The sequence below is a fragment of the Pseudophaeobacter profundi genome, from assembly GCF_029697505.1.
Taxonomy (GTDB): domain Bacteria; phylum Pseudomonadota; class Alphaproteobacteria; order Rhodobacterales; family Rhodobacteraceae; genus Pseudophaeobacter; species Pseudophaeobacter profundi.
This window is the reverse complement of the sequence record NZ_JARJEF010000001.1, coordinates 625962-683632: the sequence shown is the minus strand read 5'-3', so window position 1 is coordinate 683632 and position 57671 is coordinate 625962. Positions and strand designations below refer to the sequence as shown.

Below are 57671 nucleotides of genomic sequence, written 5' to 3'. Positions count from 1 at the left end.
GTCAGCCCGGCGCAACGAGGCCGAAGTCGGCTTTCGTCTTGAAACTTCGCGGCAGGGAGAGCGCCTGACCGTTCTGGAGCCTGCCGGATTGGCGGATTATCCCTCGACCGGATCACGCAAGAAAAAGGCCGTGATGGGGGGCGTGGCCAGCATTCTGGTGGCGTTAGCGGTCGCCTTTGCGCTAGAATTGCGCACCCCGGTTCTGCGCACGGCAAAACAGATGGAGCGCGAAACGGGCCTGGAGCCAGTGGTTGCGATCCCGGTGTTGCGCGCGGCATCGGGGCGCGGTGCCGGGCTTTTGGGACGCTTGTTCTCTGGCTTGCGCGGCAGGGGCGCTGTCCGACTGCAAAAAACAGCCCGCCGCTGATTTGCTCCTCACCACTGTTGATTAACCTAGTGGAGGCACCAGGGTGGTGACCAGGGTCTGTATCCGCCCGAAATGCCAATAGATTGCGCCGGTGCCACAGATCCCGGCAAGGATGGCAAAAAGCAGATCATGGACCGGATCCCAGGCTTGATGCCTGCGCGCCAGCCATATCAGTACCGGATAGGCCACCAGCATGCCCCCACCCATGGCGACAATCCCGCCGGGCAGGCCAAACCACAGGGTTGCCAGTAAAAACAGGCCCGTTTGCAGCAGCGCCCGGCTGGCAGTGAAGACAAAAAACGAGCGGCTATCCCCCGCAGCCAGTGCCGCCTGATCATAGGTCATGGTAATCACCGCAGGCACCAGCGCCAGCGAGATCAGCACGATCATGGCCCCCGCCGGGGCATAGCGCGGATCATATAAAACATCGACCAGCCAGGGGCCAATCCAGGCCATCAGCAGCAGCATCGACAGGATGGCACCGGTCAGCCCTGCCCGCAGCAGGCGCTGTTTGCGCCGATTGGCCGGATCGGCCGAAATGGGCTTGTCGCGGTAGACCGGGATCATCAGCCGCTGATTGATGGCATGCCCCAGAAGCATCGGAAAACTCGCCAGAAAAAAGCCGATATTGTAGATCCCCAGGACCTCAAGCGAGACGAATTTCCCTAAAATGGCGCGATCCCCCTGCGAGGTCAAAAACCAAAAGGCGGTAGACAGAAAAATCCACTTGCCAAAGCGCACCAGCTCCTTTGCGGCCGCAGGCTCCCAGCGGAATTGGTTGCGCCGCCCCGGCAGGCCATAGTGGGTCAGCATCAGCTTGGCCGCGGCCTGGATCACCCCGCCCAGCACCAGGGCCAGAACAGATCCGCTGATCCAGGCCAACAGCACCATGCAGCCAATGCCAATTGCCTGCGCGCACAGATCCAGCAGGGTGACGCGCCCCACCAAAAGGTGGCGGTGTGCGGTCTCGATCCTGGTGGGGAAAAAGCCGGCAATCGCCAGGCCAATCCCGGCGATCGGCAGATAATACAACAGCTCTGGTGCCGCGTAGAACCACGCCATCGGCCATGCCAACGCCAGAGTCAGCAACCACAGTGCAAAGCCGCGCAGCACCTGAAGGCTCCAGGCGGTGTTGAGGAATTCGGGATCGTCGCCGCGGGCGTTCTGCGCAATTGATGGACCAATCCCAAGGTCCGAAAACAGCGACAGACCCACCGTGACGACGGTGACCAGCGCCATCAGGCCAAAGGCCTCGGGGAAGAGCAGGCGCGCCAGGATCAGATTGGCGGCCAGTCGCAGGGCCTGACTGCTGCCATAGCCAATCATCAGCCAAGAGGCCGAGCGCAGCACCCTGGCCAGCAGTCCCGTGCCCCAAAAACGCTGCGCCATCTGTTTCATGTCTTCTCCTGCTGGCCATTCATATGGGCCATGGTGGGGCGGCTGCCCCTGCGGTCGTTTGGGCGGATTTTGCGAGGCTATGCAGTGCGTGGAGGGGCGTCAATTGCTGCGGCTGCCCTGGGTGAATTCATGGTAGGAAAGCGGCGCGCTGGCAAGACAGTCTGGCAGCTGGTGGGCCATTGCACCAGCTTTGAAAACAGGGGCTGTATTTTGCGAACCCGATCCGGGAAAGCCCCCTAGGCAAGCCGCAATAGAGCCGCTACGCTGACCAGGTACTGGCTGACCGACGGGAGCATGAGCCTTTGATAATCGCTTATATCCTGAACAGTTACCCGCAGCCGTCCCATAGTTTTATCCGCCGCGAAATCCAGGCGCTGGAACGTCAGGGCCTGACCGTGCTGCGGCTGGCCATGCGGCCTGGCTCGGCACCACTGGTTGATCCGGGCGATCAGGCAGAAGCGGGGAAAACACACTATGTCCTGCTGGCGGGTCCCTGGCACCTTCTGGTGGCGACACTGACGCAGGCAGCGCGTGCACCAGTGGCCTGGCTGCGGGCTCTGCGGCGGGCAATCCGGCTGGGCCGGGTCTCGCAGGTTGGGGTGCTGCGCCATCTCATCTATCTGGTCGAGGCCTGCTATGTAGCACAGCGATGCCGGGCGGGGGGAATTTCCCATCTGCACGCCCATTTTGGCACCAATGCCAGTACTGTTGCCTTGCTGGTGCAGGCACTGGGGGGGCCGGGGTACAGTTTCACCACCCATGGTCCAGAAGAGTTCGACGCGCCGCTCGCCCTGTCGCTGGGCGAAAAGGTCAACCGGGCGCGCTTTGCCGTGGCGATCAGCAGTTTCGGCAAGAGCCAACTGAGCCGTTGGGCGGATTTCAGCGCCTGGGAGCGGCTGCATGTGGTGCATTGTGGCATTGAGCCGGCGCGCTTTGATGCGCCTGCCTCGGTGCCGCAGGGGGCGCTGCGCTTGGCGGCCATTGGCCGCTTTGTCGAACAAAAGGGCCAGATGATCCTGTTGCAGTCGCTTGGCGAGGTGGTGAAGACCCACCCGCAGGTACATCTGTCGCTCATTGGGGATGGCGAAATGCGCGCCGAACTGGAGGCTGCGATCACCGACCTTGGGCTGCAAAACAACGTCACCCTGACTGGTTGGCTATCAGAGGCTGGGGTGCGACAGGCGTTGGCTGAGTCGCATGCGCTGGTCATGCCCTCCTTTGCCGAAGGTCTGCCGATGGTGGTGATGGAGGCCATGGCGGCCGCGCGTCCGGTTCTGGCCACCTATATTGCGGGCACGCCCGAGCTGGTCTTGCCGGGCCAAACCGGCTGGCTGGTTCCCGCGGGCGAGGTGGGTGTTCTGGCCCGTGCCATCACCGATCTTGCTGAAACACCGCAGCCCAGGCTTGACGCCATGGGGCAGGCGGGGCGTGCGCGCGTGTTGGAACGCCATGACAGCGACCGCGAGGCGGCGAAACTGGCGACGCTGTTTGCCGCAGCAAGCCCCAAGATCTAGGATATAGATCCCGCGTTCAGCGGCCTCGGGTCCAGCGCTGAGTTGATCGAAACAGCGGTGTCTTTACGGCCAGCGTGACCAGTGCATAGGCGGCAAAACCAGAGGGGTCCTGCCCAAACAGGTGCAGGGTTTCGCGCCAGTTCGGGTTCGCTTTGTCATCATTTTCCAACAGCTTGGGGTGGGTCTCCGCCAGTTCCGCAACACCCGCGTTTTGTCGCCGCCTGACGCGGGTCAGATTGCGAAACCCCTCTACCAGTGGCCAATGATACTTCCCCGGCAGCTTGATCCGTTCGCTGGGGCTAAAGGACAGCCGGGCAAAACTGTCGTCTGCAATAATGTCGGGCCAGTCCTGCCAGCGCCGCCGCCCGGCGCGGTTCATTGCAAAGAGCCCAAAGCCAGGCACCCCCTGTTGCACAAAGGGCAGGCGCGTCCAAAACCGGCCATAGGCCCGTGTCAGGGCGCTTTGGGCTGGGGCAATCTGGGGGGTGCCGCTGGCATAGCGCGGCTGATCGGTGCTGAGCGCGCGCGTGAGCTGGCCAATCAAGGCGGGGTCTACCGTGACATCTGCGTCCAGATAGATCAGCACCCGGCCGCGCGCCACCGCATCGCCTGCATTCAGCGCCTTGAGTTTGCCGCCTTCGGGCAGATCCAGGACGGTGAGGTGCCAGTGGGGGGCCTCTGCCCTGGCTGCGGCAAAGGCGGCCCTGGCATTTGCAACCGTGGCGTCGTTGCAGCCATTGGCCAGCAAAAGCACCTCTCCCTGCTGACCTTCTGGTAGCGGATCAGAGGCAAAGACGGCTTGCAGGCAGGACGCGATATAGGCGGCCTCATTATGGGCCGGGATCAGGATACTGACCTGAGGCGCGGTGGCGGCATGCGGGACAGAGCGGGGCGGCGAGGTCATTTCACCGCCTCCAATGCGGACCAGCGTGGGTTGCTGTCGCTGAGGCTGCGCAGCGCCCCCCAGCTGCCCCATTTCCCCGGCACGGAGACATCGGCATAGGCGGTGAACAGACTGCCGCCCAGCTCCTGCCAGCGCGCAAGCAATTGTGCGTAAAGCGCGCCCATCTGGGGCGTATAGTTGAAATGGGTGAAAAATCCGGTGAGCAGCGCATCCTCGACCATGGGGCCGATACCCACCACATGGCTGCCGCCTTCATACATGATCAGATCCAGCCCATGCCGATCGGCAACCTCCTTGTGGTAGGGCAGCACCCGGCCGAGCAAATCGCTGAGCGTATCGGTAGCATCGCCGGTGACCAGACCGTCGGTCAGCTCTATCGCGGCCTGTTCGCTGGCGACATCGTATTGATGCGCCGCGATGAAAACGCGGGCGGCATCGCCACGCAGGCCTTTTGCGGCGGCGGCCTGTTGGGCGTGTTGCTGGCTGTCGCCAATCCAGGCGCGCACAATGGGCGCGCGGTCTTTCACCCCCAGGATGCCGCCAAAATAGCCGGTCACCGCATAGGCATCGAAATAGCGGGCAGGGGGCAGGCGGTCGGCTTCTTCCGCCTGCCAGAGCGGCGCTGTCAGGATTTGTTCTTCCAGCCCCAGCCAGCCGGTCTGGGTGGCCAGAACCCGCACCAGCCGCGTTGGTGGCGCACTGTCAAAGGCCGCCCCCCAGATCTGCGCGACCTCGGCCGCACGGCCGCCATAGAATTGCATCCACAGCTCTTTGCCGCCCCAGCGGGCCTGCGCCTGTTCGTCCGCCCAGCGGGCCTGATCGAACTGCCAGTTCCATACCTCGTTGGAATATTCCACATAGGTCTTGAGGTCCGCGTCCAGATCCGCCGCTACCTGTTTGGCAAAGTTGCGGATATAGCTGTCATCGGCCTGATGCGGCATGTTGAACCAGGGATCAGTGCCCAATTGATTGGCGAGCTCCAGCATGATCTCCAGTGGCACGCCCTTGCGCGCCCAGGAATAGTCGCGGACCCTGGGCCGGTCCTCCCAGCCGATCAGCGGTGAATTATTGGTCTGCATCCAATCCATGAAGCGCAGCGCGGCAAAGCCGTCCAGCAGATCAAGCCAGCGCGGATTGAAGATCTCGCCGGCGGCAAAGGCCTCTTGCTGGTCTTCCCTGACCACGGTGATATTGCGCGGATAAGTGCCATCGCGGCCAATGCGCTGCAGGCGAATTTCAACCGGGCCGGGTCCGGGGGTGTAGTCAAACGACACCTCGCCCTTGCCATAGCGCTGATTGTGCGCCCGGCCTGAGACTTCGACAATGCCCTGGCCCTCAAAGCGCAGCACATAGCGCCCGGCCAGCGATTGCGCAGTTTCCGGCAGGTCGGTCAGGATCACCGTCCCGATAGAGCCAAGCTCGGGTGGCAGTGCAGTCGGCCAGCCGTCGGGATCAAGGTAGCCGGCTGCCCTCAGGTCGGCCTCTGTTGCGCCGCCCCACTGACCCGGCAGGTGCCCAACCCAGGGGCGCGCTGTCTTGAAATGATCCAGGAATGGTGCCTGTGGGCTCCAATCGGCCAGGGGCATCAGGTTCATGGCGATGGGCTGGCGTTCCGGGGGCGGCGCCTCTGAATGGCGTGGAGAGCTTGCCTGCGGCACAGGCTGGGCCACAGGCCCATTGAGCTGCGCCATAGCGGGCTCTGCCGGTGGCGGCGGTGGATCCTGCGGCAGCGCGGGCGAGGCAACATCTGCGCCCTGGGCGGCGGCCCAGGCCAGCTCTTGCAGGCGCGCGGCCAGTGCGGGCGCTGGCGCGGCAAAGGCCTTGCCCCATCGGTCATGCAGCTGATGCGGCAGCCCGCGTGGATCCTGCCCGGACAGCACCACATATTGCACCAGGCTGAGGTAATAAAATCCAATGGCATTGGGGTGGATATCGTCGGCAAAGACCTGCGAGATATTGCGCAATCCCGGCACTGTTCCGGCCTGAATGGCATCATCCAGCCGCGCCATGGCCTGGCCGGCGGGCAATAGGCGAATATCGCCCTGCGTGCTGTTGTTGACCTCGTCCACCAGGGCCTGCCAGCGCGGCAGATCCTGCTCTAGGCGGTTGCGCCAGGGCTGGTCGGCCCCATCATCAAACTGCACCTGCACGCCGGTGCCACTGGCAAGACTGTGCCAGGTTTCCTGCAGGTAAAAGCGCACCTCGGGATTGGTGGCGCGGGCGCGCTCATAATACTGGGTGATGGCCTGTTCGGTGCCGCTCCACTTCAGATGATTGGCCAGGGGAATGGCTTCGGTCACGATGACCACATCCACCGGGGCGGCAAGCCGTTGCCGGGCGTTGATGCCCTCGGCACTGTCGCCATGTTGCCAATTGTAGCTGAGCGGTGCGCCATTGATGATCTGGGCCTCGACGGTGATTTTGGCCGGGGCGGCGGACTGTTCCGCCAGCAGCTGTTGCAGCATGACCGGATTGTCAGGGCCAAACAGCGAATGCCCCACCATCAATACCGATGTGATCAGGGTTTCCAGGTTCATGGGTCTGCCGACGCCTGGGCGCCCCCCTTGGCGGCAAAGCCGCTGCGGGGCTGGGCTTGAACCACCTGCCAGACAATGCGTTGAATCTCGGCGGCCCCCTGTGCCGACAGGGCCTGCGCTGGGAGGCCGTTGGCGCGGGTCAGCTGATGCGGCAACCCCAGCGGCGGGCGCAGGTAGAGCACTGAATAATGGGTCAGCGCCACCACATAAGCCCCCAGATCATTCAGGTGGATGGTATCAATGCCACCTTGATCATTGCGGCTAAACAGATCGCTGCGTGCCTTCAGCCCGTCGATCTCGCCTGCTTCGGCGGCGCGGGCAACAGCCGCCATCACCTGTCCAGCCGGGATTAGATAGGCGGCGCGATCGGGCGTGGCGCGGCTGTCCTTGCCGGTTAGTTTTTCCAGCCAGAGCGGTGCCAGATCCTGCGCGATCCGGGTCTCCCAGCCTGCCGGGTCATCCAGGTGGTGCCAGGTTTCATATAGAAAGATCTGGGTATCGGGGTTGCTGCTGCGGGCCAGATCGGCCCAGCGGTGAAAATACTCTGCCCCGTCAAAATAGCGCAGGGCGTCGCGCAGCTCGACCATCTCGGTCAGGACTACGGCGTCATATTCACCCGATCCAATGGCGCTGCGCGCGTCACGGTAGGCGGGGGAGCTGTTGGCGGTGTCAAAGTCGCGGATCGCCAGTTCCGGCTCCCAGTGTTCTTTCAGTGCGGTACCAGAACCAAGCTGGCTGTTCCAGATATGCCCCTGGGGGGCCAGTTGTGCCAGCATGTGCGGCACCTCCGGCCCGACCAGGGAATGGCCAAGGTGAAAGACCGCAAGCGGCGCCTGTGGGGGTTCGCGTGTCGCGACCGGCGGCAGCGGCGCAGGGGCAAACCAACGTATCAGGGGCCAGAGCACCAGTGCGGTTGCCAGCGCAACAAGAGCCATAAGGGTAGGGCGTGTCCGCATTCGCTCACCCTCGCAATTCTGCTGTGGTGACAATCAGCCCGGCACCAATGGCAAAGCCCCCGGTGATGCAATCGCCACAGTGAAACGGCGGCTGATCCGCGCAAAAACGGGCCGAGAAGCGCTGGCGCTCCAGGTCGATATCCAGTTCCATCCCGTCAAACCCATAGTAACGGGCACTGACGGAAAACTGGCATTTATAGGCTGCTTCCTTCGCGGAAAAAATCACCTTGGCCATCTGGCCGGGGTTGGCTTGGCGGCGCAGCCAGCTCTGTTCCTGGGGGGAACAGATGGCGGGCCACAGATCATCGGCCAGCGGCTTGTCCTCTTCAACGTCAATGCCAAGCCCGCGGATCGCACCTGCGTGCGCCACCACGGCCATGGCGCAACTGCGGGTATGGGTGATCGATCCCACCAGCCCGGCGGGCCAGATCGGGGCGCGGTTTTCGCCAACGCGGATGGGCTGAACCTGCAGCCCCAGTTGCGCCATCGCCTGATGCGCCGCAGCCCGTCCGGCAGCAAATTCATTTCGACGTTTGGCCACGGCATTGGGTGACAGGCAGGCGGCCTCGGCGCTAAAGGGGGAGGGCGGATTGGCCAACGGGTCCGATAGGCCCAAGGCGATGTCATCGCCAAAGAGCGGCCGCACGAGGGTAAACCGCTCTTGGTCTTGGGGTGCAATCACTGTCGTCATCCGGCTCGTGCTTTGCGGTTTGCCCGCATGGCGCGCCGTTTCGACATGGTGTCTGATTTGGCGGCCTGCGTTGTGTCGTCCTGGCCCGGATCATCGGGCTTTGCGCCGCCGCCTGCAAGGCCTTCTATATGGCTGGAAAGACCAGCCAGGGTGGGGAAGCGGAAGATGTCGGTGATCGACAGGCCGGGCAGGTCCAGCGCGGTGCGCAGGTCGCGGTGTGCCTGCACCGCCAAGAGAGAATGCCCGCCCAAGGCAAAGAAGTTATCCTGCGCCGAGATGTCGTTGATCCCCAGAATTCGGGACCAGACCTTGACCACTTCGCCCTGCACACCGCCTGCCGATGCGTCGCCCACCTGGGCTGCGCCGCTGTCTTGCGCCCCGCCTGTGGCGGCCTGCTGGGCCGATCCTGCCGCTGTGCCAGCCTGGGGCACATGGCGGGCAAGGCTGGAGACGGGCTGCCGCGCGGCAAGCTCCTTGCGGTCTATTTTCTTGTTGGGGGTCAGTGGAAAGGCCTTGAGCGGCACAATATGGGCCGGAACCATGACGGAAGCCAACTGGCGCGCCAGATCCAGCTTGATCGCGGCGATATCCAGTTCGGCTTGTTCTGCACCGTCGCCATGCGTCACATAGGCCACCAGTTGCAAATCTCCGCCCTGCTCGCGGGGCACCACGACAGCGCCGGTGACACCGGGCTGATCCGCCAGCGCCGCCTCGATTTCCCCAAGCTCGATCCGCTGACCGCGCAGTTTGACCTGATGATCGCTACGCCCGAGAAAGGCGAGCTGACCATCCCCCCCCCAGCGCACCAGATCGCCCGTCCGATACAGGGTTTCTGTGGTGAAGGGCAGCTGGACAAAGCGCTCTGCCGTCAGGTCGGGGCGCTGCCAATAGCCTGCGGTGACACCCGCGCCACCGATATAGAGCTCTCCGGTGGCACCCAGAGGTACCGGGCGCTGGGCCGCGTCCAGCACATAGACGGTGGTATTGGCCACCGGCTGCCCAATGCTGGCGATCCCCTTGGGCTGGGTGGTGAGCGTGGTGCTGGTGGACCAGATCGTGGTCTCGGTTGGGCCGTACATATTGTGCATCTGCGCCGGGGTGGCCTCGCGCAGGGCGCTGATCAGATCACCGGGCAGGGCTTCGCCCCCCAGCAACAGATGTTGCAGCCCCGACAGCACTTGCCGGGCCTCATCATCCTGCACCAGCATCCGCGCCATCGAGGGGGTGCATTGCATGTGGGTGACACGGTGGCGCAGCATCTGGGCGCTGAGAGAGAAGTCATCCGCCGCCAGCTCTTGCGCGCGGTTGGTGCGTTCCAGCACTTCGGCCAGGGGTTTCAGCCCCTCCAACACCACCTCTGGTGCAATGCCATAGTCGATGAGGCAGGCAATTTCGTCGACGCCGATGGCTTTCAATTGTTCGCTGCGCGCCAGGGCGTCGTCCACGGTGCCAAAGAGGCCAGAGTCTTCAAAATAGCGCTCAAAGGCAAAGTCGAGGATTGCCTCCAGCTCGTCTTCGCCCAGCATATCCAGCTGCATTTCAAAGGCGTTGTTGACCCCTTTGGGGCGTTTGAAGGCCGGAAAGGCCCAGGCGTACTGCTTGATCAATCCGGCCGCCGCGCGCAGATAATCCTTCATCGGTTCGCGGGCAATGCGGCGGGATTCTTCGCGGGTTTCGGCCAGATAGCTGTGCAGCATCAGCGTGACCTTGAAATCGGCCGGATTGCGGCCACCGGCGCGCAGCGCATCGTGATAGATGCGGATCTTGTCGCCCACCTCTTCAATGCTTTGCCCCAAGAGATGCGTCAGCACATTGGCACCGATTTCGCCGGCCTCGCGCCAGGTATCGGGATTGCCCGCAGTGGTGACCCAAAGCGGCAGCTCTTTTGACACCGGTCGGGGCTGGGTGATGACACTGTGCAACGTGCCATCCTGACGCGGAAAACTCACGTCTTCGCCGCGCCAGAGTTTGCGGAGAGTATCGATGCAGTCATACATCGCAGGTTTGTTGGCGGGGGGGGTATTTTCGGGGCGCAGGATAAAATCATCCGGCTGCCACCCCGATGCAATGCCAAGCCCGGCACGCCCATTGGTAAGATTATCGATAACCGACCATTCCTCGGCGATACGGGCCGGGTGGTGCAGCGGTGCCACGCAGGATCCAGCCCGCACGCTGATATTCTGCGTGACAGCCGCCACTGCCGCACCGGTCACCGCCGGATTGGGATAGGGGCCGCCAAAGGCGTGGAAATGTCGTTCTGGTGTCCAGACCGCGTTGAAGCCATGCGTATCGGCAAATTTGGCACCTTCCAGCAGCAGGTGGTATTTGCGCGGTCCCGGCCCATCGTCGTTGCCCCAGTAGAAGAGGTTGAAATCCATCCGTCGATGGGAAATCGCCACGCGCCCTCGGGACAGCTCAAGTCGGCTTTCATCGCTGGACAGCACCAGCTTGAAGCCGCGCGACAGGGTCCAGAACAGTTCAAGCACCGAAATGTCAAACGACAGCGAGGTTACCGCCAGCCAAGTGTCACCGGCCTTGAAGGGGATACGCGCATCCATGGCGGCAAAGAAATTGGCCACATTGTCATGGCGCACCATGACGCCCTTGGGCAGGCCGGTCGACCCAGAGGTATAGATCAGATAGGCCAGATCGTCGCCGCTGGCAGTGCTGGTGATGTTTTCTGCATCTTCACCCAGCGGCTGGGTATCCAGCGCCAGGACTTCTGCCTGGCTATCGGGCAGATCCGCGCGCAGGGCCTGTTGGGTCAGAACCACACTGGCTTGGCTATCGTTCAGGAAATGGGCGATGCGGTCGCGCGGATAGGCAGGGTCCAGCGGCACATAGGCCGCCCCAGCCTTCAGCACTGCAAGGCTGGCCACCAGCAGATCGACGGAGCGCTTTATATAGATGCCTACATGGCTGCCGGGCTGCACGCCCATCTGTTGCAGCCGTGCCGCCAGCGCATTGGCGCGGGCGTTCAGGGCGCTATAGCTCAGGCTTTGGTCTTCAAAGACCAGCGCTGTTGCGTCAGGGCTGCGCGCCACCTGGGCCTCAAAGGCGGCCTGGATGGTGGGGGCTGGTACTGTCCCGTCCGCGGGATCTGCATTGCTCTGGTTCCAGTCTTCCAACAGCAGCCTGCGCTCGGCCTCGGGTAGGGCGGTCAGGTCCGACAGGGCACGATCGGGGTGCATGTGGGTGACCTCAAGCAGGTGTTGCAACCGCGCGACGAGCAGCTCTGCGGTTTTGGCATCCACCTGGGCATCATCCACATGCAGCGCCAGCCCGCCCTGATACAGGGACACACTGGCGGCGCAGCCTGGCAGGGCTGTATCCCGGTCCAGTGTCACCCCGATGGCAGGCTGCACAAGTGGCGTGAGTTCGGGGGCGCGGGCCACCAAATCACGGGCGAAGCCGCCGGAGTTCTGCGCGCGTTCCAGCCTGGGTTTGATATGTTCAATCAGGGCATTGGCCGAAAGGTCACGCCGGACCTGTAGCGGCACCCAGGCAGAGAGAGCCTGTCCAATCAGCGCCGCCGCCGGTGCGGCTGGGGCAGCGAGGGCGATATCAGCCTGATCCTCACCAGTGCCCAGCAAGGCCCAGGTCAGGATCGCGGCAAGGATTTGATCTTGGCTCATGCCCTGCGGCAGGGCCACGGCCTGGCGGCTGAGGCTGGTTTTTCCTGTGGGCTGCCCGGAGGCCCGGGCCAGCGGCAGGGTGACAGGTTGCAGGTCTTGCAGGGCGGCGCGCCAGGGCAGATCCGCCTTATGGGCGCGCGCCAATGCCGCCTCCAACTCCTGTGCCTCTTTATCCGTCAAGCTTGGCAGCTGTGCGCCAGTGGTGAACAGGGCGGGCAGATCGACAGGTGCGCCCTCCAGGCTGGTGATATCTGAGAGCAGCACAGCGCCGTCAGAGGTGGCTACCGTGATTGCGCCCCCGGTGACGGCAAGCACGGTTCCCGCAGGTGGGGTTTCCGGGGGCGAGAGGTCCAGCGCAGAGATTTTTCCAACCCGCAAGATCTGATCGTCAAGGCGCAGCTTGGCGCAGCACAGCGGATTCCAATAGGCGCCAAAATCAAGGCCGCGCACCAGGCGACACAGGGCGATAGAGGGCTGGGAAAAGGCCAGCAGGCCACCTGCCGACGGGCGATGGTCGCGGGAAAAATAGCGCCGTTGCGACAGATCCTGCGGCTGCCGCTGCAGGGCATTTTGCGCCAGTTGCTCCAGAACCTCGCCAAAGCTGTCCATTGCGGCGGCATAGCATTTGGAGTTTAGACTGAAGGCGGTATCATCGGCGTCGATCGCGAACAGGCGCTGGGCCAGAATATCGCCCTCATCAATGCCGTCTTCCATCATGTGCCAGGTGATCCCATGCTGGGGCTCGCCGGTGATCAAGGCCCAGTTGGGGGTGTTCAGCCCGGCCATTTGCGGCAGTGGTCCATCATGGAAATTCACCGCCCCGTGGCGCGCCAGTGCCAGCACGGGATCTGGGATCACCTGCAGGTTGGCGATTGACAGCAGCCAGTCAAACCCGCCCGTAACCCCGTCCGCGATCTCGGCAGGGCGGCCCAGCACCATCAGCGATTTTTCCTGCGCCCAGGCACGGATGTCTTGGTCGGTGGAAACCACCGCAGCGATCTGATGCCCCTGATCCAGCAGCGCTTCGGCACAGCCGATCAGCAGGGATTCATTGCCAACTACAACACAGGAAAACGGGGTCATTTTAAATCCTTTGACATCGAAGTGCGCAGGCGCGTTTCCCCCTGTCGTTGAGGGCTGCGGCGCGATGGTACAAGCGCGTGGGCGATCAGGTCGCGTAAAAAATGGTCTGGGTCCGCCTGGGGCTTGCCCTGGATCAGGCGGCGCAGCCCGTATAGGCCACAGCCGGTGATCCGCGCCAGCGTGGCCAGGGCGGCATAGGCGCGCCCATGTGATTTGGTGAAATAGTGACTGCGCGAAAAGAACCAATAGGCTGGGGTGCGGCTCCAGGTTTTCATGCCCGTCGATGCAGAGCCCAGATGCGTTACCCGGCTGTCCGGCACATAGTGGGTGCGCCAGCCGGCCCGCGCGGCACGGCGGCACAGATCGGTTTCCTCAAAGTACAAAAAGAAGGTCTCGTCAAAGCCACCGATGTCTTCCAGCACGGGGCGGCGGATCATCAGGCTGGCGCCGGCGGTCCAATCAACCTGGGTCTCGGTCGCTGGTATGTCCATGGCGACGACCCAGGGCGCAAGCAGGCGGGTAAAGATCCCGGTGCGCGCGGCCATCTCAAACTCTCCGGCGATGGAGGGAAAGCGAAAGGCGGTGCGATGTGGGGTGCCATCGGTGCCCTGCACAAATGACCCCGCCAGCCCGGCGCCCGGATGCTGGCCCAGAAAATCGCGCAGGGTGGCAATGGTTTCGCCCTGCACAAAGGCATCAGAGTTGAGCAGATAGTAGTAGTCGGGCGCGGTCCCATCCGACAGCCCGGAGGCAAAACCGATGTTCATGCCAGCCCCAAAGCCGCCGTTTACCAGCGATTGAAGCAACCTGACTTTACCATCCTTGTGCCAGCCGCGTTGCTGAAAGCCCTCTTGCAGTGCCTCCCAGGATCCATCGCCAGAGCCATTGTCGATGACCAGTACCTCTCCCGGCAGGTGCTGCATTTCCGCCAGAGCTGCCTCGGCCGCCTGCAGGGTCATTTCGGGTGTGCGGTAGTTCAGAATGATGGTGAGGATGCTGCCGGTGCTCATGCGCGTTTACTCTGTTGGTCATCAAAGGACGCTGCTTGCCTTGCGGCAGGCGAGGCGGGCGCAGATGGGGTCAGCAGAGGTTTTATGGCGGCGGCCAAGCTGCTGACATTGGGCACCAGAACCATGCTGTCATGATCGCCGGGGACCTCAAGTACCGCAAGATTTGGCGCCCACCGGGTCCAGTCATTGTCGGCAAAGACATACTCGCGTTCACGGCTGACCCAATTGCCGCCCGAGACCGGCCAATGGCGATCCAAGGGCGGGCGCAGTAACGTCAGCGGCCCATCCCAGGCGCGCAGCCTGTAGTTTTCCACGGCCTGACGAAAGGCCAGCTCGATCTTGCGATTGTTGAAACCCGGCGCCTGTCCGGTTTCCGCTGGCGGCTGGTGGCGTTTGCTGATTTCCCACAGGATCCGGTTTCGGCCCCATTCAAGCAAATAGCCCGTGCCTTTCTTGCGCAATTCGCGCAGTTTGATCAGTGCTTTGTCAACAGATTTCAGCGCTGGGCGTACCGGCAGCGGCGTGTCCAGCAACACCAGGGCGGCGGTTTTCTCGCCGTTGGCCTGCAGCTGCTGGGCCATTTCATAGGCGGTGATCCCGCCGCCGGAAAAGCCGCCCAGGTAGTAGGGGCCGTCGGGCTGGATCTGCTTGATTTCAGACAGGTAATCGGCTGCGGCTTCGGGGATGGTGGCATGCGGCGTCGCGCTACCGATCAACCCGCGTGCCTGTAGCCCGTAAACCGGGCGTCCCTGGCGGCCGTTGCTGCCCAGTTCCTGGGCCAGATGGCGCAGGTTCAAGACATTGCCAAACATGCCTGCCACCAGGAACAACGGCGCAAGATCGGCACCCGATCCCGGGTGTAGCTGTACCAGATGGCTATAGCTGGCTGGCGCGGCAGCGGCGCTTTCCTTGGCTGTGCTGTCGCTTGTGCCCACGCCGCGCTGTATCAGCAGATCCGCCAGCGTGGCGACGGTTGGGGCCTCGAACAGGGTCGACAGCGGCAGATCTATGTTGAACTGCCGCTTGATCTGGGCAAACAGGCGGACTGCAATCAACGAATGGCCGCCAAGATCAAAGAAGCTGTCGGCCGTGCCAACCTGACCCAGACCAAGCAGGCTCTGGAACATACCGGCGAGCTGCTCTTCCATGGGGGAGGAGGGCGCTAGATATTCGGTGTCGATATCGGGGCGTTCAAAGCTCTGGCTGCCGTCGCTGGCCTGTTCTTGCGCGGGGGTGTCGCTTTGGCGGATCAAGGCGGGCAGGTCCAGCGCTGATATCACGACCTGGGGGCGGCCACTGGCCACGGCGCGCAGCAGTGCTTCGGGGCCTTCACTGGCACGGATGCCATTGGCGATGGTCAGTTGCAGGCGGCGTTCTTCTGCCGAGAGCGGCTGCACAGCGTTGCCCCCCGCAGCAAGGCCCAGGGCCTCTGCGCTGTGATCGGCGCTGGCCGGGGCCGGGCTGGCCTCAAACCCGCCAGCAAGACGTGTCATGTGGAAACCGGTGATTTCAACCAGAACTGCCCCATCGGCATTGGTGAGGGTCACATCAAAGCTGGCGCTGTCGACATTGACCGGTTCCTCGGTGCTCAGTCGTATGTGGCTGTGGATTTCTTCCGGCAGGGGCGCAAAAATGCGCAGGTTGCGATAGGCCATCGGCACCCAGAGGTCGGCCCCGTCATAGCCTGGGACCAGCGACAGCGCCCAGCCGGTGGCCAGATCCATCAGGCCGGGGTGCAGCAGGCAGTTGTCGCCCCTTGCGGTTTCGGGCAGATTCAGGCGGGCAAGACCTTCCTGCGGGCCAAGCGCCATCTGTTGCAGCACCTGCCAGCGCGGTCCAAAGGCAAGATGATCATCCTGCGGAGAAGAGAGCGCCGCACCTGTTTGTGCTGTTTGAACTGCACCGCAGCGCTGCTGAATGGCCTCCAGGTCCAGGGGGGCTGGCGGTTTGCCGTCCGGTGCAAGGCGGATCTCTGCTTCGCAGTTGAGGGCAAACCCACCGCCGGGCAGGGCACTATGGGTGGCAAAGGCATAGCCGGTTTCCTCTGCCTGCAGGCGCAGCATTACCGACTGTGGCGTGGCCGAGGCCACCACCAGCGGGCGCAAGAAATACAGATCTCGGATTTCAAACGGTGCGGTCAGATCCAGCGCCGCCAGGCTTTCTGCGATCCATTCAATATAGCCGGTGCCGGGCACCAGCGCGGTGCCTGCCTGGGTGCGGTGTTCCGCCAGCAGCCAGCTGTTCTGAGCGTCAAGTGTCACGGCAAACACCGGATTGCCAAAACTGTCAAAGCCAGCTTCGTCCAACAAGGGCTGGGCGCAGTCCTGACGTGGGCTTGGGCCAGTGTCGCCTTGGCGCGCGGTCATCGCTTCATAGGCCATGCCGGTATCGGCCCAGACGCCCCAATCCACCGCGATGACGCGGGTCTTGCCGCCCTGGCGATGGCCGGCATAGGCGTTCAGATAGTCATTGGCGGCAATATAGTCGACCTGCCCGGCGGGCCGGGTCACGGTAGAGGAAGAAGAAAACAGAACCAGCAAATCCAGCGTCCCATCGGGGAACAGTTCTTCCAGCACCCGCAGGCCGGTGACCTTGGGGGCCAGGACACGGGCCATCTGCGCCTCCGTCTTTGCCAGGATCGGCCCGTCATCAATCACGCCGGCGCCGTGGATGACACCGTTCACAGGGCCAAACTGGTGCTCTGCCTGGGTGACAGCGCGGCGCATTTCGATGCTGTTGCAGCTGTCGGCGGCAAGGGGCAGAACCGCGCCGTGGCCGATGGCCTCCAGCTCTTGTACCGCGCGGATGCGCTGCGCCTGGCGGTTGGCGGGGCTGTGGGTGGCCAGGTAGCGGGTCCATTGGTCGCGCGGTGGCAAGCCAGAGCGGGACAGCAGCACAACCTTGGCGTCAAGATGCTGCATCAGATGCGCCGCCGTCCGCAGCCCAATACCGCCGTATCCGCCGGTAATCAGGTAGCAGCCGCCCTGTTTGAAGCCGGGGTGTGGCAGGGCGGTCCCGGCCTCTGCCTGCGTCGGTTGCGTCCCTTGGGGCAGGGAGAGCGGACGCCAGGATTTTTCAAACCGCTTGTCGCCGCGCCAGGCGGCGGTGGTATTGGCGGGCTCTGCCAGCAGCTCTTCCAGCAGGCGCGGGGTCAGATCGTCAGGCATGGCCCCGCGTAGGGTGGCAATCAGCCCCGGGGTTTCGGGCAGTTCAATGTCTACGGTGGCGCAGGTGAAGTTTGGGAGTTCGCGCAGAATGGCGCTGGCCGGGCCAGAGATCATGGCCTTTTCCGGATAGGGCAGCGGCTCATCCGTGATCTGCGCCGCACCAGTGGTAAAGAGCGTCAGATGTACCGGCTCTGCCAGATCCAGCGCTCCCAGTTCCTGCGCGAGGGCGGTGACACCGTGAAACCCCATTTCCAGATTGCGATTAAAGAAGGAAGAACCGGGGCGGAAGCTTTCGCTGTCGGTGACCAGCCAGAAATGCGCAATGCGGGTCGGCAGGGTTTCGGTCTCGGCAAGATCGGCCAGCAGGGCATTGTAGCCAAAGCGGCCCTGTTCAGGGGCCAGGATATACTCGCCTTCCGCCAGTTTGGCGTAGGTATCGCCGGGGCGCACGAGATCAACCCGGTGCCCGGCCTGGCGCAGACGTGCGGCCGCCGCACTGGCCAGCCCACAGTCATCTGCAAAGATCAGCCAGTTTTGCGGTGCCTCGCCCAGATCGGTATCAATATCCAGGGCGCAATCAGCAAGCCGCAGGCGCCAGCAGGGGCGATAGCCCCAATCCGCGATATCCGCCGTGCGGGCTGGCAGTGGCATCTCTTGCGGGGCTTTGTTGCTACCGGGTTCGATGAAATAGCGACTGCGTTGGAACACATAGCCGGGCAGGGGCAGTCGATGGCGCTTTGCTTCGCCCCAGATCTGATCCCAGTCGGCCTCGATGCCGCAGGCCCACAGGCGGCCAATGACGCCAAAGAAATAGGCATCATCCAGCACGACCTGATCCTGGTGGCGCAGCGCGCTTAGCACTTGATTGGGCTGCACGGCGGGCGACATCTGGGTCAGGGCGCTCAGGGCCTTGCCGGGGCCGACCTCTAGAAATACGCGACCCGGCGTGGCGGCAAGCGTGGCAATACAATCGGCAAACTGCACGGTATTGCGCAGCTGGCCAACCCAGTAGTCGGGATCCTGTGCCTGTTCTGCGGTCAGTCTCTGGCCGGTTCGGTTTGAAATCACTGGCAGTTGCGGCGCCGAGAGCGACAGCCTGCGCAGAAAATCACCGTAGTCCTGCAAGATACTGTCAAGCATGCGCGAATGGGCGGCGATATCGATCTGGATGCGCTGGAAATCGACCTCTTGCGCCAAGAGCTGTTCTGCCAGCCGGTCCAGCGCGGCCTGTGGCCCAGAAACAGCGGTCAAAGCGGGGGCATTGACGCTGGCAATGTCGAGCTCCTCACTGATCATCGCCTGTACGTCGGCCAGGGGCAGGGCAATCGACAGCATGCCACCGGCTGGAACCGTGTCAAACAGGCGCCCACGCAGCAGCACCAGATCAATGCAGTCTTCAAAGGACAAAACCCCAGCCAGACAGGCGGCGGTGTTTTCCCCCATGGAATGTCCAACCAGCGCCGCCGGGCGAATGCCCCAGCTGATCCAGAGTTGCGCCAGCGCATATTCCAGGATCATGATCAGTGGCAATTGTACCGAAGGGCGTTGCAGCTGGGCGTTCGCGGCAGCCTCATCGCCGGGGGGCGGCAGCCAGAGCGCGCGCATGTCATAGTCGATCTGCGGTTGCAGATGATCCAGCCCACGATCCATCCAATCGGCAAAGACCGGCTCTGTCTCATAGAGGTCGCGCGCCATACCGGCATATTGCGCCCCGCCACCGGGGAAGGAAAATACCACCTCGGGGGCATCGCCCAGGCGGTCGTGGCTGAAAACCTGGCGCGGATCGCCGCCCCGCAGCATAGCGGCGGCCTCTTGCGCGGTTTCAGCCACCAGGACCCGGCGTTTGCCAAAGCCGCGCCGCCCCTGTTTCAGGGTGTAGGCGACATCGGCCAGATCGACATCCGGGTTGGCCTCCAGATAGTTGGCAAGGGCCTCTGTATTGGCGTCAAGCGCTGCTTTGGACTGACCCGAAAGGCACAGGACATGAAAGGGAAAATCGCTTTCTTGCGAGGTCTCGCGGACTGGCGCTTCTTCTAGAATGGCATGGGCATTGGTGCCGCCCACCCCCAGTGCATTGATCCCGGCGCGGCGTGGTCCCTGCTGCGAGATCCAGGGCGTCAGGCTGTCATTGACCCGGAATGGGGTATTGTTAAAGTCAATTGCCGGGTTTGGTGCCTCATAGCCCAACGAGGGCGGAATTTCACGGTGCTTTAATCCCAGCGCTGTCTTGACCAGCCCGGCAATGCCGGCAGCGGTATCAAGATGGCCGATATTGGTCTTGACCGAGCCGATCCGGCAGGGCGGGTTGCCCGCCGGGACATCGCGAAAGGCTTCGCCAAGGGCGGAGACCTCGATCGGGTCTCCCAGATAGGTGCCGGTTCCGTGGCATTCGATGTAGTCGATGCTGGCAGCTGGTATATCTCCCGCCGCCAGCGCCTGCCGGACTGCGCCTGCCTGCCCCGTGACCGAGGGCGCCAGATAGCCCGCCTTGTCTGCGCCGTCATTGTTGATGGCGCTGGCCTTGATGACGGCCCAGATATGGTCGCCATCGGCCAGGGCGTCCTCGATGCGGCGCAGGGCAACCGCCCCTGCGCCCGATCCAAAGACCGTACCTTGGGCGCGGTGATCAAAGGCATGGCAGTGACCGTCGGGCGACAGGATCTCGTTTTCTTTATACAGATAGCCTTGCCCCTGCGGCATATCGATGGTGACACCGCCGGCCAGGGCCATGCCGCATTCGCCATCGCGCAGCGCCTTACAGGCGTAATGCACCGCCACCAGAGAGGTCGAGCAGGCGGTTTGAATATTGACTGAGGGCCCTTTCAGATCAAACACATGGCTGACACGCGTGGTCAGGAAATCCTTGTCGTTCCCGGTGTGGCGCAACAGGAACATGCCGACCTCGTCCACCAGGCCGGGGTTGGAACAGATATTGAAGTAGAAATAGCTGCCCATGCCGCAGCCGGCATAGACGCCGATGGGCTCGTCCAGGCTTTCGGGGGGGTGGGCCGCATTTTCCATAGCGCCCCAGGCAACCTCAAGGAACTTGCGGTGCTGTGGGTCGAGAATGGCAGCCTCTTTGGGGCTGAAGCCAAAGAACTCGGCGTCAAAATCGGCAAACCCGTCGAGCAGGGCGGCATGCGGCACATAGTTTGGGTCGGCCAGGGTGGTCTCGGACACGCCTGCGGCCTGCAGGGTCTCGGGGCTGAGCGGAACGATGGATTCGATACCAGAGCGCAGATTGTGCCAATAGGTCTCCAGCCCTTCGGCACCGGGCACATTGACCGCCATGCCAACAATGGCGATATCGCCGCTATATTGCGGTGCGTCTGAGCTCTGATCTGCGGTCTTTGCCATGAAAAACACGGCCCCTCGTTCTATGCGGCTGTATGGTGGCTACCCTATCCCCTGTCGACGGCCCGCCCTGCCGAGAGGCGATGCCGCATCCCTTGGGGAAAGGGCGATGGTCTTCCTGGCCGGGTTCGCCGCGCCGTAGCACGGAAGACGCACAAACGCCGTCCCGCCGCAGACGCGCTGCGGACTCACCCAGGTGTGAAATTGCTTTGCCACTGCGGCAAAGTTGTGAAAGCAAGGTGGCCAAATTGGTCGCAAGTGCAATAACAATAAAGCAATCTGTTGAGCCATAAAATGCTTCATTTGCAACTATATCCGGCTGCGTGACGTGGATGATGGAGGCTGCGGCATCAAGATCTGCCTGCCTTGGAACAGGGGGCGCTTGCGCGAAAACACAGTTGGATCGCGCAGGCGTTCTGCATAGCCAAGGACTGATCCGGCACAAAGCCAGGTCATCGGCACCAGCGTATCATTGAGCAGCATATCCATCATGGTGGCGGCCAGGATCAGTGCGATGGCGGTAGAATAGGGTGAGATATCGCGCCCCCGCCGCCGCCGGATCTCGATCCCTAGCAACAGCAGCGGCGAACAGAGCAGCCCCATTTCCGCCAGATAGCCAAACCAGCCAAAGGTGCCAAAGACCAGGATCCAGTGGCCATCCGGGATCGAGATTATCGCGCCGGTTTCGATATCCCGGATCAGATTGCGCCCCCAACCGCCCCAGCCAAACCAGGGCTTTTCGGCGGCCCGCTCGAGCAAGATGGCTTCATTGTCAAAGCGATAGCCCAGCGACTGCGCCCGTGCCGGGCTGATGGCTTCGGCCTGCGCCAGTATGGCCTCGGTTGGGATAAGCCCCAGATTGCGCAGCATTGGATAGGTGATGGCGACAGCGGCCAGGGCAAGTGCAACCCGGATCTGCCAGCGCGCCGAGGCCAGTGCCACCAGCGGCACAAAGCTCAGCCCATAGGCCAGCGAAGCAAAGCTCTTGCATAGGTAGAGAATGCCGAACAGATAAAGGCTGGCCAGACCAAAGCGCAGTCGGCTGGGCCCCTGGGCGGCGCGGGCCAGCGCGGTGCAGGCCATCAGTGCCGAAAACATGAACAGCGCCAGCCACAGCGGATGCGGCAAGAATACAATTGGACGAAAGCCCCCTTGCCGCATGGTCTGGGAAAAATCATGCTGGAAAAACCCATAGATCATGGTGTTGATCTGCGGGCTAAGGCGGATCTCCAACAGCGCGGGCAGCGAATAGGCAAGGCCGGCAATGCACAGCGCCAGCAACAGCTCTTTTTGGCTTTCCGGGCTGGACAGGTAGCGCCGTGCCAGCAAGAAAGGCATCAGGACAATCACCTGATTGATCATCACCGAGCCCAGATCGCGCCAGCGCAGCCCCGGCAGCATATCGGTGAGAAAGACAATGGGATCAGACCCGGCCAGTACCTGGAATATGATGGGGTCGCCATTGGTCAGCACCGTAGGCACCACGGCAATAACAAACAGTATCATCAGCAGGCGGGCCAGCGGATGATGCGGCAGCAACGGCACTTTCTTGCGCAGCAACCCGGCACAGAGAATAAAGGCCATGATTGCGGGAATGGTAAACTTGTCCATATCCGGCACCAGGGGCAGATCGAATTCTGCCACCGGTGGCAGCAGAAGATAGCCACCGAGAATGCACCATAGGATCGCGCGCTCCAATGATAGGCGGCGAAACAGGACCAGGCTGACCAAAGGCCAGAGCAGCAGCATCAGGTAGGCAAGGGCGTTGGGCATGGTGGCAGGATACTTTTCAATTGCGGCAGCGCAATGTGCATATGGTGGCCAGGATGGGTCAGTTTGTTCGCATCGATGGCTAAAATTTCTGTCTTAACTAGTTGATCTTTGAACGCGAAATATCAGGCAAGGTTCTGTATAATATCGTGAAAGACCAGATTCGGCCAATCTGAAAGAGAGCGGCTGCGCGGTGCAAATTATTGGGTTGCACATATCTGGGTGACATTGCGCGCTTTGGTTCCAAGAGCGCGCGCCGGGGGTGAATGTTTGTTTTTTGAGTTTCAGGGCCAGCGTGTCACAGTCAATGTGCCCAGCAAGGCCGCGTTGGAAAGTGAAGTTCTCGCGCGTTTTGCAGCGGGAGAGGGCTTTGCTCTGGCGACTGTGAATCTGGATCATTTGGTCAAACTGGCGCAGAGCAAACCCTTCCTGGAGGCCTATCTCGGCCAGGATCTGGTGGTGGCGGATGGGCGCCCCATTGTCTGGCTGTCCCGCTTGGCAAAGCGCGAGGTGGAACTGATGCCGGGATCTGATCTGATACTGCCCCTGTGTCGACTGGCCGCCGCCGCCGGGGTGCCGGTTGCCCTGGTCGGCAGTACAGACAGGGCTTTGCAGGATGCGGCAGACTATCTGGGGGCGCAGGTTGCCGGACTGGATCTGGCCTGGTGTCATGCGCCCTCGGGGGTGTTCGATCCACAGGGAGATGAGGCCCAAGAGATCCTTGAAACCCTAAAGCGCAAGGGCATCCGGCTGTGTTTTTTGGCCCTTGGGGCGCCAAAACAGGAAAGCCTGGCCCATCGTGGCCGCCAGATTGCGCCTGCGGTTGGCTTCGCCTCTATCGGGGCAGGGCTTGATTTCTTTGGCGGGCACCAGATCCGCGCGCCGCTTTGGCTGCGCAAAATCGCTATGGAGTGGCTGTGGCGTGCGCTCAGCAGCCCGGCGCGAATGATCCCGCGCTATGCCAAGTGCTTTGCCATTCTGCCTGGGCACATCTGGGCGGCGATGCGGATTTTCGCGTCGAAGTAGTGCGCGCTACCGGGGCTGTTTGTATTCCATGATCTTGCGGTGGGTTCCGTGCAGGCGGTGCCAGAAATGCTCGGCGATGCCGGTGCTTTCGGCCAATTTTCCAAGAATGGAAAATAGGGCCGGACGTAGCCCCAAACGAGGGCTCAATCGCAGCAGTTGCAGTGGATAGAGCAGCAAGAGCAGTAGCGCCCAGGGTGAGAACAGCATGGCCAGAAGGAGCGCGCTTCCTGGCAGTACCATCCCCCACAATACCGCGCGGCGGGTTTCTTTGACCCAGTGGCGTTCTTGTGCCTTGCCATGCAGCGCGGCACCGGCCGCAAAGGCATATCCGGCGCGGCGGCTGCGTATCCACCACTGACGAAACCGGGTCATCTGGGCGTCGTGCAGGGTCATCTCTGCCTCAAGCCGCCAGATTTTCCAGCCCTCGCGGCGCAGGCGCAGGCAGAGTTCGGGCTCTTCCCCGGCAATAAGGTCTTCGCGGTAGCCCGAGACCGCGCGCAGCGCCGAGAGCCGCATCAGGGCATCGCCACCGCAGGCCAGGGCCTCACCGATGGGGGTGTCCCATTCCGCGTCGCAGATCTGATTGTAGATAGAAGCTTCGGGAAAGCGTTCGCGGCGGCGGCCACAGACCACGGCAACGCGCGGGTTCTGGCGCAAAAACTCGGCGGCCTGCGGGATCCAGGCGGCATCGACCTCGCAGTCGCCATCGACCAGCTGCACAAAGCCCTCTTGCGTGCTCAACTCTGCCAAGCCGGCATTGCGGGCGCGGGCGGCGGTAAAGGGCCGCGTCATATCCAGTGCCACCACCTCTACCCCAAGGCTGCGGGCAGCGGCAACCGACCCATCGCTGGAGCCGCTGTCGACATAGATCAACCGTTGCACCTGCGGTTGCAGCGAGGCCAGGCAGGCCAGCAGGCGTGTGCCTTCGTTGCGGCCTATCACAACCGCGCTTATAGCAGGGGGCTGCTCTGGGGGGGCGTTAGTCATCCGGCACCTTTATGGGCACTTTGCGGGGCCTCTGCTGACTGGCCTATCGCGGTGGCAAAGTCGGGATCCCGCAGCAAAAAGCCCTGTTCTTGCAGGGCGGCAATACCGGGGAAACGCTGGGCACTGGCGGACCAGAGGCTAAGATCCGGGTTTTCACGCAGGACCATAAGGCGCTGACGGTCTTCGCCGTGACCAATCGCCCCCTGTTCCACAGAGGCGTGATCGCGCGCCAGCGCGTCATTGGCAAATTTGTAGTGCTTGATCAGCGCGCTCATCGGGGCCAGCCGCAGCCCGCAGGAAGCATGCGGATGCACGGCGGGGGCGACGTCGGGGCCAACAAAGATCAGCGGGTGTTTGCTCAGGCAGCAGTTTTCGCCAAAGACCTTGCCGCGCAGCCCCCCAAACAGGATCTGTGGCGCATGGGCCGGGGGGATGTTCTGGCGTAGGAAATAGGCCAGTCCACTGTCTTCGCTGTGGTAGTCATAAGCTGAAACCGTGCTGATATCGCAGTAGCAGAACTGTTGCAGCACCATTTCATAAGGCAGGTTGGCCAGGCTGCGCAGCGGTGTCTTTGGGACCATCTCCAGCATCTGGGCCATCAGCCCGGAATAGCCGTGATCCGCCAGATAGCGGGTCAGACCTGCAAGACCGATCGAGGCGCTGCCTTCAAAGTCAAATAGTTCATCCATGTCGACAATCAGGCACCAGCGATTGCGGGCGTAGCGTTTGGCGGCATAGTTGCGGAAGTCGTTTTCAAACTGGCCCCAGGGCAGTTTCGACTGCAGGATCACCACCCCCGGCTGCTGGCGCAATCGCGCCAGGGTGTCATCGCTGGAGCCATTGTCGAAAAAGACAAAATGCGCCACCCCAAGGCGGCGGTAATGTTCAAAAAACGGTTCCAGATAATAGGCCCCATCGCGCACCAGCGCGACCAGAACCACCTCATCCGCGGCTGCGACCCTGTGTCTGGCTCCGTGCAGGTGGCGCACAGAGGCTGAAAAGCGCATCTGATGCCGCAGACGGGCAAGCCGTTTCCTAATGCGCCCCAAGAGCGATGGCCGGTCGGGGTGGTCCGTCATGCGTTTGATCCAGATACTAGCCTTGGCTTGGGGTAGACTAAACCCTTGGCGGTGTTTCGAAAAGGGCGCATGACACGAAGGGTTCCCCCGCTGGCCTGTCTGCCAAGGGGGGCAGGCTGCCCCCGCTTGTGGGGGGCTTCAGTAATCGCGTTTGAAGAACAGGCCAAAGCCGCTTTCGCCCTGGTTGTCGACAGTGCCGGTGACGGTGACGCTATCGGTCAGATCCACATTGAGGCTCAACTCGCTGTCGCCACGGGTGTTGACGTTGAAATCGGTATAGGCCTTGTCGCTGATGTAGCCGCCAATCCCCAGCAAGCCCGAGCCGATGTTATCCAGCCCCAGTTCGACCTTGTCGGCACCTGTCTTGTCACGCAGCGCGTTCTTGTTGCCCAGGCCCCGACCGCTTAGCTGCAGCGCCGAGTTGGCCAGGCGTGCCAGCGCCAGCGGTGACAAATCATCCAGGTTGTCACCAAAGAGCAAGAGCGCCAGCGCCTGATCGCTGGGGCGTGGCGGATCAGAGGTGACCTTGATCTGGGGCGCGTCAATTGCGCCGGTGATTTCAAGCGTGGCGGTGCCGGTCGAGGTGCTGGCGGAGGATCTGAATTCCAGATAGGGTTTCAGATCGCCCAGCAGGGTAATGCGGCCCTCGTCCAATTCAAGCCGTCGCCCCAGAATGTCAAAGGTGCCGCGCACCAGGCTGATCTGCCCCGAAGGTGCCAGGGCTGCGGTATTGCCGCGCAGATGGACCTGCCCGCCCAATTCCGCGTTCAGGCCGCGCCCACGGGCATAGATCCGGCCCGGTGCGTCGATGATCACATCCAGGGCGAGGCTCCCGGCACCACCACTGCTGGCGCCGCTTTGGATCAGTCCGGCACGGACGCGGGTCTGTCGGACGGCGCGGGGTTCATTGATATGGCGCAGCGGCGGAATAGGTGCAGCAGAGACCGATCCGCCAGCCGTATTGAGGTTGATCGTGGTCTCGCCGATATCGATGCGTCCGCTCAATCTGCTGTTGCTGGCCAGCTGTCCCGTCAGATCGAGATTCCCGTTTACAATCGTTTTATAGATTAGCTTATCCGTCAGCACTGCTTCCTGAATGGCGATGTTGAGGGCGCCTTCAAAAGGCGGGGTCAGGGATACAGGGCCGCTCACGCGCAGGCTGCCACCATCGCGCGGACGGGCCGAGATCTCTATCTGCGCGCGGGAATCTTGCAGCGTCACCGTGGCACCAATGTCATCAAGCCGTTGCGCCGCGGCGGGCAGGGCCAGCGACGCCCCGGCGGTGGTGATCTTGCCACGCAGCGCAGCAAGGCTGGGCGGCCCCTTCAGCGCCAGGTCAAAACGCGCGGTGCCTTTTAGCAGGTTGGGCTTGATAAAGGGGTTTGCCCCCTCCAGCCGGGCCGTGCCACTGCTGCTGATATCAGCTTCACCGCTGGCTTCATCAAAGCTGCCAGAAAGTTCAGCTTCGGCGCCTGCCGGGGCCTTGGTGCTGGCGTTGATCTGCCATCGGGCATCCCGGCGCTGGATCTCGCCGGTTGCGGTCAGGGTGCCGGGCAGGTCCGGCACAAAACGCTGCAGGTCTTTCAGGCTGGCGTCAAAGGTGAAATCGGCGGCCCCATCCAGTGTGGCCTGGCCCTCCAGGTCCGCAAAAGAGGCATTTGGTCCCTCAAGACGCAGGGTGCCGCTTAGGCTGTCGCCGCTGCGGGTGACCTCGCCTTGCAGGCCCAGTGGTCCGGACATCTGCGGCAGCAGCGGATTCAGATCCTTGAGGCCTGCGTTCAAGGACAGCGCGCCGTCCGTGCTGTTCAGCCGACCGCTGGCCTGGGCCGTGATCAGGCCACTGTCGAGTTGAAAATCTTCGATTGCCAACCCCGAGGCATCGCGCCCACCTGCAAAGGTCAGCGCAAGGCTGCCGCCGGTCAGGCGGTCAAGTTCGGCCAGGCCAGTTGTCAGCCCCTGACCTTGCAGCGCCAGATCAGTGTCAAACGCACCGGACAACGGCGTAAAGCCCCCTTTGAGCTGGGCCTGTAGCGCCCCCTCCAGCGGGCGGTCGGCCAGCGCAGAAAACCGTGCCAGACTGGCAGCGCCCAGACGCAGATCGGCTGCAACCTCCAGTCCGGCATCCAGACCGTGAAAGGCCAGATCGCCGCTGGCCTGATAATCTTCGCCCTGCAGGAGCAGATCTGACAGGGCCAGCGCCCCTGGCCCTTCGGAGGTGAGATTGGTCGAGAGCGAGATATCGCTCCCGATGGCTGCTGCAAGGGCGGGATCGCGCAGGTTCAGCCCCGTAAGATTGGCCTTTATATCACCGTCAAGCGAAAGCGGCGCGCCCTCAGCTTGTTGCAGCAGGCCCTGGGCGCTGATGCTGCCCTGCGAAATCAACGCCTGCGGGTGGCTGAGCTGGCGCAGATCGGCATTGATAGACCAGGGGCCGTTGCTGGTTTTTTGCGCCAGAATCTCGGCCTGGGCCAGGGTGGTATCGGCGCCGGGCAGTGGCAACATCACCGCTGTCTGCCCCTGGGGCGCTGTGATGCTTGCGCGCAGATTGGCGGTGTCCAACTGGCCAGCTGGTGTCATCGACAGGGCACCCGACAGATGCAGCGCGCGGCTGAGCAGCGCAAAACTGTCCAGTGTCAGGCCTGCGCCATTGGATGCAGTGGTTCCGCGCAGGGTCAGCCGCAGGTCTGGCCCAAAGAAGGGGCGAAAATCGGGTTGCAGCAGCACATCGATATCTCCGCCAAGATCGGCGGCAAAGCCGATGCCCCCGGCAGTGGGCGCTGTTGTGTCGGTGGTGGTGTCGGCTGACTGGGTGGGCTGTGCCTTCAGCACGACCTCACCGGCCAGACGTTCGCTGCCATTCGTCGCCAGAGCAATCTTGGCGGTGAAGTCCTTGACCGGGCCGCTGCCCGCTGCCGTAAGCTGCAGGCTGGGGCGGCCGGGCAGTTGCAGGCTGGTGGCGATCAGCCCGTCTGCGGCTTCGGACAGGTCCAGATCCAGATCAATCTGGCGGCTTTCATTGCTGTATCCGGCTAGCAGCCGCAGTTTGTCGCCGGGCTTGTCCAGCCGGTTTACCTTTAGCTCAGTTTTCAGGCTGCCATCGGCGAGTTTCAGATTGCCATTGAGGTTGAGCGTGGCCGCAAAGCCAAGCAGCGGCTGCCCCAGCTCAATGCGCTCCAGACTGATCTCGCCCAGCTCAACCGAGACGGGCAGCTCTGGCAATTGAAAAGGCGTGGCCTCGGGGGGGGGCAGGCTGGGGTCTTCTGGCAGGGGCTGCGGTGCCCGAAGCACCTTGATTTCGGCGGCGGTCAGATGATTGACCTGAAACTCGCCGCGCAGCAGTGCCAAGCGGTTCCAGTCCAGCTCGGCCTTGGTCAGTTCCAGCCAGACCCCGGCCTCATCCGCGACCGTCAGCTGTTCGATGCTCGCCTGCGAGGAAAAAGCGCCGCTTAACCCGCTGACGGTAATGAACTGATTGTCGCCCGACAGGTTGTCCTGCAGAAAGCTTTCCAGGAAACTTGGCTCTGCGTCGCTGTCTTGTGCGGCCAGCGGGACGGGGCCGGTCAGGCACAGGGCTGATGTGACCAGTATCGCCGTGCGAAGGGGGGAAAGATGTCGCATCAAAAGGCCTGCCCGATACCAATGTAAAACTGCAATCCGTCGCTGCTGTCGCCATCCACCGGATAGGCAAAATCCACCCGCAGTGGCCCGATCCCTGCCACATCATAGCGCAGGCCTAGTCCGGCGCCAGAGTGGTGCTGCGACGCGCTGGACACAAAAGGGTCGCTATCCACATAGCCGATGTCGAAAAATCCGACCAGCGAAAGCTTGTCGCTCAGCTTGCCACGGAGTTCTGCCGAGAGGGCAAGGTAGCCACGCCCACCCACCGAGGCATTGCCAACCGGAATGCCCAGCGACTGATATTCGTGCCCGCGCACAGATCCCGACCCGCCGGAAAAGAACAGCAATGTCGGAGAGGCATTGCTGAGCGAAGGCCCGATCAGTGCGCCCAGCTGCGCCCGGCCTGCCAGGACAATACGGTCATCGCTGCCAAACCCATGATAAAGCCGCCCGTCCATTTTGACCTGTAGCCCAGAATCCGTGCCATCAATCCCGATAAAGGGCATCAGCCGCGCGTCGATGAAATAGCCGGCTGTTGCGTTGATCTGGCTGTTGCGCTGGTCATATTCGGCCCGAAACAAACCTGCGACAAATTTGAAACGCCGCTTGCCAAAGGCATCGCGGGCCAGAATGCTGCTGCCGCCGATAGCCGCCTCTGCAAAGAACTGATCCGAAAACACCCTTCGGACCCCGATACCAGCCGTTGCTTGGGTCGCGGAATAATGCTCTTCGTCCAGGCGCTCGACCTCGAGCAGGTAAAACAGGTTGTCATCAGGGCCAAGCGTTGCTGGACGATCCAGCCGCAGGGCAATGCGCCCACCGATGTCATTGCTGCCGCCCAGACCGGTGATCCGGCTTTCAAAGCGCAGTTTCTCGGCGCCGCCAAACAGGTTGCGATGCATCCAGGTCGCAGTGAGTTCTACCCCATCAGAGGAGCTGATCTCTGCGCCAAAGGACAGGCGCCGCGGTGGCATGTCTTCGACTTTGGCCACATAGTCGAGGGTGCCATCGGGGTTGGCCTGGGGGTGCGGCTGCAGCGTGACAGTCGAAAACGCACCGGTGCGGCGCAGGCGGGTGGCGGATTTGGCCAGCAGGTCGGGATGGTAGACTTCTCCGCTGGGCAGGCTGGCAATGCGCTGGATCGCTGCTTCTTGCACCGCACTGGGCGTGGTGAGAATCAATTTCCCAAAGCGCAAGCGTGGTCCCGGTGTCAGTGCCAGTCGGGCATCCAGCCTGGCGGCACGGTGATCTGCGGTGATGGCCTGTTGGCCCAGGCGGGCCTGCGGATGCCCGGCTCGTTGCCAGGCCTCTACACCTGCGGCGGTCACATCGCGCAGGACCCCGGTCTTGGCGGGCTGCCCGGTGGCAAAACTTTCGGGAATTTCGACTTCGCTGGGCGACGGCCAGGGGCTAATCTGGGCACGGCCAAAGCGGAAACTTGGGCCAGGCACCACGGTGATCTGCACCTGATTGATTTGGCGCGGTGCGTTCAACGGTTGGATCTGCGCCGCCTCGCGGCCGTCGATCCGGATGTTCACCTGCGGCGAAAAATGCCCCGCATCATAGAGCACCTGAACCAAAGTGCGATAATCCGACAGGGCAGCGGCCAGCAGCTCTTGCGGATCAACGGCATCCTGAGCCGCCAAAGAGGCCGAGGCCCCCTGTAAGCGCTGGCGCAGTGCATCCGATGCACCCGGAGCGGTTAAAACGGCTTCGGCACTCTGGCCTGGGTTGGGCAGGGTGAGCACAGCAAGGCAAAGCGACAGGGACAAGCGCGTAAGCCTGACCGAGAACAGAGGCGAAGTAGCCGTGCACAGAGCCTTGCGCAGGGGCGAATATAGAAACATGGGCACTCCGGGCAGCGTGCAGGGGCGGGCGCAGATCACCTCCCCAAAGGTTGCAGGGCAGACCAACCTATTAAGGGCAGCGTCGTGGTGTTCCGGAGAGACTAGCAGAGCAGGGCACAAGGTAAAGTGGTCAGGTGCCAGATGCCGGAAAAGTCAGCCGATGCGGCGATAACTTGCGTGGCGATCCTATGCGCTCCTGGTGGGGGCTGTGGCGGCAGGCAAGTTATCGCCGCCGGGAAAGCGTAGGGAGCAATTACATTTGGGCGTTCTTGAACCAGCGGCGGATCGCGGCACGATCTGCGGGCTCCATATAGGTGATATTCGCAGGGGGCATCGCATCGGTCACTCCGGCATGCAAAAACACGGCTGCGGCCTGGCGGGCAAGGTCTGCTTCGGTTTCCAGCAAGACCCCCTTTGGGGCGGTGCGGATGCCATCCCAAAAGGGTTCGCGCGCGTGGCACATGCTGCATCGGCCCAGCACAATGTCATGTACCTCTGCGAAGCCCTCGGCCTGGGCCATCACCTGTGCGGTGCCGGTCAGCGCCGCCTGCTCTTCGGCTTCGCTGTCATGTTCCAGCCCCAGGGTGGACAGGATGATGACCGCAAGGAACAACAAGATGGTCACCAGCCATGTCCAGGTGGGATTGCCGGTGCCCGCATGTTTGGTGTTGAAGTAATGGCGGATGGTCACCCCCATCAGGAACACCAGTGCCGCAATCAACCAGTTGTAATCGCTGGCAAAGGCCAGGGGGTAGTGGTTTGATAGCATCAGGAAGATCACTGGCAGGGTGAGATAGTTGTTATGGGTCGAGCGCAGTTTGGCAATCTTGCCGTACTTGGCATCCGGCGTGCGTCCGGCCTGCAGATCCGCCACGACGATGCGCTGATTGGGCATGATGATAAAGAATACATTTGCCGTCATGATGGTGGCGGTAAAGGCCCCTAGATGCAGCATCATCGCCCGGCCGGTAAAGACCTGGTTGAGCCCATATCCCATCGCCACCAGCAAGCAAAACAGCAGCAGCATCAGCAGGGTGGGGCGCGCCGCCAGGCTGGCAGTCTTGCACAGGCGATCATAGACCAGCCAGCCAATCGACAGGGTCGCGGCCGAGATGGTAATGCCTTGCCACAGGCTCAGCTCGGCTTTGGCCTGGTCGATGAGGTAAAGTTCTCCGCCGACCCAGTAGACCACCATCAAAAGGGCAAACCCCGATAGCCAAGTGCTGTAGCTCTCCCATTTGAACCAGATCAGATGTGCGGGCATTTCGGCCGGGGCCACCAGATACTTGCGGATGTGATAAAAGCCGCCGCCATGCACCTGCCATTCTTCGCCATGGGCACCAACGGGCAGATCCGGGTTTTTGCGCAGCCCCAAGTCCAGCGCGATGAAATAAAAGGAGGATCCGATCCAGGCCATGGCCGTGATCACATGCAGCCAGCGGATGGCAAAGCCCAGCCAATCCCACATCATCAGAATTTCATACATGCCGTGCCCTCTGCCTTACGATTTGGTCTGCGCCGTGACGCGATGGGGTTTCCCCAATGGCTACCCTAGGCAAACCGAAGTTTATTCGGTATTCCAGTAAACTTCCAAGCTGTATCAAAAAAAACAAGAAGAATGGTGCCGCGGTGGGATATGGGCCCGGCGGGCGCAATGATTGAGCATGAAATGACTGGGGGCGTATGTCTTATCTCGACAATATCCGAACCTTTGTAAGGGTCTATGAACTGGGCTCCATGTCGGCGGCAGGGCGGGATCTGCGCGTCTCTCCGGCGGTCACCTCGGCGCGGATTTCGCAGTTGGAGGACTACCTTGGGGTGCGTTTGTTCCAACGTACCACCCGCAATCTGACTGCAACCGAGCAAGGCCAGGCGTTTTATGCCGGGGCGGTTGCGGTGCTGGACACCGTGGCCCAGGCCGAGGCCCAGGTCATGCATCTGACGGATACCCCGCGCGGCAGCCTGTTTGTGGCCGCCCCCCTTGGTGCCGGACGACGGCTGGTCGCACCCGAAGTGCCTGAATTTTTGGCACAATACCCAGAGATCAAGATGCGGCTAAGGATGTCTGATCGCAGCGTCGACCTGACTACCGAGGGGCTGGATCTGGCGTTCTTTCTTGGCCAGCCAGAGGATAGCAACCTGCGCATTCGCAAGATTGCCGATTGCCAGCGGGTGCTCTGTGCGGCCCCCGGTTATATCAACCGTCATGGTGCCCCCCGCAGTGGTGCGGATCTGGTTGGCGGGGCGCATAACTGTTTGAACCTGCGCTATCCCGGCGCCAGCGAGTTCCAGTGGATGCTGCAAAGCGATGAGGGGCCAAAACGATTTGCGGTTTCGGGGCGCTATGAATGTGATGACGGCGATGTTCTGACCGATTGGGCGCTGGCGGGCGAGGGAATCGCGCTGAAGCCGGTGTTCGAAGTGGCTGAGCACTTGACCTCTGGTGCCCTGGTGGCGGTTGCAGAAGAGACGCCGCCGGTTTCCGTGCAGATGGCCTGTCTTTATACTCATCGTCGCCATCAGGATCCAAAAACGCGTCTGTTCATGGATTTCATGACCCAACGGATGGGGGCCTCGGTGCGCGCGGCTGAGGCTTTGGCCTTTGGGGCGACAAAAGCTGCCGGTTGATCTGGAAGCTTGTCAAAGGGGGGCTCCCGCCCCCGGTTGTAGGCCCTGGCGGGCCCACCCCGGCGTTGGGCCCGGCGCCGCTGCGCGGCGCAGGGCGCTGTTTGGCCTAGGCTGGTATTGCCTTGGCCCAGGGTCTGGTGCGGTTGGAGCTTGGGCGAAAAGAAAGAAATTTGCTGAGAAGCGCTTCAGGGGGCGATCTGCCCCTGAAGACGCCTGAGCGAGTGTATCTGTGTTCTGCCCGCCTCAAGGGCAAGCCGGGCGAGGCCCGGCGGCTGCGCCGCCCTTGACCCGGTCACAACACGGCAGGCGGAGGGTGCGGGCAGTCAGCTGCCGCGATAGGTTGAAAAGCCAAAGGGCGAGAGCAGCAGCGGTACATGGTAATGTGCGCTGGCGTCATTGATGCCGAAGCGGATCGGCACCTGATCGAGGAACAGCGGGTCGGCATCAGCCTGGCCGGTTGCGCGCAGGTAGCTGCCCGCGTCAAACACGAGCTCATAGGTACCGCAGGCAAAGGCGTCTTGCGGCAGGATCGGGCTGTCAGTACGTCCGTCTGCATTGGTGGTCATTGTTACCAGTTTGCTGCGCGTCTCGCCCTGCAGCTGGTAGAGGGTGATGGGCAGGTCGGCGGCGGGGCAGCCCCGGGCAGTGTCCAGAACATGTGTCGTCAGGTATCCGGTCATTTGGGCGTTGCTCCTTGTTGCAGTGCTGCTTTTTCCTGCACCAGTTCCATTTCTGCTGCAAACACCCCCGTTTTGACAGTGTATTCGGGAATATTTGAAAACCAAGCCGCCTGTTTTGCAATAGCAAGGAATGACAAGGGGCTTTGCAGGGTGTCACATGTCGCTGCAGGCCAGAAGTGAAGAGAGAGACGCAGCCCATGAACCGATATCCGCGCAATATGATTGGCTATGGGGCGCAGGCCCCGAATGCAGCCTGGCCGGGCGACGCCCGTGTGGCGGTGCAATTTGTGCTGAACTATGAAGAGGGCGGCGAGAATTGCACGTTGCATGGGGATGCCGCCTCTGAGGCGTTTTTGTCCGATATCGCCGGGGCGGCCCCCTGGGAGGGGCAGCGCCACTGGAACATGGAATCCATCTATGAATATGGTGCGCGCGCTGGGTTCTGGCGGCTGCATGACATGTTCACCCGCGCTGACATTCCGCTGACCATTTATGGCGTTGCCACCGCGCTGGCACGATCCCCCGATCAGGTAGCCGCGATGAAGGCCGCAGGCTGGGAAATCGCCAGCCACGGTCTGAAATGGGTCGAACACAAAGAGATGCCCGAGGCGGAAGAACGCGCCGCCATTAAAGAGGCCGTCCGGCTGCATACCGAAGTTGTCGGCTCTCGCCCGCGTGGCTGGTACACCGGGCGATGCAGCAGCAACACGGTACGTCTGGTGGCCGAAGAGGGAGGTTTCGACTATGTGTCGGATGCCTACGACGATGACCTGCCCTACTGGCTGGAGGTTGGCGCGCGCGATCAGCTGGTGATCCCTTACACGCTGGAGGCCAATGACATGCGCTTTGCCACAGCGCCGGGTTATATCACCGGAGAGCAGTTCTTTCAGTATCTGAAGGATGGTTTTGATCTGCTTTATGCTGAGGGCGCCGCAGGGGCGCCGAAGATGATGAACATCGGTCTGCACTGCCGTCTTATCGGACGTCCTGGCAAGGCCGCTGGCCTGAAGAAGTTCATCGACTATATCCAGGACTTTGACGGAGTCTGGTGCCCGCGCCGGATCGAGATTGCCGAGCATTGGGCCAAGCAGCATCCGCATCAGCGGCGTGAACGCCCCAGCCAGATGGACTTGGCGCGGTTTGTCGAGGTCTTTGGCGGTGTTTTTGAACATTCTCCCTGGATCGCCGAACGCGCCCATGGGCTGGAGCTGGGGGCGGCGCATGATACGGCGGGCGGGGTGCATAATGCGCTGTGCCGGATGTTTCGGTCCGCGAGCGAGGAGGAGCGCCTGGGGGTGCTGACCGCGCACCCGGATCTGGCGGGCAAACTGGCGGCGGCCAAACGGCTGACGGCAGAAAGCACATCCGAGCAGGCCAGCGCCGGGCTGGATGCGCTGACAGATGCTGAACGGGCGCGCTTTGGCCAACTGAATGAGGCCTATGTCAACAAACACGGGTTTCCCTTCATCATTGCGGTGCGCGACTATGACAAGGCGTCGATCTTGGCGGCCTTTGAACAGCGCATCGACAACAGCCGCGAGGTAGAATTTTCCGAGGCCTGCAGGCAGGTGGAACGGATTGCCGAATTTCGCCTGCGCGATCTGGTGCCCGCATGACACGCGCCGATGACCGGATCCTGATACAGCCGATCAGCGCCGGGGGCTTTGCCCCCTATGGTGATTTGCTGGAGGTGACTGGCGCGCCGGACAAGCTGATCAATCAGGGGCTTTGTGGGCGGTACCATGATCGTGCCCAGCTGGATTTTGCGGATGGCCGCGCCGGGGTCAGCCTGTTCAAGGCTGAACCACGCGACCTGCCGATGCCGCTGGCAATGATGGAACGTCACCCCGAGGGCAGTCAGGCCTTTATCCCGATGAGCGAACATGGCTTTCTGGTTATTGTCGCGCCGGATGTAGATGGCGGGCCGGGGCAACCCCTGGCCTTTGAAACCCAGCCAGGGCAGGCGATCAACTTTCATCGTGGCACCTGGCATGGGGTGCTGACCCCGCTGCAGGCGCCGGGAATCTTTGCGGTAGTGGACCGGATCGGTATGGGGGCCAACCTGCAGGAACATTGGTTCGACACCCCCTATGTGGTGGCGCGCCGAGAATAGATGCAGACCCGGAAACCAACCGCCCGGCAGAAGGTGGTGGTTTCCACTATGACCAACAGAACGAGGAAAAATAGAATGGCTGATGGATCAATAGGGAGCCCGGCACAGCTGCGGGATCCGAATTTCACGCCGCCCCTGGCGCGGGCGGTGCCGCTGGGCATCCAGCATGTGCTGGCGATGTTTGTGTCGAACGTGACGCCCGCGATCATTGTCGCGGGGGCGGCTGGCTTTGGCTTTGGCTCCAACTCGCCGGATTTTCCGGAACTGTTGTATCTGATCCAGATGTCGATGCTTTTTGCCGGTGTGGCGACCCTGTTGCAGACTGTGACGCTGGGGCCTGTGGGCGCGGCGCTGCCGATTGTGCAGGGGACGTCCTTTGCCTTTTTGCCGATCATGATACCGCTGGTGGCGGGCAAGGGTGTTGACGGTCTGGCGGCGCTATTTGGCGGGGTGCTGATTGGCGGTATCTTTCATGGGATGCTGGGGCTGGTGATCGGCAAGATCCGCTTTGCGCTGCCACCGCTGGTGACAGGGCTGGTGGTGACCATGATCGGTCTGGCGCTGGTCAAGGTTGGCATTCAATATGCGGCCGGCGGGGTGCCTGCGATTGGCACGCCTGAATATGGCTCTTTGTTGAATTGGTCGGCAGCCTTGGTGGTGATCTTTGCCACCCTTGCGCTGAAGTTCTTTGCGCGTGGCATGCTGTCGGTTTCGGCCGTTCTGCTGGGGCTGATCGTGGGCTATATCTATGCGCTGCTGATGGGCATGATCACGTTTGACGCGATCGGGAACAGTTGGTCGCGTGCCGCTGGTTTTGCGCTGCCGGTGCCGTTCAAATATGGTTTCGAGTTCTCTTTTGCAGCGATCCTGGGCTTTTGCCTTATGGCCTTTGTGTCGGCGGTTGAAACGGTTGGCGATGTCAGCGGCATCACCCGTGGCGGCGCCGGGCGCGAGGCGACAGACAAGGAAATCGCTGGTGCGACCTATGCCGATGGCCTTGGCTCGGCGGTGGCCGGGATCTTTGGCGGCTTGCCCAATACCTCGTTCAGCCAGAACGTCGGGCTGATTGCCATGACCGGGGTGATGAGCCGCCATGTGGTGACCATTGGCGCCCTGTTCCTGATCCTCTGCGGTCTGGTGCCAAAGGTTGGCGCGATCATCCGCACCATCCCGATTGAGGTGCTTGGCGGCGGTGTCATTGTGATGTTTGGCATGGTTGTTGCAGCGGGCATTTCGATGCTGTCGGATGTGGATTGGAACCGGCGCAATATGGTGATCTTTGCCATCGCTCTTTCGGTTGGTCTGGGGCTGCAGCTAGAGCCGGGCGCGGTGCAATATCTGCCCGGTACGCTGAAGGTGCTGATGACCAGTGGCTTGCTGCCGGCCGCACTGATTGCCATTGTCCTGAATTTGATCCTGCCCGCCGAGTTGGCGGATGAGGCCACCGAAGAGGTTTCAGGTGGGATGGCCGGTCATGGCGACGGTAGCCTGCCCGGAGAGTAATCCCCTGGTGCCAGATTGAACGGGGCACTCCCGCCCAATCTGGGACAATCAAAGATTGGCCCAGATCCGTTGGGCCCAGCGCCGCGCTATCGCGCGGCGCTTTTTTTTTGCTGAGAAGCCCTCAATGGGCAGCCCTGCCCAGTGAGGGCCTTGGCGAGGATAACGGGCCTCATCCCGCCTCAAGGGTGAAGCGCGCTGGCGCGCGCCAGCCTAGGCTGCCCTTGACCCGGGCTGTGGCAAGACGGAAGGTGGTTGCCGAAGCGGGGGCGCCGGATTGAACTGGGGTCAGGGGCGGGCCATTAGGCGGGCGACATCAAGCATGCGCGCGGAAAAGCCCCATTCGTTGTCATACCAGCCAAAGACCCGTATTTGCTGCTCGCCAACCTGGCGCAGTTCAGGGGCGGCCAGTACCAGGGATTCTGGTCGGGCGCGCAGATCCGAAGAGACCAGCGGCATTTCGGTCCAGCCCAGGACCTCGGTTGCGGCGGCCCCGGATTTGAGCGCGGCGGTGAAGTCGGCCATCTGCATTGGCTTTTGCAGTCGCGCCACCAAATCGACAGCCGAGACACTGGCGGTTGGCACCCGCACGGCGGCACCGCTGATCCGGCCTCTCAGGTGCGGCAGCACCTCGTCGATCAGATGGGTGGCCGAGCTGGTGGTCGGCACCATCGACAGGGCCCCTGCGCGCGAGCGGGCAAAATCGCCGCGTGGGGCATCCACCATGGGCTGCGAGTTGGTATAGCAGTGAATGGTGGTCATATGGGCGCTGTCGATGCCGCCGATTTCATCCACCAGCTTGACCAGTGGTGCCAGCCCATTGGTGGTGCAGGAGGCATTGGAGACGATGCGCGCGGTGCCAAGCTGGTCGTGGTTGACACCATAGACCAGTGTCTGTTCTGCAGCCGGCGACGGGCCTGATATCAGTACCTTGGCCGCACCTGCCGCCAGGCCGCGTTGGGCAACATCAGAGCTGCGGGCGATGCCGGTACAGTCCAGCACCACATCAACACCCGAGAGATCAACCCCTGTCAGGTCTGCCTTGTGATGCAGCGGGATCGAGCGGCCCAACACCCGCAGCTGTCCGTCACCGTGTTCAACCGGGTGCGAAAAGGGGCCAAAGGTGCTGTCATATTGAAACAGATAGGCGCACATCTCCAGCGGCGCAATGTCGTTGATGCATGTCACCTCTATCCCATCGCCGCGCGATGTGGTGAGGATCTGGCGTAGGATGGCGCGGCCAATGCGGCCAAATCCGTTGATGGCAATTTTCATGAGAGCAGGTCTCCGGGGCTCTGCATGTCCGGCAAAAGGAAAGGGCAGAGGTCTTCAGGGGCAGATTGGATAGGGCTGGCAGTGCGGCGCAGGCGCGCTAGTCCTGCGGGCAGATCAGAGTGGCGAAATAGCTGCCGGAAATATCGCGGTATAGCGTGTCGCGATTGGCGCTGCATCCGGTGGCGCTATGAAAGGCGCGAATGGCCTGGCGCACGCTGAGCACAGCTGGCGGGCGTTTGGGCAGCAGTTCTGTATTGAGCCTGGTGGCCCTGTAAAAGCCGGGAGCCTCCTCTGCCGGGTTGACATGCCAGGTACGTCCCAAGACAGAAACCGATTTGGTTTCTGCCGTGTCCTTGGCGCTGGCGGCCAGGGGGGGCAGGCTTGCTGCAAGGGCCAGGACAAGGCCCAGGCGAAGGGCTTTGCCCAGGCGGGCTACAGGCTTACCTGTCTCCAGATTCCGGATTAGGCCGCATGGCTGTGTGCTCTGTCTCATGCTCCAAGGCTCCCACTGGGTGAAAAACATTGACCACAGCCTAGCGTGACGATCTGGCTTTGCAATGGGCATCCCTGCCAAGTGCGGCAAAGAAAGCGACAGGGATGCAGGTTTTTTGGCGGGTGCCAGTTTGCGACGGTGCCGGGGCTACAGGCCGAGAGGCATATGTCTGTTGACGTCCTTGTACAGCAGGTAGCGGAACGGACCCGGCCCGGCGGCGTAGCAGGCCTGGGGGCAAAAGGCGCGCAGCCACATGAAGTCGCCGGCTTCGACCTCGACCCAATCTTGATTCAACCGGTATACTGCCTTGCCCTCAAGCACATAGAGACCGTGTTCCATCACATGGGTTTCCTCAAAGGGAATGACGCCGCCGGGTTGGAAGGTGACGATCGTGACATGCATATCGTGCGACATGTCTTCGGGATCCATGAAGCGGGTGGTGGCCCAGCGGCCTTCGGTGTCAGGCATCACACTGGGAGCGATGTCCTGTTCCTTGCAGACAAAGGCCTGCGGTTTGGACAGGCCGGGTGCTGCTTGCCAGCGTTTGCGGATCCAGTGAAAGCTGGCGGCTGCATCGCCGGTGTTGTGCAGGCTCCAGCTGCTGCCGGCAGGCAGATAGGCAAAGCTGCCGCTGGTTAGTGTGTGGTGGGTGCCGTCGATGGTGATCTCTAGCGCGCCATCGGTGACAAAGAGACTGCCCTGGGCCGCGCTATCGCTTTCCGGCGTGTCAGAGCCGCCACCGGGCTGCAGTTCGACGATATACTGCGAAAAAGTCTCAGCAAAGCCTGTCAGCGGTCGAGCGATCACCCACATGCGCATTCCTTCCCAGCTGGGCAGGTAGGAGGTGGTAATATCGCGCATCGTACCCTGGGGCAGCACTGCATAGGCATCGGTGAAAACCGCGCGTCCTGTCAGCAATTGCTCCTGGCCGGGGTGGCCGCCTTTGGGGGTGAAATAGCTGCTTTGGGTCATCCTGGTCCTCGTTCAATCCGGCGCGCTATGCCGCGTGCCTGTCGCGTCGTCCCTGGTGCGGGTGTGGCACATTGGGGGCTTGTCTTCGCGACTATGCTCTGGCTTTGACCCGGCTCCTAGCGGCACAAGGAGGATAGCTTTCTTCGTGATTTTTTGAAAACAGGTCCCAATGTGGGGGGGGCCGGGAAACCAGCCAGTCTGCTTGCCGGGTGATGGCAAGCAGCAGGCGTCAAAACGCACTGATCTGGTTACAGATCTTCGACCACATTGGTCTGGCGCAGATCCGCGGCACAGATTTGCAGGGCCTGTAGCAGGGCTTCGGTGTTTTTGCCGGTATCGCTGCCGCGCGGTGCAGAGCTGCCAACCACCACAGGGGTTTGGCCGGGGCGCGATACCGGGACAGCATAGCCGATGATGCCGGGTTCAAATTCGCTATCGGTGAGGCAATAGCCCTGGCTGCGTGCCTTGGTGATCTGCGGCAAGATCTCTGCTGCGTCGCGCCGTGATTGTTCAGTGTGCTGCGGGATGTCGGCGCTTTCTAGCAGGGCAGCGGCCTCTTCCTGCGCGAGGCAGGCCATCAACATCCGGCCCAGGCTGGTATGAACCAGCGGGATATGTGCGCCAGCGGTGAACCCATAGGTGATGGGGCCATGTTCGGTGGTGGATTGGGCCAGCAAAAGGACTCGACCTTGGTCAAGCGTGGCCAAGCTGACCTCGGCGTCGATCTTGCGTGCGTGCTGGTTGAGGATGGGTTGCACCCGGCGGCCAAACTGGTTGGCCTGCAGAAAGCCGCCTGCCAGTGCCAATACCCGTGGGGTCAGCGATAGCATGCGGCCTTGCTGGCGCAGATAGCCGGCCTGCACCAGGGTTAGCGCGCCGCGCCGCGCCGTGGCACGATCCTGCCTGGTGCGGCGTGCGATTTCCGCCAGCGTCATGCTGGGGGTGGCGGCATCAAACACGGCCAGAACAGCCAGGCCTTTGGCAAAGCTCGAGGAAATATTGCGGTCTTGTTCTGGTTTGGTCATGGTCCGGTCGCTTGTATTGTCTGAAGGGCAGGGGAGGCTTGGCCTTGACAATGGCCGGTACACATCGCAAAAGTTGATCGTATTTAACATCATAAGTACGTATAACGAACCAAGTCAAGTCTGTTTTACTAGGCAGATCCCTATAGGTCCATCGCAAGAAGGAAAGCCAGCCATGATTAGCCAGGAAATGAACGACAGCCTCACCCGGGTTGGCAAAGGCAGTGATGCGGGCGAGGTACTGCGGCGATACTGGCAGCCTGCGGCGCTGCTGGATGAGCTGGACGGCCCGCGCCCGGTGGTGCCGGTACGGCTGTTGGGCGAAGATCTGGTCCTGTTTCGCGATAGCGAAGGGCAGTTGGGCCTGATCGGGCGGCACTGCCCGCATCGTGGTGCTGACATGTGTTTTGGTCGCCTCGAAGACAACGGGCTGCGCTGTCCTTTTCATGGTTGGCATTTCAATCGCGCGGGTCAATGCGTGGAACAACCCGGAGAGCCGGAAGGCAGCCGGATGCATGAAAAGATCCAGAACACGGCCTATCCGGTGGTCGAACGCAATGGGATCATCTGGGCCTATATGGGGCCCGGCACGCCGCCGGAGTTTCCGGCTCTGGACTGCTTTCGCGCGCCCAGCAGCCATGTCTTTGCCTTCAAGGGCCTTTGGGAATGCAACTGGCTGCAGGCAATGGAGGTTGGCATCGACCCGGCGCATGCTTCGTTCCTGCACCGGTTCCTGCAGGACGAAGACCCGGCCGAGGCCTATGGCAAGCAGTTTCGCGACACCGCCGGAAATACCGAAATACCGATGACCAAATTGCTGCGCGATTTCCCCCGGCCCGAAATCATCGCGGAAGAGGCAGATCACGGGCTGAAGGTGACCGCGCTGCGTGATCTGGGCGATGGACGCACCCATGTGCGCATCACCAATCAGATCTTTCCCGAAGCGATCTGCATCCCCATGTCGCGCGAGATGACCATCACCCAGTGGCATGTGCCGATCGATGATGAAACCTGCTATTGGTATTCCATGTTCACCAGTTTTGATCAGCCGGTGAATAAAGAGCTGATGCGCGAACAGCGCCTGAAGGAGCACCGCCTGCCGGATTATGCACCGCTGAAAGGGCGTCATAACAACTATGGTTTCGATCCCAAAGAACAGGCAACCGAGACCTATACCGGCATGGGGCTGGATATCAACGTGCATGACCAATGGGCAGTAGAAAGCATGGGGCCCATCCAGGACCGGACGCAGGAACACCTGGGTAAGACCGATGTTGCCATCATCCGCTACCGTCGCCAGTTGCGCGCCGCCATTGCGGCGGTGAAAGAAGGTCGCGACGCTGATCTGCCAATGCACGGCGGGCTGGACCTTGGTACCGTTTTTGGGCCAGTTTCCAACGACTCGATTGCGCAGGATGGTGATTGGGAGCGCGCGGCGCAGGAGGCTGACCTCCAGCGTCGCGGTGCCTGCCCCTGGAATGCCAAGGTCTAGGCGACCTGCCAGTGCATCACGAAAGACGGATCCCGGAGGCAGCCAGTGGGCTGTCGCCGCAATATAAGGCGGAAAGTGCAATGGCTGAAGATCTGGCAACAGGGCGCTTGGCGCGTGCGGGGCTGCTCAGCCCAGAGGCGTTGGCGCAGGCCAGCGAGGTTCTGGCCGAAGCGCGTGCTGCCGGCCTAGAGACGCTGCGGGTGCTGATGGTGGATCAGCACGGTATCCTGCGGGGCAAGACCCTGGTGGCTGACGCCTTTGAGGGGCTGTTTCGCTCTGGGCTCAACATGCCCTCGACGCTGCTGTTGAAAGATACCTCGCATCGCACGGCCTTTGCGGTCTGGGGCGCGGGGGGCGAGGCCGACGACCAGGGATTTGAACCGATGCGTGGCGCGGGCGACATCCTGTTGGTGCCCCGCCCCGAGACATTTCGCATCCTGCCCTGGTCGCCGCATTCTGCCTGGATTCTGTGTGAGACAACGCAGTCCGACGGCACGCCGATTGGTTTTTCCTCGCTTGAGGTGCTGCGCCGGGCCGAGGCCGATTTGCAGGCCGAGGGAATGGAGGCGATCTTTGGGCTGGAGGTCGAATTCCAGGTCTTTGAGCGCCAGGACAGAGGGCTGGACCACGGGCAAAGCACCATGCCCGGCGCGCCTATTGCCACCCGCAACCTGACCCAGGGCTATCAGTATCTGACAGAAACCCGCTATGGCGATTGCGAAGCGATGCTGGACCAGATCCGCCGCAATGCCCAGGCGCTGGGCCTGTTGGTGCGCTCGGTCGAGATCGAGATGGGGCCGAGCCAGTTTGAATTCACCTTTGCGCCGCTGCCCGCCGTGCAGCAGGCTGACGCCATGGTGATGTTTCGCACCATGGTCAAAGAGGTCTGCTCCCGCGCCGGGTTCCACGCCAGTTTCATGGCCAAGCCGCGGTTGGAGAATGCCATGGCAAATGGCTGGCACCTGCATCAATCCCTGGTGGATCGTGCAAGTGGGCGCAACCTGTTTGAACCCAATGCTGACGGCAGTCTCAGTGTCGCGGCCTCGGGCTGGATTGCAGGGCTTTTGACCCATGCAGAGGCCTGTTCGGTGATGATTGCGCCGACGGTGAACAGCTATAAACGCTATCTGCCGTTTCAGCTGGCACCGGATCGGATCCAGTGGGGGCAGGACAACCGTGGGGCCATGCTGCGCGTCTTGATGCAGCCGGGCGATGCGGCCTCGCGCATTGAAAACCGCGCGCCGGACAGTTCCGCCAATCCCTATTATGCCATTGCCGCCCAGATCCTGGCCGGCTCTGCCGGGATGGCCGCAGGACTGCAGGCGCCGCCTGCAACCACCTCTCCCTATGAAGGGGCGGCGGCGCGGCTGCCGCGTTCTTTGGGGCAGGCGCTGGGGGCTTTTGAGGGCTCGGATCTGTTTGCCACCACCCTGGGGCTGGATTTCGTCAGCTATTTGTCGCAGCTGAAACGGTTTGAATGGGATCGCTATCTCAATACTGTCAGCGAATGGGAACAGGCAGAGTATTTCAACCTGCTATAGGCCGTGTTTGCACGGGCTTCGGCGTGCTTTTGCGTCTTGAACGCACCTCTGGGCGCTGGTACTTTGTGCCCCTGTCTATGGCAGGCCCAGGCGGCATGTGCCTTCGATCCCGATCAGACCAAGATTGGATCGGAACCACCCCCCGATCTGGATGGCCAGACCTAGATAGGTAAGCGATCTGGATAGGCAAAAGACAGGATGACAGTGATGAAATTTACCGAAGAACACGAATGGCTGGATGTGGATGGCGATGTGGTGACTGTTGGCATCACCGCCCATGCCGCCGAGCAGCTCGGCGATGTGGTCTTTATCGAACTGCCAGAGGTTGGCGATGAATTTGCCAAGGACGACGAGATCGTGGTGATTGAATCGGTCAAGGCGGCTTCGGATATTCTGTCGCCGTTGGATGGTGAAGTGGTCGAGGTGAATGAAGCCCTGACCGAAACCCCCGGCAAGGTAAACGATGACCCGCAGGGCGATGCATGGTTTTTCAAGCTGAAGGTCGAAGACCTCTCTCCGATGGAAGACTATATGGACGAACGCGCCTACAAGGCCTTTATCGGCTGAAGATGCTTCCCCGTTGCACCCAGTGTGCAACGGGGAATTGGCATCAGTAGCCGCGCTGCCGGTCAACCAGATGCAGCAGCGGCTCTTCTGCGCCCAATCGGCGGAAATTTTCGGTCACATCCCCCAGGGCATCGCCCAGATGCCAGCCAGAGACATGCGGTGTGATGGTGATCTTTGGGTGCTGCCACAGGGGGTCTGACGCGGGGAGAGGTTCGCGGCACAGTACATCCAGCACCGCGCGGCCCGGTGTGCCGCGATCCAGCGCCGCAATCAGTGCGGCCTCATCCACCAGATCGCCGCGCCCGGCATTGATCAGGGTGGCACCGGGTTTCATCGCCGCCAGGCTTTCGGCATTGATCAACGCGCGGGTCTGCGCGGTTGAGGGCAGGATGGCGCAAACATAATCACAGTGCCCCAACATCGGTATCAGCGTGGCGCGGCCATGGTGGCAGGTCACGCCGGGGATCTCCTTGGCAGAGCGGCTCCAGCCGTGCACGTCAAAGCCGAGATCGCGCATCAGCAGCGCCGTCTGATTGCCGATATGGCCCAGCCCCAGCACCCCGACGCGGGTTTTGTGATTTTGTTTTGGCGCCAGCGGTTCCCAGGCGGCGCGGGCCTGGCTCTCGGCGTGGGCTGCAATATTGCGTTGTGCATGCAGCACATAGGCCAGGCAATACTGGGCAATCTCGCGGGCCGGTTCCAGTGGTTTCAGCCGTGCCACCTGCACCTCTGGGGCGATGGCGGGGTGGGCGACGATGGTTTCCACCCCGGCGCCCAGTTTCTGCACCAAGGCCAGGTTTGGCAGTTTGGCCGGTAGGTCTGCCGCCAGCGCTGAAACCGCCAGCATGGTGATATCGGCCAGATCTCCGGGGGCGTCCAGGGTGCGAATATCGGCTTCTGGCATTTGTGCGCGCAGTTCCTGTGCCAGTTCGTCGTCCTTGTACCAGCCGTCGTGCCCAATGTTCACCAAGAGCGCCATGCCCGTTCCTTTCCGTTGTTTTTCCTTTGTCAGCCAATAACGTTCCGTCACTGCGCTGGACAGATCTTGCCAGACTAAGCCATGGTTTTTGCTAAAGTGAAAGCGGCAGTGGAGGAGATTCTGGGATGGATATGAATTTTGGCATGCGGGCAGAGAACCGCAAGCTGTTGGAGCGGGTCGCCACCATGGTGCGCGACGAGATCATGCCACTGGAGGCCGAATACCAGGCCGAAGTCGCCACCGGCGACCGCTGGCAGTATACCGCTCGCCAGACCGAAATCCTGGAGGGATTGAAGGCAAAGGCCAAGGCGCAGGGGCTGTGGAACTTCTGGCTTACCGATAGCGATAAGGGCTTTGGCCTGTCGACGGTGGAATATGCTTATTTCGCCGAGGAAATGGGGAAGACGCCGCTGGGAGCCGAGGTCTTCAACTGTGCCGCGCCGGACACCGGCAATATGGAAGTGTTTGAGCGTTACGGTACAGAGGCGATGAAATCGGAATGGCTGGCGCCGCTGCTAGAGGGTAAGATCCGCTCTGCCTATCTGATGACCGAACCGGATGTGGCCTCTTCGGATGCGACAAATGTGTCGATGTCCTGCGTGCGCGACGGCGATGACTATGTGCTGAACGGCGAAAAATGGTGGGCTTCGGGGGCGGGTGATCCGCGCTGTAAGGTCTATATCGTCATGGTGAAAACCGCCGGCGAGGAACAGCCCAAGCATCAGCGCCAATCCATGATCGTTGTGGGGGCGGATAGCCCTGGCATCGAAGTGCTGCGGCCAATGGAGGTATACGGTCACGACGACGCACCACACGGCCATATGCATATCCGCTTTACCAATGTGCGGGTGCCTGCGGAAAATCTGCTGCTGGGCGAGGGCCGCGGCTTTGAAATTGCCCAGGGGCGGCTTGGGCCTGGACGCATTCACCACTGCATGCGCGCCATCGGTCAGGCCGAAAGCGCGCTGGAGCAGATGTGCAAGCGGTCGCTGAACCGCGAAGCCTTTGGCAAGAAGCTGGCCCATCTGGGCGCGAACTATGACATTGTTGCGGAATGCCGGATGGAAATCGAAATGGCGCGTCTGCTCTGCCTCAAGGCGGCCTGGTACATGGACCAGGGCGATGGCCGCGCTGCCGCGCCCTGGATCAGCCAGATTAAGGTGGTGGCACCACGCGTGGCGCTGAAGGTGATTGACGAGGCCGTGCAGATGTTTGGCGGGCAGGGCGTCAGCCAGGACACGCCTCTGGCCGTTGCCTGGACCCATGTGCGCACCCTGCGTCTTGCCGATGGTCCCGATGCGGTGCACCGCCGTCAGGTGGCCCGCGCTGAGTTGAAGAAGTACACGCAGGAAAAGGTCTGATCCATGACTTCCAAGGCTCTCATGGCGCCATCGTTCTTCTCGCAAAACTCTGATGGGGTTTTTGTGGGCAATGACCCGGCGCGGGGGCCCTGGTCCGCCGATCATTGCCATGCTGGGCCGGTCACCGGCCTGGCCGCCCGCGCCGCCGAGATCGAAATCGGCGCAGAGAAAATGCTCTGCCGGCTGACACTGGATATTCTGCGCCCGCTGCCCCTGTCAGGGCTGCGGGTTGCGGCTGAAACCACCCGGCATACCCGCACATTGGCCACGACGCAGATCACCGTGCATGATCTTGACAACACCCTTTGCGCGCAGGGCACCTCTATGCATTTGGTGCGCAAGGATCTGGGCGATGTGCCAACCGCAGCGGTGGTGCCGCTAGACCGCGCCAAGGCTGTGCCTGGTCCCTTTTCCATTGGCGTCGGCCTGCATGACAAACCCTATTTCGGCCAGTTTCTGGATGTGGCCTACCCGCCAGGGTTTGACCTGCATCCGGGCCCCAAGACATTGTGGATGCGCACCCCAAACCTGCTGGAGGGCGAGCAGCAATCGCCGATTCAGTCGCTTTGTGCGCTGGCGGATTGTGGCAATGGCATCTCGTGGAATGCGCCCCCCAAGGAGATGGGGTTCATGAATACCGATCTCACCCTCAATGTGCACCGCGAGCCAGAGGGAGATTGGCATGCCTCAGAGTCCATTTCGCATTGGCACAGCAGCGGCATTGGTATGTCCCAATCAGTCTTGCAGGACGAAAAAGGCCCGGTGGCGACAGCCCTGCAGACGCTCGTTCTGCATCCGCCCAAGGCCTAACAGGACAGGCGTGATTTTATCTTACGTGGCAAACACATCCACCGGATATCCCACCCGCGCCAGATAGAGGCCGTGGCCGGGACAGACGGGCCCGCAGGCGGCGCGGTCGCGGGCGTCAAGCGCGGTTTTTACATCTAGCGGATCCCAGGCACCCGCGCCGACGCGTTCCAGTGTGCCGACAAAGCTGCGCACCTGATTGTGCAGAAAGGACCGGGCGCGCACGTGGAAATGCACCTCGGGACCGGACAGGCCCGCGACCCGCTCGATACGCAGCTCATCCAGGGTTTTCTGCGGGCTTTGCGCCTGACAGATCGACGACCGGAAAGTGGTGAAGTCATGGTTGCCCAGCAGGTGATTGGCAGCCTCCTGCATGGCCTCGACGTCCAGATCATTGTTGATCTGCCAGACCTGACCTGCGTCATGGGTTGCGGGCGCACGGCGGATCAGGATGCGGAACAGATACTGCCGCTCAAGTGCGGAAAAGCGGGCATGCCAGTCTTCATCGACAGCAGCACAGGCGACAATCGCCACCGGATTGGGCTTCAGGTGGTGGTTCAGGGCCTCTGACAGGCGAAAGGGGCTCCAGTCTTTGGCCATGTCGCAATGGGCCACCTGGCCCAGCCCATGCACCCCTGTATCGGTGCGCCCGGCTGCGGCAATGGTATGGGGGCCGGGTTCCAGCCGCGCCAGGGCATCCTCTATCGCGCCCTGCACCGAGGGTTGATCCTTTTGCCGCTGCCATCCGGCAAAGGGCTTTCCATGATATTCGACTTTGAGGGCATAACGGGGCATGGGCAGCACGTAACCCGGCAACACTGGCGAGGCAAGTGGCCTGATGCTCTGGAAACCGGGGCGGGGTCTGACTATCTTGGGCAGTGACCCAAAACAGCAGGTGCGGCGCGTGGTAGTATCGATAGTGACGGATGGCGCGGCGCGCGGGCTGGGCAGCCTTGGCAGCGCTGTCTCCTCGCGGTTTTTTGAACCTAGTCTGCGCCTTGGGGTGACGGGGCTGGCGCGGGCAGGCAAGACCGTCTTTATTACCTCTCTGGTGGCCAACCTGTTGAACCGGGGCCGTATGCTGCAGCTGGCCGCAGCGCGACAGGGGCGGATCGAGAGCGCCTATCTGCAGCCACAGCCTGACGATACGGTGCCGCGCTTTGCCTATGAGGATCACCTGGCCGCATTGACGGGACCCGCGCCGCACTGGCCCGACAGCACCCGCGCGGTGTCTGAACTGCGGCTGAGCCTGACCCTGCGGCCCGCGGGGCTGCTGTCCGGGATACAGGGATCGCGCCGCCTGCATCTGGATATTGTCGACTATCCCGGCGAATGGCTGCTGGATCTGGGCCTGTTGGACAAGACCTATGCCCAATGGTCGGCTGAAGTGTTGGCGCGGCTGCCCGCCCGGCCGGTGGCGGCCGAATTCCTGCAATTGCTGACCACCGTCGAGCCAAAAGCTCCGCATGATGAACCCAAAGCGCAGGCCCTGGCGGCGGTCTTTACCGGCTATTTGCAGGCCGCACGCGCTGCCGGGTTTTACGATTGCTCTCCGGGGCGGTTTCTGTTGCCGGGTGATCTTGCCGGTTCTCCGGTCCTGACCTTTGCGCCGATCCCCCCCGAGGAAGCGGTGACGCGTCGCAGCCTGTGGCACGAGATGGAGCGCCGCTACGAGGCCTATAAGGCCAAAGTGGTGAAACCCTTTTTTCGCGACCATTTCTCGCGGATTGATCGTCAGGTGGTGCTGGTTGACACGCTGAGCGCCATTCATTCCGGCCCGCAGGCGGTTGAGGATCTGCGCGGTGCCATGGGGGATGTGCTGGCTGCCTTTCGCCCCGGTCGCAATGGCTTCCTGACTTCGCTGTTGCGCGGCAAACGAGTGGAAAAGATCCTCTTTGCTGCAACCAAGGCCGATCACCTGCATCACCTGCAACATCCGCAGATGACCGCTATCATCGAGGCCATGACCCGCGAGGCGCGCGATCGGGCCCAGTTCGCCGGGGCCGAGACCGCCGCGCTGGCGCTTGCGGCCCTGCGCGCCACCACCGAGGAAACGCGCCAGCACGATGGGGCAGAGCTGCCCTGCGTGCGCGGCCGCCTGTTGGACAGTGGCCGCCAGGCCGCTTTTTATCCCGGTGCCTTGCCAGAGGATCCGGCGCAGCTGCTGACCCCGGCGCGACAAGGGGCCGCGCGCTGGCTGGAGGGGGAGTATCAGGCGATGCAGTTCGCCCCGGCGCCGCTGAACCTGAAACCGGGGGATGGGCCGCCGCATATCCGGCTGGACCGCGCGGCAGAGTTTTTGATCGGGGATCACCTATGACGATACCGCCCCCCGCCCCGACGGCCCCGATATTGCGCGCCGCCCAGCCTACCGATGCCGGGCGGCTGGGGGCGATCCTGTTTCAGGCACAGCAGCGGGCGCGGTGGCTGCCCAAGCTCTATGCCGAGGTCGAGATGATCGCCTTTTGCGGTGTGATGATTGACCGGGGCTGGGTCACGGTTGCCGTGCAGAATGGCGTGATTCAGGGCTTTGTGGCGCGCGATGGGGCCGAGATTTGCAGTTTGTATCTGGCGGCGGGGGCCTGCGGGCAGGGGCTGGGGGCTGCGCTGATGGACGCAGCCAAGGACACCGCGCCAATGCTCTGGCTGCGGGTGATTGCCGCCAATGAAGCCGCCCGCAGATTCTACCTGCGCCAGGGGTTCCGCGAGGCCGGGCGCAGCGATGGTTCTGATACCGCAGAGGCCCTGCCCAATATCCGCTTTGAATGGCATGACTTCTGCCAGAAAGAGACCGCCGCATGAGCCGAAAACCTGTCTTGTTTGATCTGGAAGCCGACGCAGAGAGCGATGCGCAAAGCCGGGCGGCTGGGCCTGAAATGCCTGATGTGTCAGTCGCGCCGCCGGTGCCTGATTTGATGTCATCGGATCAGGTTGGATCTGGCGGGCATGCGGCAGGGCTGGCAGCCCGGCGCCCGTCAGGGATCAGCCGCTGGTTCTTCGGTGTGGTGCTGGCGCTCTTGGGCTGTGTGGTCTCGGTTTCGGCCTGGGATTTTGCCACCGGATTGCTGATCCGCTGGCCGTTGGTCGGCTGGGTGGTCAGCGCGGGCCTGGGACTGGCGTTGTTCTTGGCCCTGATCCTGGCGCTGCGGGAATTTGCCGCCCTGGCCCGGCTAAAGCGGGTGGATGGGCTGCGGCGCGACAGCCCGGTTGCCAGTGCAGACCTTGCCGCGGCCAAGGCGCATCTTGCCCGGCTAGAGGCGTTTTACGCCGGGCGACCGGATATGTCCTGGCAGCTGGCGCGCCTGGCTGAGCGTCGCGCAGAAGTGCTGGATGCAGATACCTTGCTGATGCTGGCAGAAGAAGAGCTGCTGCTGCCCCTGGATGCCCGTGCCCTGCAAGAGGTCGAGGCCGCTGCGCGGCAGGTGGCCACGGTGACTGCGCTGGTGCCGCTTGCGCTGGCGGATGTGGTTGTGGCGCTGCTGGCCTCGGTGCGGATGATCCGCCAGGTGGCGCAGATCTACGGCGGGCGTTCAGGGCTGTTCAGTTCTTGGCGGCTGACGCGGGCGGTGCTGGCACATCTGGCCGCGACGGGGGCGGTTGCCGCTGGGGATGACCTGCTGGAGTCGGTGCTGGGCGGGTCAGTTCTGTCAAAACTGTCACGCCGGTTTGGCGAAGGCGTGGTGAACGGTGCGCTCTCGGCGCGGGTGGGGATTGCCGCCATGGAGGTCTGCCGCCCGATGCCGTTTTCCCCGCCGCACCGCCCATCAACCCGCCGGGTGATCCAGGGCGCGTTGGCGGGATTGTTCCGCCGCGAGACAGGCGGCCCATAGTCGCAGGTTTTGCAGGCATTTGGCACTTGGCCGGGGCTGGGGACTTGAACGCGGCATCGTTGCGGACAGAGAGGTCGCGCGGGGATATCAGCAGGCCTGGGTTCTTCATGCACAGGCGCACAGGTCGAATTTTGCTGTTTCCCCTGTTTTGAGGTTATCTTTTGTCCACTTCTACGCGGGAATTCTACGCTAATTTATTTTCACTATTTCCCTTTATCCACTTTCTCCATCATCAGGGGCTTCCGCTGCGCTGGGTCTGTTGAGGCCAGCGTGGTGGGTTGCCAATTCATCCGAGAGGGCGATCAGAACAGTTTGGGCGGCGCGTCCTTTGGCTGTCGCATTGCGACAATTCCGGTGCGGAAGCCTTCGCCGATGCGGTCCGCCAGGGTCCCCCACTGCAGGGCCAGCGCGGGCGAGAGTTCGGCCTGTAGCACCTGGTGAAACAGCCCGAGCCAGATCGTGAAATGTTCGGCCTGGATCTCTGGCCGGGATACATGCACCCGCATGGGATTGCCGCTATAGCTCTTCTCACGCAGGATGGCGTTGCGCCAGAACCGGGCGATCTTGGCCTCGTGCTCCGGCCAGTCGACATCGGCCACATAGCGGGCAAAGATCGGACCAAGCACCCTGTCGGCGCGCACGCGGATGTAGAACAGGGTGACAACTCGGTCGATCTGGGCGGCAGAAATATCAAAGCGCCGCATGGGGTAGTCTTGGTGGGAGTGATCTGGGCCTGGTTGATCTGGGAGCTGGCGCATCATCTGTCCTGTTTCACATAGCTTTGGCCCTGTGCTGTGCGCCAGACCTCGGGCCAGCCTGGGGGGCAATACAGTGCTGGAAATTCCTGTTATCCATATGACAGGGACGTGGTTCCGGGGCAATGGGCGGCGGCGGTGTGACGCAGCTGCTGCTGGTGGCTGCTCCGATCAGATTTGACATGCGGCGATTAGCAAACCCGCTTTGGAGTTGGGATCACAACCCCGCTTTACCCCGGCGCCCTAGCGGCCTATAACGCCCCCCATGTCCCATATCGTGGCCATCATTATTCGAATTATATCCCCGGCGCTCTGATTGAATGAGACGCCGGGCAAAGGCGCTTGAGCTATCGCGCTGCACTGAAATACCCAGTTTCCGAACCGATTATCCAAAGGACGCCACCCATGTGCGCCGAGACAGCTGACACCCCTGAATACAAGCAGACCCTGAACCTGCCCAAAACCGATTTCCCAATGCGCGCAGGCCTGCCCAAGCGCGAGCCCCACTGGCTGGAGCGCTGGGCCAAGATTGGCGTTTATGACCGGCTGCGGGAAAAGCAAGGCCGCAAGCCTTTCACGCTGCATGACGGCCCGCCCTATGCCAACGGCCATCTGCACATCGGCCATGCGCTGAACAAGACCATCAAGGACATGATCGTGCGCAGCCATCAGATGATGGGCTTTGATGCGCGTTATGTGCCGGGTTGGGATTGCCACGGCCTGCCAATCGAATGGAAGATCGAAGAGCAGTACCGCAAGAAGGGCAAGAACAAAGACGCGGTGGATGTGGTGGAATTCCGCCAGGAATGCCGCGCCTTTGCCGACAAATGGGTGGATATCCAGCGCGAAGAGTTCAAACGCCTTGGCATCACCGGCAATTGGGCCGATCCCTATCTGACGATGGATTTCCACGCCGAGGCGGTGATCGCGGCGGAATTCCAGAAGTTCCTTATGAATGGCACGCTTTATCAGGGCTCCAAGCCGGTGATGTGGTCGCCGGTTGAAAAAACTGCCTTGGCTGAGGCCGAGGTGGAATACAAGGACAAGGACAGCTTTACCGTCTGGGTGAAGTTTGCAGTCTCTGGCGGTGCCGACGATCTGGCAGGTGCCAGCGTCGTCATCTGGACCACAACCCCCTGGACCATCCCGTCCAACAAGGCGGTGGTCTACGGCGAAACATTCGATTACGGCCTCTATGAGGTCACTGACGCGCCGGAAGAATGCTGGGCCGCCAAGGGCGACCGCTTCCTGCTGGCCGACAAGCTGGCAGGCGATGTCTTCAAACGGGCCCGTCTGGAAGAGGGCATGTATACCCGTGTGCGCTCTGTGCCGGCCGAAGAACTCTCTGGCCTTTCGCTGGCCCACCCCCTTGCTGGGGCCGAAGGCTCCAATGGCGAATGGGACGCGCCGCGTGATTTCCGCGCCGCCCCCTTTGTGACCGATGAAGAGGGCACTGGCTTTGTGCACTGCGCGCCAAGTCACGGGATGGAGGAATTCGAACTCTATCGCGATCTCGGCATGCTGGAAGACGTCATCACCTATAACGTGATGGATGATGGCGGTTTCCGCGCCGATCTGCCGTTCTTTGGTGGCAAATACATCCTCAACCGCAAGGGCGGCGAGGGAGATGCAAACAAGGCGATCATCGACAAGCTGGTCGAGGTCGGCGGGCTGCTGGCGCGTGGCAAGATCAAGCACAGCTACCCGCATTCCTGGCGTTCCAAGGCACCGATCATCTATCGCAACACGCCGCAGTGGTTTGCCAGCGTTGACCGCCCCGTTGGCGATGGTCAGGACGAGATGGGTACAACCATCCGCGAACGTGCCCTGCGTTCCATCGACGAACTGGTGAAATGGACGCCGCAGCGCGGTCGTAACCGGCTCTATTCCATGATCGAGAGCCGCCCTGACTGGGTGCTGTCGCGCCAGCGCGCCTGGGGCGTGCCGCTGACCTGCTTTGTGAAAAAGGGTCTGTTGCCGACCGATGAAGGCTTCCTGCTGCGCGACGACGCGGTCAATGCTCGTATCGTTGCAGCCTTTGAGGCTGAAGGCGCCGATGCCTGGTATCTGGACGGTGCCAAGGAACGATTCCTGGGATCGGACTACAATGCAGAGGAGTGGGAGCAGGTCTTTGACGTGCTCGACGTCTGGTTTGATTCCGGCTCAACCCATGCCTTTGTGCTGCGCGACCGCAAAGATGGCACCGAAGATGGCATTGCCGATGTCTATATGGAAGGCACAGATCAGCACCGCGGCTGGTTCCACTCTTCCTTGTTGCAGGCCTGCGGCACCAAGGGGCGCGCACCCTATCGCAATGTGGTGACGCATGGGTTTACCCTGGATGGCAAGGGCAACAAGATGTCCAAATCCCTGGGCAATACCATCGTGCCGGAAGAAATCGTCAAGCAATACGGTGCCGATATTCTGCGGCTCTGGGTGGCGCAGACTGATTACACCTCGGATCAGCGCATCGGGCCTGAAATCCTGAAAGGCACGGCTGACAGCTATCGCCGCCTGCGCAATACCATGCGCTATATGCTGGGTTCCCTGCACGATTTCACCGAAGATCAGCGGGTTGCGGCAGAGGATATGCCCGAGCTGGAGCAATGGGTTCTGCACCGTCTGGCAGAGCTGGATCATCAGGTGCGCACCGGCTATCAAGCCTTTGATTTCAATGGCGTCTGGCAAGCCGTCTTTACCTTTGCCACCGTTGATCTTTCCGCCTTCTACTTTGATGTGCGCAAGGATGCGCTCTATTGTGATGGGGACACGCTGAACGCGCGCGCCGCCCGCACGGTGCTGGATATCCTGTTCCATCGGATCACCACCTGGCTGGCGCCGATCCTGGTCTTCACCATGGAGGAAGTCTGGCTTGAACGCTTCCCTGGTGACGAAAGCTCGGTACATTTGACCGATATCCCCGAGACACCGGGCGATTGGCTGAATGAGCCGCTGGCGGCGAAATGGGCAAAGATCCGGCAGGCCCGCCGGGTGGTCACTGCGGCACTAGAGGTACAGCGTATCGACAAGGTGATCGGCGCCTCTCTTGAGGCCCATCCGGTGGTTCATCTGCGCGATGCAGAGGTTCTTGAACTGCTGAAATCGGTGAACTTTGCGGATATCTGCATCACCTCTGATATCAGCCTGACAGGTGATCCTGCACCGGACGAAGCCTTCCGCATGCCCGAGGTCGAGGGGATCTCGGTAGTGTTTGAAAAGGCCGAGGGCGATAAATGCCAGCGGTGCTGGAAGATTCTGCCGGATGTTGGAACCTATACCCATGCGGGTGTCTGTGGGCGCTGCGAGGCGGCACTGGCCTGATCCTCGGATCAAACCGCTGTGACAAATCTGAAAAAGGCCCCCGAAACCGGGGGCCTTTTGTTTTGTGAAACACTGGAAACCCAGGGGGATCGGAGCTCAGCTGGTCACCGCAATAGCACTGCGGGCGTCGCGATATGCGCGCTCTGCGATCAGGCTGCTGGCGGGCTTGGGGCCGGGGGCATAGCTCGACGCCTGAACCAGGAAATGCGCCATCAAGGCCTGTTCACTATAGCGACCGCGTCCCAGCGCCTGATCGCGGGCAGCATCCAACGCCGGACCCGGAGACCGGTTCGGGGAATGGGCCGCTGACTTGCCGGAGACAGGAGAGACGCCGCCGCTCAGCGCGGTCTGGCGCTGGATGGCGCGATTCCAGCCTTGGGACTTACCCTCATTCAGGCTTGCATCCATCGCCGGAACACCTGCCTTATAAGACGCTGCTACGCTATTGCCGTGAAAGCCGGACCCAATCGCCGAAAACATGATACACCTATTTGTTGTTACTCCCTCAGTTTAACTGAATTTTAATAAAGCCATATCCTCCCCTTGGGTCACCGGAAGGGGAAATCAGGATAGGACCTATACGAATGTGTCTCTTGTCGCGGTGGGATACCCTGCAAAGGTTTGCACTGTGCTTTGGCAGATCTGCGTGGTTAACATGATTCACTGTAAGTGATGTGGAGAATGCCAAGGTGCCTTCAGCGACAGTTGATACCCCCGTCGGCCCCCTGTGCCTGAGTGAAGCAGACGGTGCTATCACCGGGCTGGGCTGGCAGTGGGGCGGGGCGGATGACACGGCGCTGCTGCGTCGGGCGGTTGAACAGATAGAGGCTTATTTTGCTGGTGAATTGCAGATCTTTGATCTACCGCTGCACGTCGCGGGATCTGATTTCCAGCGCGCGGTCTGCGACGCCATGCGGCAAATCCCACTGGGAGAAACCCGAACCTATGGCGATTTGGCCAGGGTACTCAAGGCGCCACCACAGCCAATAGGCAATGCCTGTGGGGCCAACCCCATTCCAGTGATCATTCCCTGTCATCGGGTGCTGGGGGCGAATGGTCTGGGTGGGTTTTCCGGCCGGGGCGGGGTTGAAACCAAGGTTGCCCTGCTAAAACACGAAGGTGCCGCCGGTCTGCTGATATAGTGCTGCACAATGCCACGCCCGGTGAAGACTTGGGGAAAAGAGCGCCCGGACCGGATCACAGAGTGGGATCTGTCGGCCCGGGCTGGGCGGCTTTGCTTGCGGCAGGCTTGTTTCGCAGGGGGCGCGGTACGGAGCCGGGTGCTTAGCGTTTTTCGGGGATGATCTGCTGGGCAATGCCAACAAAGACCAGATAGATCGAGGTCACAATCAGCCCCCAATGCGCCCAGCTTTCAGGATGGAAATCGACCCA

Annotated in this window: 42 protein-coding genes (2 of these 42 cut by a window edge); 17 read left to right on the top strand and 25 right to left on the bottom strand. The window is 61.9% G+C overall.

Features of this window, described 5'->3' with window-relative positions; translation table 11 throughout:
- Positions 1-367 carry the end of a GumC domain-containing protein gene (locus tag P2081_RS03180; RefSeq protein ID WP_278921417.1) on the top strand. The gene continues 929 nt to the left of window position 1, outside the view, so only the last 367 of its 1296 coding nucleotides appear in the window; its start codon lies off the left edge, out of view; the stop codon is at positions 365-367.
- A gap of 21 nt (positions 368-388) precedes the next feature.
- Here the strand turns inward: P2081_RS03180 and P2081_RS03175 are convergent, their stop codons facing one another.
- The gene (locus tag P2081_RS03175) at positions 389-1765 is read right to left on the bottom strand and encodes an oligosaccharide flippase family protein (protein ID WP_278921416.1); all 1377 of its coding nucleotides are present in this window, start codon (positions 1763-1765) and stop codon (positions 389-391) included.
- 302 nt (positions 1766-2067) lie between these two features.
- On the opposite strand from P2081_RS03175, the gene P2081_RS03170 reads away from it, so the two are divergent.
- Positions 2068-3279, top strand: coding sequence for a glycosyltransferase (locus P2081_RS03170; protein ID WP_278921415.1), 1212 nt, complete (start codon positions 2068-2070; stop codon positions 3277-3279).
- A 16-nt stretch (positions 3280-3295) separates the two neighbouring features.
- Here P2081_RS03170 and P2081_RS03165 read toward each other — a convergent pair whose 3' ends face one another.
- The 8 genes from P2081_RS03165 to P2081_RS03130 form a co-directional block, all read right to left on the bottom strand.
- Positions 3296-4183, bottom strand: a complete 888-nt coding sequence (locus P2081_RS03165; RefSeq protein ID WP_278921414.1) for a glycosyltransferase family 2 protein — start codon at positions 4181-4183, stop codon at positions 3296-3298.
- The gene (locus tag P2081_RS03160) at positions 4180-6720 is read right to left on the bottom strand and encodes a hypothetical protein (RefSeq protein WP_278921413.1); all 2541 of its coding nucleotides are present in this window, start codon (positions 6718-6720) and stop codon (positions 4180-4182) included. The genes P2081_RS03165 and P2081_RS03160 overlap by 4 nt, the downstream gene beginning before the upstream one ends.
- The gene (locus P2081_RS03155) at positions 6717-7676 is read right to left on the bottom strand and encodes a hypothetical protein (protein ID WP_278921412.1); all 960 of its coding nucleotides are present in this window, start codon (positions 7674-7676) and stop codon (positions 6717-6719) included. Before P2081_RS03155 ends, P2081_RS03160 begins: the two co-directional genes overlap by 4 nt.
- 4 nt (positions 7677-7680) lie before the next feature.
- On the bottom strand, positions 7681-8367 hold the full coding sequence (locus tag P2081_RS03150) for a 4'-phosphopantetheinyl transferase family protein (protein WP_438826523.1): 687 nt from the start codon (positions 8365-8367) through the stop codon (positions 7681-7683).
- On the bottom strand, positions 8364-13085 hold the full coding sequence (locus tag P2081_RS03145; RefSeq protein WP_278921410.1) for a MupA/Atu3671 family FMN-dependent luciferase-like monooxygenase: 4722 nt from the start codon (positions 13083-13085) through the stop codon (positions 8364-8366). The genes P2081_RS03150 and P2081_RS03145 overlap by 4 nt, the downstream gene beginning before the upstream one ends.
- A complete protein-coding gene (locus P2081_RS03140) occupies positions 13082-14095 on the bottom strand; it encodes a glycosyltransferase family 2 protein (protein ID WP_278921409.1) in 1014 nt (337 codons plus the stop codon). The genes P2081_RS03145 and P2081_RS03140 overlap by 4 nt, the downstream gene beginning before the upstream one ends.
- Positions 14092-20619, bottom strand: a complete 6528-nt coding sequence (locus tag P2081_RS03135; RefSeq protein WP_278921408.1) for a type I polyketide synthase — start codon at positions 20617-20619, stop codon at positions 14092-14094. The genes P2081_RS03140 and P2081_RS03135 overlap by 4 nt, the downstream gene beginning before the upstream one ends.
- A 306-nt stretch (positions 20620-20925) precedes the next feature.
- On the bottom strand, positions 20926-22389 hold the full coding sequence (locus P2081_RS03130) for a hypothetical protein (protein WP_278921407.1): 1464 nt from the start codon (positions 22387-22389) through the stop codon (positions 20926-20928).
- A 267-nt stretch (positions 22390-22656) separates the two neighbouring features.
- On the opposite strand from P2081_RS03130, the gene P2081_RS03125 reads away from it, so the two are divergent.
- Positions 22657-23412: a WecB/TagA/CpsF family glycosyltransferase gene (locus tag P2081_RS03125; protein ID WP_278921406.1), complete on the top strand. Its 756-nt coding sequence runs from the start codon at positions 22657-22659 to the stop codon at positions 23410-23412.
- A 6-nt stretch (positions 23413-23418) separates the two neighbouring features.
- Here the strand turns inward: P2081_RS03125 and P2081_RS03120 are convergent, their stop codons facing one another.
- From P2081_RS03120 to P2081_RS03100, 5 genes are all read right to left on the bottom strand, one after another.
- Positions 23419-24399, bottom strand: a complete 981-nt coding sequence (locus P2081_RS03120) for a glycosyltransferase family 2 protein (protein WP_278921405.1) — start codon at positions 24397-24399, stop codon at positions 23419-23421.
- Positions 24396-25478 (bottom strand): glycosyltransferase family 2 protein, encoded by a 1083-nt coding sequence (locus P2081_RS03115; RefSeq protein WP_278921404.1) that lies wholly within the window; start codon positions 25476-25478, stop codon positions 24396-24398. Before P2081_RS03115 ends, P2081_RS03120 begins: the two co-directional genes overlap by 4 nt.
- Positions 25479-25616: 138 nt before the next feature.
- Complete coding sequence (locus tag P2081_RS03110; RefSeq protein ID WP_278921403.1) at positions 25617-29096, bottom strand: translocation/assembly module TamB domain-containing protein; 3480 nt, start codon at positions 29094-29096, stop codon at positions 25617-25619.
- Positions 29096-30943, bottom strand: coding sequence for an autotransporter assembly complex protein TamA (locus P2081_RS03105; RefSeq protein ID WP_278921402.1), 1848 nt, complete (start codon positions 30941-30943; stop codon positions 29096-29098). The genes P2081_RS03110 and P2081_RS03105 overlap by 1 nt, the downstream gene beginning before the upstream one ends.
- 253 nt (positions 30944-31196) lie before the next feature.
- Positions 31197-32429, bottom strand: coding sequence for a urate hydroxylase PuuD (locus P2081_RS03100; protein WP_278921401.1), 1233 nt, complete (start codon positions 32427-32429; stop codon positions 31197-31199).
- Positions 32430-32626: 197 nt separating this feature from the next.
- Here P2081_RS03100 and P2081_RS03095 point away from each other — a divergent pair, with 197 nt between their 5' ends.
- Entirely contained in the window at positions 32627-33571 is a 945-nt protein-coding gene (locus tag P2081_RS03095) for a LysR family transcriptional regulator (RefSeq protein WP_278921400.1), read from the top strand.
- 323 nt (positions 33572-33894) lie between these two features.
- On the opposite strand, the gene uraH is transcribed toward P2081_RS03095, so the two are convergent.
- Both uraH and P2081_RS03085 read right to left on the bottom strand, forming a co-directional pair.
- Positions 33895-34251, bottom strand: a complete 357-nt coding sequence (gene uraH, locus P2081_RS03090) for a hydroxyisourate hydrolase (protein WP_278921399.1) — start codon at positions 34249-34251, stop codon at positions 33895-33897.
- On the bottom strand, positions 34248-34388 hold the full coding sequence (locus P2081_RS03085; protein ID WP_278921398.1) for a hypothetical protein: 141 nt from the start codon (positions 34386-34388) through the stop codon (positions 34248-34250). The genes uraH and P2081_RS03085 overlap by 4 nt, the downstream gene beginning before the upstream one ends.
- 60 nt (positions 34389-34448) lie before the next feature.
- On the opposite strand from P2081_RS03085, the gene puuE reads away from it, so the two are divergent.
- From puuE to P2081_RS03070, 3 genes are all read left to right on the top strand, one after another.
- Entirely contained in the window at positions 34449-35867 is a 1419-nt protein-coding gene (gene puuE / locus P2081_RS03080; protein WP_278921397.1) for an allantoinase PuuE, read from the top strand.
- Positions 35864-36364 (top strand): ureidoglycolate lyase, encoded by a 501-nt coding sequence (locus tag P2081_RS03075; RefSeq protein WP_278921396.1) that lies wholly within the window; start codon positions 35864-35866, stop codon positions 36362-36364. The genes puuE and P2081_RS03075 overlap by 4 nt, the downstream gene beginning before the upstream one ends.
- Before the next feature lie 75 nt (positions 36365-36439).
- Entirely contained in the window at positions 36440-37867 is a 1428-nt protein-coding gene (locus tag P2081_RS03070) for a uracil-xanthine permease family protein (RefSeq protein ID WP_278921395.1), read from the top strand.
- Positions 37868-38152: 285 nt separating this feature from the next.
- Here the strand turns inward: P2081_RS03070 and P2081_RS03065 are convergent, their stop codons facing one another.
- The 4 genes from P2081_RS03065 to P2081_RS03050 all read right to left on the bottom strand — a co-directional run bounded on the left by P2081_RS03065 (position 38153) and on the right by P2081_RS03050 (position 41629).
- On the bottom strand, positions 38153-39139 hold the full coding sequence (locus P2081_RS03065; RefSeq protein ID WP_278921394.1) for a type I glyceraldehyde-3-phosphate dehydrogenase: 987 nt from the start codon (positions 39137-39139) through the stop codon (positions 38153-38155).
- 97 nt (positions 39140-39236) lie between these two features.
- A complete protein-coding gene (locus tag P2081_RS03060; protein WP_278921393.1) occupies positions 39237-39632 on the bottom strand; it encodes a hypothetical protein in 396 nt (131 codons plus the stop codon).
- A gap of 147 nt (positions 39633-39779) precedes the next feature.
- On the bottom strand, positions 39780-40604 hold the full coding sequence (locus tag P2081_RS03055) for a bifunctional allantoicase/(S)-ureidoglycine aminohydrolase (RefSeq protein ID WP_278921392.1): 825 nt from the start codon (positions 40602-40604) through the stop codon (positions 39780-39782).
- 248 nt (positions 40605-40852) lie between these two features.
- The gene (locus tag P2081_RS03050) at positions 40853-41629 is read right to left on the bottom strand and encodes an IclR family transcriptional regulator (protein ID WP_278921391.1); all 777 of its coding nucleotides are present in this window, start codon (positions 41627-41629) and stop codon (positions 40853-40855) included.
- A 172-nt stretch (positions 41630-41801) separates the two neighbouring features.
- On the opposite strand from P2081_RS03050, the gene P2081_RS03045 reads away from it, so the two are divergent.
- The 3 genes from P2081_RS03045 to gcvH all read left to right on the top strand — a co-directional run bounded on the left by P2081_RS03045 (position 41802) and on the right by gcvH (position 45226).
- Positions 41802-43118 (top strand): aromatic ring-hydroxylating dioxygenase subunit alpha, encoded by a 1317-nt coding sequence (locus P2081_RS03045; RefSeq protein WP_278921390.1) that lies wholly within the window; start codon positions 41802-41804, stop codon positions 43116-43118.
- 80 nt (positions 43119-43198) lie between these two features.
- On the top strand, positions 43199-44659 hold the full coding sequence (locus tag P2081_RS03040) for a glutamine synthetase family protein (protein ID WP_278921389.1): 1461 nt from the start codon (positions 43199-43201) through the stop codon (positions 44657-44659).
- Between the two features lie 207 nt (positions 44660-44866).
- Positions 44867-45226 (top strand): glycine cleavage system protein GcvH, encoded by a 360-nt coding sequence (gcvH, locus tag P2081_RS03035; protein ID WP_278921388.1) that lies wholly within the window; start codon positions 44867-44869, stop codon positions 45224-45226.
- 43 nt (positions 45227-45269) lie between these two features.
- Here the strand turns inward: gcvH and P2081_RS03030 are convergent, their stop codons facing one another.
- Complete coding sequence (locus P2081_RS03030) at positions 45270-46205, bottom strand: 2-hydroxyacid dehydrogenase (RefSeq protein WP_278921387.1); 936 nt, start codon at positions 46203-46205, stop codon at positions 45270-45272.
- Between the two features lie 125 nt (positions 46206-46330).
- On the opposite strand from P2081_RS03030, the gene P2081_RS03025 reads away from it, so the two are divergent.
- Positions 46331-47566 carry an acyl-CoA dehydrogenase family protein gene (locus tag P2081_RS03025; protein ID WP_278921386.1) on the top strand — a complete coding sequence of 412 codons (1236 nt, stop codon included), beginning with the start codon at positions 46331-46333 and terminating at the stop codon, positions 47564-47566.
- Positions 47567-47569: 3 nt separating this feature from the next.
- Positions 47570-48376 (top strand): thioesterase family protein, encoded by an 807-nt coding sequence (locus P2081_RS03020; RefSeq protein ID WP_278921385.1) that lies wholly within the window; start codon positions 47570-47572, stop codon positions 48374-48376.
- Between the two features lie 21 nt (positions 48377-48397).
- Here the strand turns inward: P2081_RS03020 and truA are convergent, their stop codons facing one another.
- The gene (gene truA, locus P2081_RS03015; RefSeq protein ID WP_278921384.1) at positions 48398-49168 is read right to left on the bottom strand and encodes a tRNA pseudouridine(38-40) synthase TruA; all 771 of its coding nucleotides are present in this window, start codon (positions 49166-49168) and stop codon (positions 48398-48400) included.
- Between the two features lie 124 nt (positions 49169-49292).
- Between truA and P2081_RS03010 the strand changes: the two genes are divergently transcribed.
- From P2081_RS03010 to P2081_RS03000, 3 genes are read left to right on the top strand one after another with little or no spacing between them, the layout of a single operon-like run.
- Positions 49293-50693 carry a YcjX family GTP-binding protein gene (locus P2081_RS03010; protein WP_438826524.1) on the top strand — a complete coding sequence of 467 codons (1401 nt, stop codon included), beginning with the start codon at positions 49293-49295 and terminating at the stop codon, positions 50691-50693.
- A complete protein-coding gene (locus tag P2081_RS03005; RefSeq protein WP_278921382.1) occupies positions 50690-51175 on the top strand; it encodes a GNAT family N-acetyltransferase in 486 nt (161 codons plus the stop codon). The genes P2081_RS03010 and P2081_RS03005 overlap by 4 nt, the downstream gene beginning before the upstream one ends.
- On the top strand, positions 51172-52203 hold the full coding sequence (locus tag P2081_RS03000; protein ID WP_278921381.1) for a YcjF family protein: 1032 nt from the start codon (positions 51172-51174) through the stop codon (positions 52201-52203). Before P2081_RS03005 ends, P2081_RS03000 begins: the two co-directional genes overlap by 4 nt.
- A gap of 302 nt (positions 52204-52505) precedes the next feature.
- On the opposite strand, the gene P2081_RS02995 is transcribed toward P2081_RS03000, so the two are convergent.
- On the bottom strand, positions 52506-52907 hold the full coding sequence (locus P2081_RS02995) for a group III truncated hemoglobin (protein WP_278921380.1): 402 nt from the start codon (positions 52905-52907) through the stop codon (positions 52506-52508).
- Positions 52908-53363: 456 nt separating this feature from the next.
- On the opposite strand from P2081_RS02995, the gene ileS reads away from it, so the two are divergent.
- Complete coding sequence (gene ileS / locus P2081_RS02990) at positions 53364-56279, top strand: isoleucine--tRNA ligase (RefSeq protein WP_278921379.1); 2916 nt, start codon at positions 53364-53366, stop codon at positions 56277-56279.
- 96 nt (positions 56280-56375) lie between these two features.
- Here the strand turns inward: ileS and P2081_RS02985 are convergent, their stop codons facing one another.
- The gene (locus P2081_RS02985) at positions 56376-56759 is read right to left on the bottom strand and encodes a hypothetical protein (protein ID WP_278921378.1); all 384 of its coding nucleotides are present in this window, start codon (positions 56757-56759) and stop codon (positions 56376-56378) included.
- 209 nt (positions 56760-56968) lie between these two features.
- Between P2081_RS02985 and P2081_RS02980 the strand changes: the two genes are divergently transcribed.
- Positions 56969-57421 (top strand): methylated-DNA--[protein]-cysteine S-methyltransferase, encoded by a 453-nt coding sequence (locus P2081_RS02980; RefSeq protein WP_278921377.1) that lies wholly within the window; start codon positions 56969-56971, stop codon positions 57419-57421.
- A 142-nt stretch (positions 57422-57563) separates the two neighbouring features.
- Here the strand turns inward: P2081_RS02980 and P2081_RS02975 are convergent, their stop codons facing one another.
- Positions 57564-57671: the final stretch of a CDP-alcohol phosphatidyltransferase family protein gene (locus P2081_RS02975; RefSeq protein ID WP_278921376.1), read on the bottom strand. 585 nt of this gene lie beyond the right edge of the window; 108 of the gene's 693 nt are visible here — the last part of the coding sequence; its start codon lies off the right edge, out of view; its stop codon occupies positions 57564-57566.

Bases quoted from the DNA above. Each gene is read 5' to 3' on its own strand.
- P2081_RS03175 (WP_278921416.1), bottom strand. From the start codon at position 1,765: ATGAAACAGATGGCGCAGCGTTTTTGGGGCACGGGACTGCTGGCCAGG.
- P2081_RS03165 (WP_278921414.1), bottom strand. From the start codon at position 4,183: ATGACCTCGCCGCCCCGCTCTGTCCCGCATGCCGCCACCGCGCCTCAG.
- P2081_RS03160 (WP_278921413.1), bottom strand. From the start codon at position 6,720: ATGAACCTGGAAACCCTGATCACATCGGTATTGATGGTGGGGCATTCG.
- P2081_RS03155 (WP_278921412.1), bottom strand. From the start codon at position 7,676: ATGCGGACACGCCCTACCCTTATGGCTCTTGTTGCGCTGGCAACCGCA.
- P2081_RS03150 (WP_438826523.1), bottom strand. From the start codon at position 8,367: ATGACGACAGTGATTGCACCCCAAGACCAAGAGCGGTTTACCCTCGTG.
- P2081_RS03145 (WP_278921410.1), bottom strand. From the start codon at position 13,085: ATGACCCCGTTTTCCTGTGTTGTAGTTGGCAATGAATCCCTGCTGATC.
- P2081_RS03140 (WP_278921409.1), bottom strand. From the start codon at position 14,095: ATGAGCACCGGCAGCATCCTCACCATCATTCTGAACTACCGCACACCC.
- P2081_RS03135 (WP_278921408.1), bottom strand. From the start codon at position 20,619: ATGGCAAAGACCGCAGATCAGAGCTCAGACGCACCGCAATATAGCGGC.
- P2081_RS03130 (WP_278921407.1), bottom strand. From the start codon at position 22,389: ATGCCCAACGCCCTTGCCTACCTGATGCTGCTGCTCTGGCCTTTGGTC.
- P2081_RS03120 (WP_278921405.1), bottom strand. From the start codon at position 24,399: ATGACTAACGCCCCCCCAGAGCAGCCCCCTGCTATAAGCGCGGTTGTG.
- P2081_RS03115 (WP_278921404.1), bottom strand. From the start codon at position 25,478: ATGACGGACCACCCCGACCGGCCATCGCTCTTGGGGCGCATTAGGAAA.
- P2081_RS03110 (WP_278921403.1), bottom strand. From the start codon at position 29,096: ATGCGACATCTTTCCCCCCTTCGCACGGCGATACTGGTCACATCAGCC.
- P2081_RS03105 (WP_278921402.1), bottom strand. From the start codon at position 30,943: ATGTTTCTATATTCGCCCCTGCGCAAGGCTCTGTGCACGGCTACTTCG.
- P2081_RS03100 (WP_278921401.1), bottom strand. From the start codon at position 32,429: ATGTATGAAATTCTGATGATGTGGGATTGGCTGGGCTTTGCCATCCGC.
- P2081_RS03095 (WP_278921400.1), top strand. From the start codon at position 32,627: ATGTCTTATCTCGACAATATCCGAACCTTTGTAAGGGTCTATGAACTG.
- uraH (WP_278921399.1), bottom strand. From the start codon at position 34,251: ATGACCGGATACCTGACGACACATGTTCTGGACACTGCCCGGGGCTGC.
- puuE (WP_278921397.1), top strand. From the start codon at position 34,449: ATGAACCGATATCCGCGCAATATGATTGGCTATGGGGCGCAGGCCCCG.
- P2081_RS03075 (WP_278921396.1), top strand. From the start codon at position 35,864: ATGACACGCGCCGATGACCGGATCCTGATACAGCCGATCAGCGCCGGG.
- P2081_RS03070 (WP_278921395.1), top strand. From the start codon at position 36,440: ATGGCTGATGGATCAATAGGGAGCCCGGCACAGCTGCGGGATCCGAAT.
- P2081_RS03065 (WP_278921394.1), bottom strand. From the start codon at position 39,139: ATGAAAATTGCCATCAACGGATTTGGCCGCATTGGCCGCGCCATCCTA.
- P2081_RS03060 (WP_278921393.1), bottom strand. From the start codon at position 39,632: ATGAGACAGAGCACACAGCCATGCGGCCTAATCCGGAATCTGGAGACA.
- P2081_RS03055 (WP_278921392.1), bottom strand. From the start codon at position 40,604: ATGACCCAAAGCAGCTATTTCACCCCCAAAGGCGGCCACCCCGGCCAG.
- P2081_RS03050 (WP_278921391.1), bottom strand. From the start codon at position 41,629: ATGACCAAACCAGAACAAGACCGCAATATTTCCTCGAGCTTTGCCAAA.
- P2081_RS03045 (WP_278921390.1), top strand. From the start codon at position 41,802: ATGATTAGCCAGGAAATGAACGACAGCCTCACCCGGGTTGGCAAAGGC.
- P2081_RS03040 (WP_278921389.1), top strand. From the start codon at position 43,199: ATGGCTGAAGATCTGGCAACAGGGCGCTTGGCGCGTGCGGGGCTGCTC.
- gcvH (WP_278921388.1), top strand. From the start codon at position 44,867: ATGAAATTTACCGAAGAACACGAATGGCTGGATGTGGATGGCGATGTG.
- P2081_RS03030 (WP_278921387.1), bottom strand. From the start codon at position 46,205: ATGGCGCTCTTGGTGAACATTGGGCACGACGGCTGGTACAAGGACGAC.
- P2081_RS03025 (WP_278921386.1), top strand. From the start codon at position 46,331: ATGGATATGAATTTTGGCATGCGGGCAGAGAACCGCAAGCTGTTGGAG.
- P2081_RS03020 (WP_278921385.1), top strand. From the start codon at position 47,570: ATGACTTCCAAGGCTCTCATGGCGCCATCGTTCTTCTCGCAAAACTCT.
- truA (WP_278921384.1), bottom strand. From the start codon at position 49,168: ATGCCCCGTTATGCCCTCAAAGTCGAATATCATGGAAAGCCCTTTGCC.
- P2081_RS03005 (WP_278921382.1), top strand. From the start codon at position 50,690: ATGACGATACCGCCCCCCGCCCCGACGGCCCCGATATTGCGCGCCGCC.
- P2081_RS03000 (WP_278921381.1), top strand. From the start codon at position 51,172: ATGAGCCGAAAACCTGTCTTGTTTGATCTGGAAGCCGACGCAGAGAGC.
- P2081_RS02995 (WP_278921380.1), bottom strand. From the start codon at position 52,907: ATGCGGCGCTTTGATATTTCTGCCGCCCAGATCGACCGAGTTGTCACC.
- ileS (WP_278921379.1), top strand. From the start codon at position 53,364: ATGTGCGCCGAGACAGCTGACACCCCTGAATACAAGCAGACCCTGAAC.
- P2081_RS02985 (WP_278921378.1), bottom strand. From the start codon at position 56,759: ATGTTTTCGGCGATTGGGTCCGGCTTTCACGGCAATAGCGTAGCAGCG.